At 41.1% G+C, this 48,570-nt stretch carries 46 protein-coding genes (1 of these 46 cut by a window edge); 30 read left to right on the top strand and 16 right to left on the bottom strand.

Features of this window, described 5'->3' with window-relative positions; all coding sequences use genetic code 11:
- The first annotated feature begins 552 nt into the window (after positions 1-552).
- Positions 553-2,460 carry a tetratricopeptide repeat protein gene (locus H6G05_RS11505; RefSeq protein ID WP_190578310.1) on the top strand — a complete coding sequence of 636 codons (1,908 nt, stop codon included), beginning with the start codon at positions 553-555 and terminating at the stop codon, positions 2,458-2,460.
- Positions 2,461-2,591: 131 nt separating this feature from the next.
- On the opposite strand, the gene H6G05_RS11500 is transcribed toward H6G05_RS11505, so the two are convergent.
- The 4 genes from H6G05_RS11500 to H6G05_RS11485 form a co-directional block, all read right to left on the bottom strand.
- Positions 2,592-3,569, bottom strand: coding sequence for a M48 family metallopeptidase (locus tag H6G05_RS11500; RefSeq protein WP_190578309.1), 978 nt, complete (start codon positions 3,567-3,569; stop codon positions 2,592-2,594).
- Positions 3,570-3,723: 154 nt separating this feature from the next.
- A complete protein-coding gene (locus H6G05_RS11495) occupies positions 3,724-4,626 on the bottom strand; it encodes an Rpn family recombination-promoting nuclease/putative transposase (RefSeq protein ID WP_190578308.1) in 903 nt (300 codons plus the stop codon).
- A 270-nt stretch (positions 4,627-4,896) separates the two neighbouring features.
- Positions 4,897-5,163: a hypothetical protein gene (locus H6G05_RS11490; RefSeq protein ID WP_190578307.1), complete on the bottom strand. Its 267-nt coding sequence runs from the start codon at positions 5,161-5,163 to the stop codon at positions 4,897-4,899.
- 761 nt (positions 5,164-5,924) lie between these two features.
- The gene (locus H6G05_RS11485; RefSeq protein WP_190578306.1) at positions 5,925-6,266 is read right to left on the bottom strand and encodes a DUF1648 domain-containing protein; all 342 of its coding nucleotides are present in this window, start codon (positions 6,264-6,266) and stop codon (positions 5,925-5,927) included.
- 155 nt (positions 6,267-6,421) lie between these two features.
- Between H6G05_RS11485 and H6G05_RS11480 the strand changes: the two genes are divergently transcribed.
- Positions 6,422-7,540, top strand: coding sequence for a 3-deoxy-7-phosphoheptulonate synthase (locus H6G05_RS11480; protein ID WP_322096353.1), 1,119 nt, complete (start codon positions 6,422-6,424; stop codon positions 7,538-7,540).
- Positions 7,541-7,842: 302 nt separating this feature from the next.
- Here H6G05_RS11480 and H6G05_RS11475 read toward each other — a convergent pair whose 3' ends face one another.
- Positions 7,843-9,498 carry an NB-ARC domain-containing protein gene (locus H6G05_RS11475; protein ID WP_190578304.1) on the bottom strand — a complete coding sequence of 552 codons (1,656 nt, stop codon included), beginning with the start codon at positions 9,496-9,498 and terminating at the stop codon, positions 7,843-7,845.
- A gap of 321 nt (positions 9,499-9,819) precedes the next feature.
- On the opposite strand from H6G05_RS11475, the gene H6G05_RS11470 reads away from it, so the two are divergent.
- Positions 9,820-10,302: a globin family protein gene (locus H6G05_RS11470; RefSeq protein WP_190578303.1), complete on the top strand. Its 483-nt coding sequence runs from the start codon at positions 9,820-9,822 to the stop codon at positions 10,300-10,302.
- Positions 10,303-10,428: 126 nt separating this feature from the next.
- Positions 10,429-11,706 carry a glycoside hydrolase family 10 protein gene (locus H6G05_RS11465; RefSeq protein ID WP_190578302.1) on the top strand — a complete coding sequence of 426 codons (1,278 nt, stop codon included), beginning with the start codon at positions 10,429-10,431 and terminating at the stop codon, positions 11,704-11,706.
- Positions 11,707-11,833: 127 nt separating this feature from the next.
- On the opposite strand, the gene menH is transcribed toward H6G05_RS11465, so the two are convergent.
- Positions 11,834-12,664, bottom strand: a complete 831-nt coding sequence (gene menH / locus H6G05_RS11460; RefSeq protein WP_190578301.1) for a 2-succinyl-6-hydroxy-2,4-cyclohexadiene-1-carboxylate synthase — start codon at positions 12,662-12,664, stop codon at positions 11,834-11,836.
- A 23-nt stretch (positions 12,665-12,687) separates the two neighbouring features.
- Here menH and H6G05_RS11455 point away from each other — a divergent pair, with 23 nt between their 5' ends.
- Positions 12,688-13,440, top strand: coding sequence for a leucine-rich repeat domain-containing protein (locus H6G05_RS11455; RefSeq protein WP_190578300.1), 753 nt, complete (start codon positions 12,688-12,690; stop codon positions 13,438-13,440).
- A 729-nt stretch (positions 13,441-14,169) separates the two neighbouring features.
- On the opposite strand, the gene H6G05_RS11450 is transcribed toward H6G05_RS11455, so the two are convergent.
- Positions 14,170-14,370: a hypothetical protein gene (locus H6G05_RS11450; RefSeq protein ID WP_094534956.1), complete on the bottom strand. Its 201-nt coding sequence runs from the start codon at positions 14,368-14,370 to the stop codon at positions 14,170-14,172.
- A gap of 208 nt (positions 14,371-14,578) precedes the next feature.
- Between H6G05_RS11450 and queA the strand changes: the two genes are divergently transcribed.
- Entirely contained in the window at positions 14,579-15,637 is a 1,059-nt protein-coding gene (queA, locus tag H6G05_RS11445) for a tRNA preQ1(34) S-adenosylmethionine ribosyltransferase-isomerase QueA (RefSeq protein ID WP_190578299.1), read from the top strand.
- An 87-nt stretch (positions 15,638-15,724) separates the two neighbouring features.
- On the opposite strand, the gene H6G05_RS11440 is transcribed toward queA, so the two are convergent.
- Both H6G05_RS11440 and H6G05_RS11435 read right to left on the bottom strand, forming a co-directional pair.
- Entirely contained in the window at positions 15,725-16,522 is a 798-nt protein-coding gene (locus H6G05_RS11440) for a DALR anticodon-binding domain-containing protein (RefSeq protein ID WP_190578298.1), read from the bottom strand.
- Between the two features lie 86 nt (positions 16,523-16,608).
- Positions 16,609-17,712, bottom strand: a complete 1,104-nt coding sequence (locus H6G05_RS11435) for a potassium channel family protein (RefSeq protein ID WP_190578297.1) — start codon at positions 17,710-17,712, stop codon at positions 16,609-16,611.
- A 307-nt stretch (positions 17,713-18,019) separates the two neighbouring features.
- Between H6G05_RS11435 and H6G05_RS11430 the strand changes: the two genes are divergently transcribed.
- Genes H6G05_RS11430 through H6G05_RS11420 form a run of 3 tightly spaced genes read left to right on the top strand, consistent with a single transcriptional unit; the run spans position 18,020 to position 20,132 of the window.
- Positions 18,020-18,562, top strand: a complete 543-nt coding sequence (locus H6G05_RS11430; protein ID WP_190578296.1) for a hypothetical protein — start codon at positions 18,020-18,022, stop codon at positions 18,560-18,562.
- A gap of 44 nt (positions 18,563-18,606) precedes the next feature.
- Positions 18,607-19,146, top strand: coding sequence for a 16S rRNA (guanine(966)-N(2))-methyltransferase RsmD (gene rsmD / locus H6G05_RS11425; protein ID WP_190578295.1), 540 nt, complete (start codon positions 18,607-18,609; stop codon positions 19,144-19,146).
- A 5-nt stretch (positions 19,147-19,151) separates the two neighbouring features.
- Positions 19,152-20,132: an alpha/beta fold hydrolase gene (locus H6G05_RS11420; RefSeq protein ID WP_190578294.1), complete on the top strand. Its 981-nt coding sequence runs from the start codon at positions 19,152-19,154 to the stop codon at positions 20,130-20,132.
- A 28-nt stretch (positions 20,133-20,160) separates the two neighbouring features.
- Here H6G05_RS11420 and H6G05_RS11415 read toward each other — a convergent pair whose 3' ends face one another.
- The gene (locus H6G05_RS11415) at positions 20,161-20,619 is read right to left on the bottom strand and encodes a DUF29 domain-containing protein (RefSeq protein WP_190578293.1); all 459 of its coding nucleotides are present in this window, start codon (positions 20,617-20,619) and stop codon (positions 20,161-20,163) included.
- A 339-nt stretch (positions 20,620-20,958) separates the two neighbouring features.
- Between H6G05_RS11415 and H6G05_RS11410 the strand changes: the two genes are divergently transcribed.
- Both H6G05_RS11410 and H6G05_RS11405 read left to right on the top strand, forming a co-directional pair.
- Entirely contained in the window at positions 20,959-21,618 is a 660-nt protein-coding gene (locus H6G05_RS11410; protein ID WP_190578292.1) for an SDR family oxidoreductase, read from the top strand.
- A 9-nt stretch (positions 21,619-21,627) separates the two neighbouring features.
- The gene (locus H6G05_RS11405) at positions 21,628-22,455 is read left to right on the top strand and encodes an SDR family oxidoreductase (RefSeq protein ID WP_190578291.1); all 828 of its coding nucleotides are present in this window, start codon (positions 21,628-21,630) and stop codon (positions 22,453-22,455) included.
- A gap of 189 nt (positions 22,456-22,644) precedes the next feature.
- On the opposite strand, the gene H6G05_RS11400 is transcribed toward H6G05_RS11405, so the two are convergent.
- Positions 22,645-24,081, bottom strand: coding sequence for an LCP family protein (locus H6G05_RS11400; RefSeq protein WP_322096352.1), 1,437 nt, complete (start codon positions 24,079-24,081; stop codon positions 22,645-22,647).
- A 395-nt stretch (positions 24,082-24,476) separates the two neighbouring features.
- Here H6G05_RS11400 and H6G05_RS25840 point away from each other — a divergent pair, with 395 nt between their 5' ends.
- The 6 genes from H6G05_RS25840 to petG all read left to right on the top strand — a co-directional run bounded on the left by H6G05_RS25840 (position 24,477) and on the right by petG (position 27,805).
- On the top strand, positions 24,477-24,779 hold the full coding sequence (locus tag H6G05_RS25840; protein ID WP_199310479.1) for a KGK domain-containing protein: 303 nt from the start codon (positions 24,477-24,479) through the stop codon (positions 24,777-24,779).
- A 15-nt stretch (positions 24,780-24,794) separates the two neighbouring features.
- Entirely contained in the window at positions 24,795-25,001 is a 207-nt protein-coding gene (locus tag H6G05_RS11390; RefSeq protein ID WP_190578289.1) for a hypothetical protein, read from the top strand.
- A 71-nt stretch (positions 25,002-25,072) separates the two neighbouring features.
- Positions 25,073-25,522, top strand: coding sequence for a DUF3531 family protein (locus H6G05_RS11385; protein WP_094534993.1), 450 nt, complete (start codon positions 25,073-25,075; stop codon positions 25,520-25,522).
- A 56-nt stretch (positions 25,523-25,578) separates the two neighbouring features.
- On the top strand, positions 25,579-25,962 hold the full coding sequence (gene gloA / locus H6G05_RS11380; RefSeq protein ID WP_190578288.1) for a lactoylglutathione lyase: 384 nt from the start codon (positions 25,579-25,581) through the stop codon (positions 25,960-25,962).
- Between the two features lie 90 nt (positions 25,963-26,052).
- Positions 26,053-27,498 carry a hypothetical protein gene (locus H6G05_RS11375; protein ID WP_190578287.1) on the top strand — a complete coding sequence of 482 codons (1,446 nt, stop codon included), beginning with the start codon at positions 26,053-26,055 and terminating at the stop codon, positions 27,496-27,498.
- A gap of 208 nt (positions 27,499-27,706) precedes the next feature.
- Positions 27,707-27,805, top strand: a complete 99-nt coding sequence (gene petG / locus H6G05_RS11370) for a cytochrome b6-f complex subunit V (protein ID WP_071590170.1) — start codon at positions 27,707-27,709, stop codon at positions 27,803-27,805.
- Positions 27,806-27,900: 95 nt separating this feature from the next.
- Here the strand turns inward: petG and H6G05_RS11365 are convergent, their stop codons facing one another.
- On the bottom strand, positions 27,901-28,233 hold the full coding sequence (locus tag H6G05_RS11365) for a hypothetical protein (protein WP_190578286.1): 333 nt from the start codon (positions 28,231-28,233) through the stop codon (positions 27,901-27,903).
- 234 nt (positions 28,234-28,467) lie between these two features.
- Here H6G05_RS11365 and psbO point away from each other — a divergent pair, with 234 nt between their 5' ends.
- From psbO to H6G05_RS11345, 4 genes are all read left to right on the top strand, one after another.
- A complete protein-coding gene (psbO, locus tag H6G05_RS11360) occupies positions 28,468-29,310 on the top strand; it encodes a photosystem II manganese-stabilizing polypeptide (protein WP_190578285.1) in 843 nt (280 codons plus the stop codon).
- Between the two features lie 122 nt (positions 29,311-29,432).
- Positions 29,433-30,827 carry an AAA family ATPase gene (locus tag H6G05_RS11355; RefSeq protein WP_190578284.1) on the top strand — a complete coding sequence of 465 codons (1,395 nt, stop codon included), beginning with the start codon at positions 29,433-29,435 and terminating at the stop codon, positions 30,825-30,827.
- Positions 30,824-31,108 (top strand): hypothetical protein, encoded by a 285-nt coding sequence (locus H6G05_RS11350; RefSeq protein WP_190578283.1) that lies wholly within the window; start codon positions 30,824-30,826, stop codon positions 31,106-31,108. Before H6G05_RS11355 ends, H6G05_RS11350 begins: the two co-directional genes overlap by 4 nt.
- 101 nt (positions 31,109-31,209) lie before the next feature.
- Positions 31,210-31,542, top strand: coding sequence for a hypothetical protein (locus H6G05_RS11345; protein ID WP_190578282.1), 333 nt, complete (start codon positions 31,210-31,212; stop codon positions 31,540-31,542).
- Between the two features lie 42 nt (positions 31,543-31,584).
- On the opposite strand, the gene H6G05_RS11340 is transcribed toward H6G05_RS11345, so the two are convergent.
- A complete protein-coding gene (locus H6G05_RS11340) occupies positions 31,585-33,564 on the bottom strand; it encodes a S9 family peptidase (protein ID WP_190578281.1) in 1,980 nt (659 codons plus the stop codon).
- Positions 33,565-33,688: 124 nt separating this feature from the next.
- Here H6G05_RS11340 and H6G05_RS11335 point away from each other — a divergent pair, with 124 nt between their 5' ends.
- Together H6G05_RS11335 and H6G05_RS11330 are read left to right on the top strand one after the other, a co-directional pair.
- Positions 33,689-34,129: a hypothetical protein gene (locus tag H6G05_RS11335; RefSeq protein ID WP_190578280.1), complete on the top strand. Its 441-nt coding sequence runs from the start codon at positions 33,689-33,691 to the stop codon at positions 34,127-34,129.
- Positions 34,122-34,484: a type II toxin-antitoxin system RelE/ParE family toxin gene (locus H6G05_RS11330; protein ID WP_190578279.1), complete on the top strand. Its 363-nt coding sequence runs from the start codon at positions 34,122-34,124 to the stop codon at positions 34,482-34,484. The genes H6G05_RS11335 and H6G05_RS11330 overlap by 8 nt, the downstream gene beginning before the upstream one ends.
- A gap of 36 nt (positions 34,485-34,520) precedes the next feature.
- Here H6G05_RS11330 and H6G05_RS11325 read toward each other — a convergent pair whose 3' ends face one another.
- Positions 34,521-36,866 carry a ComEC/Rec2 family competence protein gene (locus H6G05_RS11325; protein ID WP_190578278.1) on the bottom strand — a complete coding sequence of 782 codons (2,346 nt, stop codon included), beginning with the start codon at positions 36,864-36,866 and terminating at the stop codon, positions 34,521-34,523.
- 4 nt (positions 36,867-36,870) lie between these two features.
- Complete coding sequence (locus H6G05_RS11320) at positions 36,871-37,146, bottom strand: hypothetical protein (protein ID WP_190578277.1); 276 nt, start codon at positions 37,144-37,146, stop codon at positions 36,871-36,873.
- 538 nt (positions 37,147-37,684) lie between these two features.
- Here H6G05_RS11320 and H6G05_RS11315 point away from each other — a divergent pair.
- From H6G05_RS11315 to H6G05_RS11295, 5 genes are all read left to right on the top strand, one after another.
- Positions 37,685-39,292, top strand: coding sequence for an NF038122 family metalloprotease (locus H6G05_RS11315; RefSeq protein WP_190578276.1), 1,608 nt, complete (start codon positions 37,685-37,687; stop codon positions 39,290-39,292).
- A 536-nt stretch (positions 39,293-39,828) separates the two neighbouring features.
- Positions 39,829-41,457, top strand: a complete 1,629-nt coding sequence (locus H6G05_RS11310; protein WP_190578275.1) for an NF038122 family metalloprotease — start codon at positions 39,829-39,831, stop codon at positions 41,455-41,457.
- A gap of 122 nt (positions 41,458-41,579) precedes the next feature.
- Positions 41,580-41,852 carry a hypothetical protein gene (locus H6G05_RS11305; protein ID WP_190578274.1) on the top strand — a complete coding sequence of 91 codons (273 nt, stop codon included), beginning with the start codon at positions 41,580-41,582 and terminating at the stop codon, positions 41,850-41,852.
- A 470-nt stretch (positions 41,853-42,322) separates the two neighbouring features.
- On the top strand, positions 42,323-42,580 hold the full coding sequence (locus tag H6G05_RS11300) for a hypothetical protein (RefSeq protein WP_190578273.1): 258 nt from the start codon (positions 42,323-42,325) through the stop codon (positions 42,578-42,580).
- Between the two features lie 745 nt (positions 42,581-43,325).
- A complete protein-coding gene (locus tag H6G05_RS11295) occupies positions 43,326-43,502 on the top strand; it encodes a hypothetical protein (protein ID WP_190578272.1) in 177 nt (58 codons plus the stop codon).
- 186 nt (positions 43,503-43,688) lie between these two features.
- Here H6G05_RS11295 and H6G05_RS11290 read toward each other — a convergent pair whose 3' ends face one another.
- Entirely contained in the window at positions 43,689-45,389 is a 1,701-nt protein-coding gene (locus H6G05_RS11290; protein WP_190578271.1) for a ShlB/FhaC/HecB family hemolysin secretion/activation protein, read from the bottom strand.
- Positions 45,390-45,787: 398 nt separating this feature from the next.
- Between H6G05_RS11290 and H6G05_RS11285 the strand changes: the two genes are divergently transcribed.
- Complete coding sequence (locus H6G05_RS11285) at positions 45,788-48,322, top strand: two-partner secretion domain-containing protein (RefSeq protein ID WP_190578270.1); 2,535 nt, start codon at positions 45,788-45,790, stop codon at positions 48,320-48,322.
- A gap of 25 nt (positions 48,323-48,347) precedes the next feature.
- Positions 48,348-48,570, top strand: partial view of a two-partner secretion domain-containing protein gene (locus tag H6G05_RS11280; RefSeq protein WP_190578269.1) — the 5' end (the start) only. The gene runs 2,240 nt beyond the window's last position; only the first 223 of its 2,463 coding nucleotides appear in the window; its start codon is at positions 48,348-48,350; its stop codon lies off the right edge, out of view.

Genomic DNA, 48,570 nt, shown 5'->3' with positions numbered 1-48,570 from the left:
TTTTTCGTCGTGGTTTTGATTTCCTGCGTCACTTCATCTTTGACCTTCATCTCAATTCCGAGGCTTTCTTCAACTCCATTAAATTTTTGTCCTGTACTTAGGTCCTAAGCAAAACTTGCTTTGCTATAGAATTAGTTGTTAACTTTCCTATTTCTGGCAAAGAATTTTCAGGAAACTTGTTGGAGAAGCATCTACAAGCTTCCCATTTTCCTTGTACTGCAACAGATAACAAATTACAATATCCACCGTTTCTACCTGTTGCATCATAATTTTTACAAAATCGACAGTTCATAATAGTTCCATGCACCCAGATTACCACTATCTACTTTCTCTGTTATTGGGATATTCTCTTGTGATAAATCAAGGTGTTTATGGTGATTGTGATCACTAGACAGCATTTATATAGCTATAGCCACTTGTATCAGGACAAATCAAAACCCTAAAGAGTGATGGCGGCGCAAAGCGCCGCCATCACTCTTTAGGGTTTTGATTTTCTAAGCGAAACTTGTATTGCTATATTACTGATCAATACTAAATACTCGTAAAACGAATATGTCAGATTCTCCAAATAAACCACTCACAACTTTTGAACGTTATACGATTTTTGTCGATCGCATAATTATCAATATCGAAAATGGCAAGCTGCTATCAAAAGAACATGTCTATCGAATTCTTAGTGAGAGTTTAGAATCGGGAACAGGGGAAATATTTGAACGAGCTTTAGAAGAACAAGCTAATTTACTTCAAGCAAATTTTGCTGCTCAAACTGATGAAGTGAAACAGGCTAAAGCTAATCAGAAACTGCGAGCTATGAAGATTCTCAAGGATGCATGGGAACAGTGGCAACAAAATTATCAACTTCAGGATACCTGTGCTAGAGGTTTACAAACTATTCTCAATGCAGAACCCCAAGAGCGTCTGGCTACATTAATTCAAGTTCTTGACCCAAATCATACGCCTGTTTTTGAACGTCAACATATTCAGCTTCTTATCCAACTACTGCAAAAATCCGCCGACACTCTGCCCGATGATTCGGAAGCATTTACATTACGTCAGTTTGCGATCGGACTTACTCGTGGATTAGCAGATTTTGATTTATTGGAAGGTTCTCTAGTTAGTTGGCTATACGAACCACAAAGACAGGTGGGATTTGAACGCTCTAAGATCAGTGGACCTTGGCATAGTTGGGCGCAACAGATTACTAGTCCCTTACCCCGTGATCTGTTTACAGGTCAGGCAAGTAACCAATCGGCAGCAGCGATCGCCAAAGCACAACGCAGTATCGATATTAGTGCTTGGGTAGAACTAGCGATTCTATTAAGATATTTGCAAAATGGATTAGTGCGCTGGTTCGATCAGCAGCCCTACGATGCCAAAGCAGGGATGCATATGACTGGCGTTACCTTTATTGCTTTTGCGATGATTTGGGGTGAACTTAGTACAGGCTTCCAAAACTCACCACAACTATCAGCAAGTGTTCGCCAATCTTTATCGAAAATCTGCTTCCGCATCAGCTTACAGACTTTACGAACCTTTGCCCAGCGCGAAAACTTTCCGCTTTATGGTGGTGTCTTTGCCTCTTTTTCGGGTGAAAGTTTTCGCGAAACCATTAACTATCTCGATCAACCTCTCAAAGAAGCAGAGAATACACAGGAGAAGGCTCGAATTCTCACGATTTTGGGTTATTCAAAGGCATGGATGGGGCATCATAGAGATGCGATCTACCTCCACGCAGAAGCTGTAAAACTTGCCAATGAAGTTGGTGATTTACGATGCGAAATTGCCAATCTTAACCACATTAGTCGCATTCATATCATGCCCACAGATTTCAGTACGAGTGAATCTTATGCTCAGAGAGCATTGATTTTAGCGCGACAACATGGCGATCGCCAAGGAGAAGCTAATGCTCTGGCTAATTTGGGCTATAGCGAAGTGATGATTGCGCGACAACAGGAATCAATTACACCTGAAGAGTTGGAAACTGCGATCGCTCATTTAGAGCGCGGACAAAAACTATCAGAGAAGATGAATGATTTACAAAATCAAGCGCTTTGTTGGGTGGGATTGGGAACTGCATATATTGCGATCGAGCAGCCAAGCCAAGCACAGATTGCTTTAGAGAAAGGCTTAGCTCTAACCCAACAAATTGGCGATCGCGATTTACAAGCACTCAGTCATGCTTATCTTGGCGAAACGTTCTATCAACTTAATCAATTAGAATTGGCAATCTATCACGCTTGTTTGGGAATGTATCTACTAGAGCAACGCTTAGAGAAAGAGCATAGTAAACGATGGAAACAATCAGCGGCTTTAGTTGTAATTTTGCAAGGCAAGTTGGGAGCAGAGAGTTTCTCTAATTTATTACAACAGCAGCGATCGCATTTGATTGCTCTAATTGGGGTGGATGGATTTGACCATTTACCAAATTTGATTGATCGCTATCGTAAAGGAGATGTATAGACAAATAAGCCATGCACTCAAGTGCAGGGCTAAAAGCTCAAACCCGTTGAAACGGGTTAATTAGAATTACTCTTCAGTCTGCTTCAGCAGACTTGAGCTTTTAGCCTGCACTTGAGTGCATGGCTAATGGATTATGGGCGCTTAAGCCGATTAATTTCAGCTTGCAGATCGTCTATTTGACGCTTCAAACGTTCCGCCTCACTCTCAGATTTTTTCTCTTCCTTAGGAGATTGCGAAACATCCACCGCACCAGTTGTATCGCCGCGCTTATACTTTCCTGACTTGATATTGCGATACTCTTCTGACTCAGCCCATTCTCGGATATAGTGAACACGCTCCACAGGGAATGGATGACTAAGCATTGAGCCAGCCCCAAAGCCGTTGTAGAGCATGAATTTATAAATTTGATTGAGATTATCCTTATCGAGTTCTTGATAAGCATCTGATTGGCGAATAAACTCAGGCAAACTTAACTCATGGGCAAAAGCAGAACTTCCACCCGACAACTTCATCATTGTGGAAAGAACTGTATCAAGCTGATCAGTGACTAACAAAGCTGCGCGATCGCTTGATAGTTCAGCCTTACGTCGCCATTCAAAGAAGGCATAAATCAAGCCACTGCTGATAATTCCCCCCAAACCAAAAGTCATTTCGCTAATAGTCGAAACAACACTCATCACCCACATTGCCATTTGGATTAATGTAGTATGACCACATTTAATGTGACCAAGTTCATGGGCAAGTACAGAGCGTATTTCGTCTTCAGTCAGAAGATCTAATAATCCCGAATTAATCACAATGTAGGGATGATCTTTACCAAGAGCATAGCTGTTTGCTACAGGATTTTGCGAGACAAATAGGACAGGCTCAGGTTGGACATCAAGATCAGCGACACATTCTCGAAAGATGCGATGGATCGTTGCATACTGACGATGACTGACCTGAATGCTATTGCCGATATGATAAATCGTCTGCGGACGCTCATACATAAACTCAACAAATTTTCCCGCCACCAGATCGAAACCGGGGACACTACGGAGAGCTTGCTCGGCTTGGCGATCGAGAGGGTGGCGAAAGGCTTCGCTAGAAATTCCTGTATAACGTGGCATAGGTATTGATATCTAATGAGATACACATGATTTTCTCTATTTTATCGTAAAGTCACTGAACTTTGTTAATGGTATAGCCACAGCTAGCAAACCCCAGAATAGAATTGCGGCACTTTGCGCTGCAATTCTATTCTGGGGTTTAAGAACTTCTAAACTAAGGTTGTGGCGATTCTCCAAGTGGAGATGCGTTACGATGCTTTGTTTTAACAGACTTTGGCATTTTTGTTTTTTGTGCGGCAAGTTTTTGGAGTTTTTGCACTTGTTTTAAAGTTAGTCCTGTAAATTGTGAGACTAATTCTAAGGAAACGTTGGAACGCAACATATTTAGCGCAATCTGATTTTCTGTTTCAGTTTTACCTTTGACTTCACCCTTAACTATACCCATAGCCTCACCTTTGGCGATCCCTCTAGCCTCACCTTCGGCTATACCCTCAAGCAGAATTTCTTGATAAATAACTGATTCTTTCATGATTTCGCTCCTCAAAAGTCTTTGGATGATTTCTTTATTCAGGGCTATGCCTGATATTATAGCGGTCGATGCGGCGACGTTGCTTTGTACTTGTTTATCGCTAATTTGTTCGATTTGCTTGGCTACTTGTCTTAGGGTTTCTTCGGGGTTATCGGTTTGTGAGAGCGTGGCAAAGGGGAGTAGTCCTTGGTATTGCTGAAATATTTCTGTTGGTTGTTCCCAAAGTCTGATTACATTAAATTGATGGCTGAGTCCGCCAAGGTTAAATGTGGTTTGGTAAACAAGGCTTGATTCGCTGGGGGAGAGGTAAATCACAACTTGATAGATTTCCCTGTCTGGAAATTGTCGATGCAATCTCAATAGGTAATCGGTCATGCGGAAGGGGATGTTTTTGTTTGGATCGGTCTGAAACTCTATGTGGAGGATCATTCTTAATGATTTCAGGAATATAACTGAGTCAGCCCGAATTGGTTCGACGGAGAGTTCGGAAGGTTCGAGTTTGGTGAAGTTAATGGGTTCTCCTAACAGCCAACTGGCAAAGTCGGTGGGAAAGGTTTCTGCTAAGAATTTACAAACGTTGTCGATCATTACGGAATTTTATCATCCTCATAGGTATTTGAGAACGAAATAATCCATAGCTCAAAAGATCGCTTGCAAGCTTGAGAAAATCGCTTGCTTGTTTGGATGGAGATTTCTGGAATAATAGAATAGGAGCTAAATAGATTTATTTGGAGCGTTTTATTTCATGAACTTACCCTACGCTACTAATTTACAATCTTTTCTGATTGCTATTCTTCTAGTGAGGTCAGACAGCACAGATTTACAACTCCCTACATCGTTTAAGGACAAAAGAGGTTTTCATTCAGAGAAATTCCCAATATTTCTACCGCTCTCGGCTAACTCTTTTGCTATCTTCATAGAGGTAACTCCTAAATTGCTTACGCCCAACATCCCGACACGGAAAACATCAATCCGCTCGCCCGTGCGTGTAAGCAAATGAAATGAGGGATTTCGGTGATTCTCTTTTATCTTCCATCCTGCAATTTCTGAGATGGGTATCCACATTCGAGAATAACTATTAACGACGAGAATGCCATCTTTTGAAACGACAATGCGTCTACGCATGACACTCCACATAACGTTGAATGAAACTAAAATGGGAACAATCAGAAAAGCCCATCGTATAACATTTGAACTCGGTATAGATTTATAGATCGTGAAACCAAAAAAAATCCCGATGGCAGATACAAGTCCGAGTAGTACTATACGTTTATTATCTGCTTGAAGGACTAAGCTCATATTTTGGATTCTTCTGCCTAACTAGAAGTTCTATCACAGAAACAGCAACTGTGTTGATATGCTAAACTTAACGCCTAAGCATGTTTCTTGTCAACAGCAAGTAGGGTGCGTTAGCTTTAGCGTAACACGCCATTATTGAAGTAGTACAAGTGGAAAACTAATTAATAACTGATGTTACGTGGAAGGAATTCTTGCGATGGCGTAAGTCTAGGGCTGGCAGCAAGAGGTTCATTATCTGAGTTCCACGTAACATCAGTTATTAATAGATCGATAAAAATATTGATTGGGGAAAATTTACAGACAAAGGGTGTTTAAAGACTGACATTAGCCTTTACAGACATGACAGCCAACAAGCGATCACCTCAATTATCACCAAAAAACAATCGCTTATATTAATCTTGAGACTTAAGCGATCGCAAGACAAGTCTTGGTTAATTATGATGGCTTAGGAAAACGCCTTAATAGCACTACAGTCCCCCAGACAGTGAATAGAACAAAAGCTACTAACAAAGCCCAAGGTGCAGGAACGCTGAGTTTTTTAATCGGACTTAAATTTGCTAAAAATGTGAGATGGAAGATAATCACCATCAATAGCATCGTGGCAACCCCAAACCAAGAAAATGCACATTGAGAAACTTAAAAGACTCATCACGTCGTTCATCCGATAGCCAATATTCTCGATGGGGTAAATTAATCATCGAAGTTGGCACATACTTGAAAATTAGAGGCAGAATGACCTTAAAGGAACTAGTAACAGCAAGGGCAACGAAATAGGGTATAAAGTAGCCCATCTTAGAAGAATTTCCATTGACCTTGCCTGTCATATCAAAATGTGAACCAACAATATTGGGCAGTAATGGATAGAAGTAAATAGTTTGAGCGATCGCTAAACCAAACAAGAACAGAACTATATACAACGGTAATTTCATCGCTGTATGCTCCTTAAGAATATTCTGCAATTATCTGTGCAAATTAGGGCTAGAGATAGTTTTTTAGATTGTTGTAACAAAAGTCCATCCCTAGGATACTTTTGCCCCACTAGGAGGCTAAAGTATAAGTAGATATTTATGTGGAGTTCAATAGCGTGTCATCAACCGATAGCGCCCAGATTTCTGGGCAAGGAATATCAGTATTAGATGAAAATTTAGAGCAACTCAAGACCAGCGATCTGCATGTGGTCGAAACTTGCCCACTATTAGCACCCGTCGAGGTAAAAACAGAATTACCAATTACCCCCGCGATCGCCAAAGTCGTAGCAAGTGCTAGAGCCAGAATCAGAAATATTTTAAATGGCAGCGATCGCCGTTTATTAGTAGTCGTTGGTCCTTGCTCAATTCACGATGTCAAAGCAGCCCGTGAGTATGCTGAAAAGTTAGCCCAATTTCGTGATGGCGTAAGTGATGCCCTCGAAATTGTGATGCGTGTCTATTTCGAGAAACCTCGTACCACGGTTGGATGGAAAGGGCTGATTAATGATCCCCATCTCAACGGTACATTTGATATTAATTACGGTATCCGCATGGCGCGGGGACTATTGCTGGATGTGGCAAAATTGGGCTTGCCTAGTGCCACTGAACTGCTTGATCCGATCGTGCCACAGTATCTTGCTGACCTGATCTCTTGGACAGCGATCGGGGCGCGGACAACTGAGAGTCAAACTCATCGTGAAATGTCCTCTGGCTTATCGATGCCTGTAGGTTTCAAAAATGGCACTGATGGCAGCATTGACGTAGCGATTAATGCACTATTGTCAGCACGTCAACCCCACCGTTTTCTTGGTGTCAATAATGAAGGTATGGCAAGCATTGTCACCACAACAGGCAATCCTGATGGGCATATCGTTTTACGTGGCGGTAAGCAGGGACCAAATTACGACAAGGTACATGTAGAGGCGATCGCCAATCGTCTCAGCGATCGCAAACTATTGCCTTACATGATGGTTGATTGCAGTCATGACAATAGCGGACAAGATTACAATCTTCAGCCAACTGTACTGCAAGATATCGCTGAGCAGGTGCGTAATGGCTCAGAACATATTGTTGGCATCATGCTCGAAAGCCATCTCAATCGAGGCAAACAACCTCTGAAAGAATTGGCAAAATTAGAATATGGCAAGAGCATTACCGATGGCTGTATTAACTTTGAGACAACTGTTGATGTTTTAACAGATCTCGCTAATGCAGTGCGATCGGGACGATTTTAACTAATGGTGCTGGGCTTACAGCCCAGCACCATTAGTTTTGAAAAAAGCTCGAAATTTAATTTCAGCAGCAATCTCGTCTTGTTGTGCTTCTTCGAGAAAGTTATATATAGCGTTCAGTCTAAAGTACGGATTTGTTTACCCGCCGAAGGCGGGTAAACAAACCTTTGTACCTCGCTTGCTTGAAAAGCGCTATAAGTAGTAAAAACCAAGAATCGAGTGGCGGCGCTTCGCGCCATCACTCGATTCTTGGTTTTTATGTCCTAAGCAAAAGTTCTTTTGGTTGAAGTGTCAAGCGCTATAAACTACCACCATAAGCCAATTAGAGCGAGATTTACCTCTATGTAACTTGTAACTTCAGTTGATTGGACTTGGTGCTGACTGGCGAGACGTTCCCTTAGAGATTCCAATTCGATATTGTTTTGGGCGATCGCCTTCGTTAACTTATCCTTAATTGGCTTGAGAACTAGCCGAATCTGCATCGCTCGAATTGAGTCAGGAGCGTGATCTTCGACGAGGACATGACTTTGTAATAGATTAATTGATTTGAGATTTTGTTGGGTGGCGATCGCCGTAATTTCCTTACTCACTTCATCAACAAATTGACGATTCACATACTTCATTACAACAGGTTCCAAAAGGAACATGACTTCATCCTGTTCAGAGACTTTTTCGATCAGCGATCGCCACCGCAACGACTCTAGAGCATTGATTAATTCTGAGCCAGAGGTTTGCAAATTCATCTCTGATCGCAAGGTTGAAAGGGATGCAGGACGATGCTTAATTGCGAGCCAATACAGGACATCTTTTTCTAGTTTGGAGAGGCGTTCAAACTGTTGATAGAGAAGTGTGCGTAACACGTCACCTAGAGCAAGGGCTGTCTGTTTGAGAAATTCCGAAACATTGCCGTTAAATAATTCCTGAATTGTCCCTGCCACAATTCTCAAAGCTGAAGGATTACCCCGATATTGCTGCACTAGAGCTTCTAATCCATTCTCAGAACCTGTAAACCCTCTCGCTCTCAGTAATTCAAAGGCTCCTTGTCGTTGCAATCCATTTACTTTGTAATAGCGAATCGGTTGATCTTCCCCTTGATGCATGGAGATTTCTTTAGGTTGTTCGCGCCCAATCAGGATTAAAGAACTTTGGTGACGTTCCGAACCTACCCGCTGTAATAATTCTGCATGGGCCTCGCAACCTTGGCGATAGACTCCCACCAGTTCCCCATCTTGTAGCGTCGCTTCAAAGTCATCTAGCACAATCAAACAACGCTTTTGGCGCAAAACTTCCAATAAATCAGAAATACCACAACCCGTTTGCTGTGAACTATTGAGAAATTGCAACAGATCAGCGATTAATTGCGCGGTCGGCTGTGCGCCCCGCAGAGATCGCCAAATAAAGCAATCAAACTGCGATTGGATTTTTTCGACTAGTTTCACGGCAAGAGCCGTCTTGCCAATGCCACCCATCCCACAAATTGCCAAGAGATGACAGCGATCGCGCACGATCCATTGCTCTAGTTTTGCTAGTTCTTCTGTGCGTCCATAAAAAGTTTGAATATTCGGAGCCTCGCCCCAATCCGCTAAATTTGCCCCTAAATTAACTTGAGAAGCGGCGGCTGTATTATGCAGGCTTTGGCGTTGTGCCTTATAACCTTTAGCCTCTAACCATTCAGGTACTTTTTCCCACCGTAAAGTATTGATCGGCTGATCAGCGATCGCCTCAAGCGATCGATACAGCCCCTTATTTAACTCCACCCTTAAAGCCCCCGAAGTCCAAGCTAACTTAAAGGCAAGTTGCCCTGGGCGATAACGACATAGCAACCCCCGCAAACACGCCTTTTCAAATGGCTTAATTTCCTTGCCACTAGCAGTTTGTAAATCTGCATAAAGCCGATTTAAATCCCAATTTTGGGCAGCTTCGGTGAACAGCCCTTCAATGTGATCATGGTCAGATAACATGACAGAAGATGGCGGCGAACGATCGCATAGATTTGTGTCCTGAACATCGATAAATAAATGAATATATTTATCGATTTATCTGGATCGTAACAAAAAAAGGGCGATCGCTAGAGATAATGCTTAAAGTGGCTGATAGTTTCAGACTCAGACCCATATAAAATCATCTTATAGGGTCACCACGAAAAACGTGGCTAACCTATAAATAATTAAATAAAAAACCAGATTTTTGGTGGCGAGGTGTGGCCGCTCCATCAAAAATCGGTTCTTTATTTTCCGGCGAAGCCCCTAAATGATTAATACTAAACTGAGTGCCGTTTAACTATGTTAAGCAAGCTGCAACAACTAGGAACAAATGCAGATGGTCGCTATGCTAGCGATGAAGAACTGCAATTTATGGATACCTACATCTCCTCCTTTGACTCACGGGTTGAGGCTTATCGACGCATTAAAGCTATCGAGAAAGAAATTGTCGATACGGTTTTAGTCAAACTAAAAACGTCCTATCCCAACTTGCTTTTGCCAAAGGGAGAAGATATGCAAGGCAAGTGGAAACAAGACACCTTAAGGGTTTTACGACACTCTGCCATGACTGTTTTATTAGATGACCCAGAACTTTTACGGCAACAGTTTTTGTATTGGTTCCAGACGATCATGCAAGCCTTTGGCGCACAGGAAGCTTGTAACATCACTTATTTAGTAATGCAAGATGTAGTCAAAGATCTTCTGCCCAAAAATGTTGCCGATTTGTTATGCCCCATTCTAGAAATAAATCGTGATTTACTGGGATCTCAGCAAAAAAGCTGACAAAAAAGAGGGGGATAATAAGCATCTTCCCCCTTTTGTGGGTTTTTACATTGTTATACAATAAATTTACAAAAAATTTGCATCCTAAATGTGAGGAGTTAGAGCTTACCTAGCTCATTAGTGATTATGGGGAAAATTAATTCTGTATCTTGGCAAGCACGGCTTCGTTTCCTAGTTTTAACTTTCCTAGGGTTTGCGATCGCAATGATGATCAATTTTCCTTTTTGGGCGGTAGCTCAGACTCCTAACAGTAATGTAACTAATACTGCTAGCAACACAATTGATCAATCCCCCCCACCTATACAAACGCCGATCAGACCATCTAATGGCAATGAATTACGCGGTATTTGGCTAACTAACGTCGATAGTGAGGTTTTATTCTCAACCCAAAGTCTTGAAAGAGCGATTAAAAGATTAAAGCGTTTAAACTTTAATACCTTATATCCCACAGTTTGGAATCGTGGCTATACACTCTACCCTAGTCAAGTTGCTAAAGATAAATTTGGCGTAGATGTCTATCCCATATCAGGTTTGCAAGAGCGAGATATGCTTGCGGAAACGATCAAGTTTGGACATGAGCAGGATTTTGCGGTAATTCCTTGGTTTGAGTATGGCTTAATGACCGAGGAAGGCTCGGAGCTAATGCGCCAACATCCAGACTGGATTACCCAGCGCAGAGATGGCTCCCATCTTTTCTTGCATGGCGAAAAAGATCAACATCGTCTTGCTTGGCTTAACCCTGCACGTCCTGAGGTGCAGAAGTTTCTCACAGATTTAATTGTGGAAGTTGTCACCAAATATGATGTCGATGGCATTCAACTTGACGATCATTTTGGGATGCCCGTAGAACTTGGCTATGACGATTACACGATCGCTTTATATAAGAAAGATCACTTTGGGCGGCTGCCACCTGAAGATTTTAACGATCCTTCATGGATGAAATGGCGTGCTAAGTATGTCACAAATTTAATGGGGAAAATCTCTAGGGCTGTTAGAGCGATCAAACCCAATTGCCTAGTTTCTCTGTCTCCTAACCCAAAGGAATTTTCCTATAAAAAATTCTTGCAAGATTGGTATAGCTGGGTTTATCTCAATTACATTGATGAACTAATTGTGCAGGTATATCGAGATGACATTGACAACTTTACTAGTGAGTTGTCTCGTCCAGAGTTGCAAGAGATTCGCCAAAAAATCCCTGTAGCGGTGGGGATTTTGACAGGCTTAAGAGTCCAAAATGTCGACATGCGACAGATTAAAGGTCAAGTCAGAGTTGCGCGTGAGATGAATCTTGATGGTTTCTCATTTTTCTTTTATGAGACTTTGGGTAATCGAGATGCATCCTTTGAGACGCTTTTCTTTACACCTGCAATTCGTCCAGATTTAAGAAATATTGCTTCTAATTAAACAAAAAAGCGGCGCTTTGCGCCGCTTTTTTGTTTAATTAGCTTCCACCATTTGTAAAACCCAAGAAGCGAGTGGCGGCGCAAAGCGCCGCCACTCGCTTCTTGGGTTTGTATCCTAATAAGACTGGCTACAGCTTATAGCTACAAAATGCTTTGATCTTCTCAACAAATAGATCAGGATTCTCGAAGTGAATATTGTGACCACAACTAGAAATAATTTCTAGTTGTGAATACTTGCATAGCTGTTGCATTTGGCGATTTATTTGCACAAACTTGGGATCTAACTCTCCTGCAAGTAACAACAACGGAATCTGATTTTCTGGTAGTTTCTCCCATAAAGATGGTTGCATTCCTGTACTGAGATTTCGTAAAGACTTAGCTAGCAAAGTAGGCGAATTATTTAACCGTTGCTCTAGGATCTGGGCAAAATTTGGATGCGATCGCAAGGTGGCAAAAATAGGTTGTTGATACCAATTTTCGAGAAATAATCGAAAATCACCAGCTTCTAGCTTGGCGGCAAGTAATTGATCCTTAGCAAGGCGATCGCCTCTTTCTTGAGCTGTTTGTAAACCTGCGGACGCTGATTCGAGAATTGTCCTACAAAAATATTGCGGAAAGTGGATTGTTAAATATAAAGCTAACCTTCCACCCATTGAATATCCCACTAAAAAACAGCGATTCACACGAAGTAAATCCAAAAATTTGATGACAAAGTTGGCGATGGACTGTATTGTGTAGTAGTCATCTTGATCAATTCTTGAGTCTATGATCCTCGTCTGACCATGCCCTAGTAAATCGATCGCAACACAGTAAAATTGTTTAGACAAAATTGCAATCACCTGCTTAAACTCTGAGAGATCACCCATAAATCCATGCAAAAACAAAATTGTGGGATCGCTGGAATTTCCCTCTGAGAGGTAGCTCAAACAATAATTATCAATTTGCAACTTGAGTACCATAATCAAACAATGCAAGCGAGACTATGAACGAACAGGAAATTCTGAAAGAAATTGAGACAGCCAGAGCTTCAGAAGCGACATCTCTGTATCTAAGTGAACTACAAATGGAGGCAGTTCCTGAAGAACTTGGTAAATTACCACATTTAGTTTGGTTATATCTCAGTGAAAACAACTTGACTTCTCTACCTGAAGCGATCGCAAATTTACAAAAACTAACTTGGCTCCACCTAGAAGCCAATCAACTGCCCCACATTCCCGAAGCAGTGATGCAGTTAAAAAGTCTTACGGTTCTAAATTTAGCTGAAAATCAGATTACCACTTTGCCTTCAGATATTGGAAAGTTATCCAATCTAGCCAGATTGGATATTAATGCTAATTTTTTAACAAGTGTTCCCTCGGAAATTGGATTGCTGAAGTTTTTAACATGGCTTGATTTAAGCGAAAACAAACTCGAAAGATTACCTCTAGAAATCGGTCACCTCACTAATTTAACTGAGTTAGATTTGCGAAAAAATAATCTCACAACTGTGCCCGAAGAAATTGGTGAGCTTACAGGATTAACCGAGCTATATCTTGGCAATAATCAACTGAGTGATCTGCCACCTGAGATTGGTAATCTTATGGATATTACAGAACTAGATTTGTCTTACAACCAATTAACTAATCTTCCTGCAACTATCTCTAATCTCAAAAATCTTGTACGTTTAGATCTAAGAGGTAACCCCATCGAAGCATCTTCTTTAAATAATTTAAAACATGGCATGATTTTAATCTAAACATCAAAGATGAAAAGCAGCGCATTGTGCTGCTTATAGAGCTTTTCAAGCAAGCGAGGTACAAAGGTTTGTTTCCCCGCCTTCGGCGGGGAAACAAACCTTTACTTCAATAGACTGATATACGCTATATCATCTTTGATGTTTAGACGCGATGCAAAGCAACATTTTTAAAACCTTATACCAATTCACAAAAGTGTGACAACACTTTTGTGAATTAAAACCCAAACCCTTACAGGGTTTTAAAAACACAAAATAGCTACGCCATTTTTTAATTACAAAGCAAAACCCGTAAAGTTGCGCCTCTGCGGGGCGCAACTTTACGGGTTTTGCTAATTTAATTCACAAAACTGTGCCGACAACCCAAGAAGAGAATGGCAGCACGAAGCGCCACTATTCTCTTCTTGGGTGTCCTAACACAATCGACAGCAGTTATAAAACTATCACAAGAAAAAGCAGCACCAAGCGCTGCTTTTTCTTGTGTATTGATGATGGCGACATCTGGAGAGAACAAAGAAATACTCAGTTATATCAATGTATTGTCAATAGCTTCGATGATTCTCTCAGAGTTCTTTTGATAATTCCCTAGACTTATTTCTTACTTTCAATGTTTTGAAATAGTACTTTTAGCTAATACTTTTAGCTAGTGTGAGCAATGTAAATAGACTATCAATCGAAAAATTACCAGACAATAACCTAATAAGCCAATTAACTTGCTTATTAATTAGTAAGTTAATGAGCATTCACAGCTTCGCGAACAGGAATAACCGTCACGGACTTGACATCCTTACTCTTGTCACGAGTATCGTTAATACTAACAACGGTATAAGTCTTAGTATTATCAGCGCGAAATACATCACCTACCGAAAGGGGCTTGTTATAGTGCAATGCACCAATAAAGCGTTGGTGAAGATCGGTCATTAAGTACTGCATAAACTCCTCGTTCAATTTCTAAAGTCTAAAAATGAGATCGCCCCATATGCAATACATATGTTGCTTCTGCCATCTGTATACCACTGTTTCCGCGATTGGTATATAAAATTTCTTATATTTTTTTGTAACTTAGTCACTTTTTGGCAAACACTTACATAAGTACTGCAAATTGTTAGGTAGTACCAATGTCCAAAAATGTAACCTTTCTATGACTTCACAGCCTGCGCCTGAACTTGAGCCTGATTATGCGTTAAGCGCCTACGACTATGAATTGCCAAGCGATCGCATTGCTCAAGATCCAGTCACACCAAGGGATTCATCGAGGCTATTGGTGATTGACAGCGATCGCAATTTACTGCACCAGCACTTTTACGATTTGCCCAATTTTTTACGTGCAGGAGATTTGCTCGTTTTTAATAACACCAAAGTCATTCCTGCAAGAATGTATGGTCAGAAACTATCAGGGGTTCCTGTTGAGATTTTGTTAATGGAGCCGATTGGGCTTAATCGCTGGTTAGCTTTGGTTAAACCTGGTAAGCGCTTGCCCATTGGCAGCACAATCGTATTTGCGGAAAACGTAAAAGCGACGGTGGAGGGAATTGACACAACTACCAGAGCGCGAGAATTGCAGTTTCATATTCCTGCTGAGGCTGACCTTGACAAAATTATTGAAAAGTTAGGCAAGCTACCATTGCCACCCTATGTGACAGATTCTCACACTGATCCTGAACGTTATCAAACCATCTATGCAGAGATATCGGGGGCGATCGCTGCGCCAACGGCGGGTTTACATTTTACAGAACCACTATTTCAAACACTGGAGGATCAGGGCATTGATAAAGCCTTTGTGACCTTGCATGTGGGTATCGGCACATTTCGTCCTGTAGAGACCGAAGACATCACGCAGCATGTGATGCATAACGAGTGGTGTGAGGTGTCGGAGGAGACGGTTGCGAAAATTAAGGAAACCAAAGCGCGGGGCGGTCGGGTAATTGGTGTGGGTAGTACGGTGGCACGATCGCTAGAGAACTCAAATTTTCAAGCTTTTAAGGGCAAAACGAATTTGATGATTTATCCAGGCTATGAATGGAGGGTTTTAGATGGGATGGTTACTAATTTTCATTTGCCAAAGTCAACTTTGTTAATGATGATGTCATCGTTTTTGGGTGAGGGTGGACGAGAGTTTTTAATGTCAGTCTACCAAGAGGCGATCGCCAAAGAATATCGTTTTTATTCCTTTGGCGATGCTATGTTAATGCTGCGATAAACGCCGCAAAGCGTCGTTTACAGCCTGTTGATGCAAGAAATCTTTGTAAAAACTGCTTTGCAGTTTTTACAAAGATTTCTTGGGGTTTTATAGGTACATTGAATAATTAAGTTCGGGCGGCGCGATCGCTAGCAATAATTTTTGCGTAATTCTGATTAGTAATAACCTCCTCACAGCTATTGCTCGGTCTACACCAAAAATCCGACAGCAATCATAAAACTGTAAAAAAGATTCAGCTAGCGATCGCGATAATCTAGTTCTAGATTTATTACTACTTACAGAATTCTCACTCTCCAAATAAGCAGCGATCGCCAAATTTTGCATCAATAAACCAATTTCGGCAGGTTCTAAATGTAGAGACTGCGCCATAAAATCAGAACCCGATTTTTGATGGCGCGGCGAAGCCGCGCCATCAAAAAGTTTAGCCAATCTGATTAACGCACAACAACGAGCATAGGCATACTGCACAATTGGATCAAGCAACTTATTTGTAAAATCTATGGAAATATCACTCTTTTGCCAAAATCCTTCGTAATTAGTAATTCCCTTAATCTGCCATTGCTCTAAAGCTAATAAACTCTCAGCGATATATTGCTCACTCAAAATGATATTTAGCCAACCTTTACCTAGAGCTTGAATTTGCCATTGTGAAGTAATTTCTGGATTTTGCGAACAAGTCAGCGCGATCGCTTCGGCAATTTGGAAAGGACTGAGATTTAAGCGATTGGCGATCGCCAAAGCGATTGATGATGTGTAATGGGCTTCGTATTTGGGATAGCCCACCTCCAGCGAAATTTCCTTAGGAGTAAGCAAAGTTCCAAACACCAAATTAATCGCATCAGCGATCGTAATTTGAATAATTCGCGATGGAGAAATGAAATTCACACTGTTAGAGTTCCGCGATTTAATATTTTTTGTGCGGCAAAGCATCACCAAAAGCTTTAGCGGCAAGGCTTTGCCGCGCCACTAGATTACTTCATGCGTGGTAAGCGTAAAACATTTGGAGCTTTGGAAAGTGGACTGAGGATTTGGTTGAGCGCTCTCAATTGCTCAGGCGTTCCCATAGAAATCAGAACATCACCTTGTAAAATCTCAGTATTTCCATCGGGTCCCGCAATCACATGACCATCAGCGCGACGAATCGCTAGGACGAGAACACCAGTCTGCGATCGCAAACTTGCTTTTTTAAGAGAAACTCCCACATAACTGGAGTCATCAATGCGATATTCCTCAATGTAGAATGAGCGATTTTCTCCCGCAATAATCCCATCCACAAAATCCATCACCTGTGGACGTAAAGCTACTGCTGCCATCCTTTTCCCACCTGTAATGTAAGGCGAGATTACTTCATCGGCTCCACCTCGGCGTAACTTTTGCATCGCTTCTTCAGTACTTGCTCTAGCGATCGCCCTGATTGCAGGATTTAAGGTTTTTGCGGATAGCACTGTATAGAGATTCTCCGCATCTGAAGGTAAAGCCGCCACAATGCAAATTGCCCGTTCAATTCCCGCAAAAAACAATGTTTGATCGAGGGCTGCATCTCCTTGCACCGCCAAATAACCAGCCTGCTCAGCCTGTGCAATCATCACAGGATCACTATCAATTACTAAAAAGGAAATACTTCCCTCCGCCGCAAATTCAGCAGTAACTTGCCTCCCTGTTCGCCCATATCCGCACACTATGTAATGTTTATCTAATGCCTGCATGACTTTTCGGAGCCGCCTTGCCTGAAAAATATTGTAAATATGACCATTGGCGATCGCCGCCGTAAACTGAGTTGCAATGTAGCTAATGCTAGCAACTCCCAGAATAATTAACACAACCGTAAACACCCGCCCCTCAAAATGCAGGGGATTGGTTTCGCCATAACCAATCGTGGCAAGGGTAATGATTGTCATGTAGAGCGCATCAAACCAACTCCATCCTTCGAGGAGGCGATACCCCAATGTCCCAATCACCACCAATCCTATTAAGATCCCAATATTGGTGAGTAAAGTACGCTGATATTGCAACAATTCACGCTGCAAAAAATCTGGTTGCAACTGTTGGTAACTAAGCGAACTTTTGGGTAGCATACAAGTCTGTAGAGTTATGAAAGTGAAGTAAGGGCTGACACAACGCTTTGCGCTCAAACCCCAACCAAGACTTTTTGTGAGAGTGTTGTAGAGCAACACTCTCACAAAAAGTCTTGGTTCGTTTGATCGTTAATTGCTGTAAGGGTTCTTTATTAAATCGCAGCACCCTAATTTAACCAAGAACTTATTTAAAAGAATGTTAAGCTGCTAGTTAATATATTGCTTCAGCTTTTAGGCATTTTTAGTAAGATTGTTAATTGCATCGGTCTAGTTTTTGCAAATAAATGCTGTCACTCATGGGACAAGTATGACATCAGAGCCACCTTCCGAAAACACACAAATTAACCGTGCTGTAAGCTCTCCCTATCGTTCAGCCGTGGATATTAATGACGATAATTTGGAGAGATTTCACGCTTGGACTGGGTATAACACCCACACAGATATGAGTAGCAACACGAAATTCCAAATGCGTGACTTTCATATCGATCTAGGGATGGCTGTGATTGGTTTTGGTGTTTTGTGCGGATGGGAAGTGCGATCGCGCAAAATTGATTTCAAGGGCAAAACGCATATTATTTACGAACTCAGGGGTGATACCGATCCGCAAGTTGTGCCGATGTTACGCCAAAACTGTAGTGATGAAATGGCAACATTTTTACATAGTCGTTTAATTAGAACTTTAGATTTTTTACGTTCCTGCTCAAAATTTTCTGGTATCCCTCACGTTCACATCATCTCTATCCGCAATCACTATGTGATGAGTGCAGTATGGCGACCATATCAAAATAAAATTTGGATGGTTCCCATTGACCAAATTGAGGGTTTATCTTTTTCGAGTCATTTAATTTAAGTGAAGGTGTGGCTAAGCGCCGCCTTGACTGAGTGAATTTCATTATGTCTATTCGTATTAATGGCGATCGCCCGATCAAAACCCCAACAGGTTTATCTACCCGCCCCACTCCTAGTAAGGTCAGAGCCGCAGTTTTTAATATTTTGCAAAGTCGTATCAAAAATGCAAATTGGCTCGATATCTGTGCTGGATCAGGAGCGATGGGAGCAGAGGCGCTAGCGAGAGGTGCTAATCAGGTTGTCGGAATTGAGTTATCAGCGATCGCCTGTCGCATCGCCAGTGAAAATTGGCAGAAATTTGCTAAGCCCGAACAAAAATTTCAAGTCATTAAGGGTGATGCGATCAAGATTCTGCCCAAGTTAGCCACCAAATTTTTTGATTTAGTTTATTTCGATCCTCCTTACCAAAGCGATCTCTACGCCCCTGTCTTGAAAGCTCTACCACCCTTACTTGCAGATAATGCATTAGTAATAGCAGAATGCGATCGCCTGCGTCCTCTCCCTGACGTAATGGGCGAGCTAGTCTGTAGCGATCGCCGCCAATATGGACAAACTGCCCTCGTCTTTTATCAACTTCCACACTAAGCAAGATGACGATCGCAGGAAGACAGCCTAAAATCATAAATAGTCATCAAATTACTCAAAAGTCATCTATTTCTCCAAGAGTCACCGCAGTGCTAACTACAGAAAATACCGAAACTCGCGATCGCCTTTTATCTCCTTTGCAAACATGGACATGGCGTGGATATAAAATTCAATATTCTGTGACTGGTACAGGCACACCCCTAGTCTTAATTCATGGCTTCGGTGCATCGATTGGTCACTGGAAAAAGAATATTCCTGCTTTTGCCGAGGCTGGCTATCAAGTATTTGCGATCGACCTCTTAGGATTTGGGGGATCGGCAAAACCTGCTCTTGATTATTCACTAGAACTTTGGGAAGAACTGCTCAAGGATTTTCATCAAGAACTTGTGCAGCAACCAGCAATATTTATCGGTAATTCCATTGGTGCATTACTAGCCTTAATGCTCACAACTAATTATCCTGAACTTGCGATCGGTGCAGTCTTGCTCAATGCCGCTGGTGGATTAAATCATCGTCCTGAAGAGTTAAATTTACCCTTGCGCTTGGTGATGGGTGCTTTTGCGAAGTTAGTTAGCTCTGAAGTCACAGGCAAATTTGTGTTCAATCAAGTTCGCCAAAAGCGGAATATTCGCAACTCTCTGCGTCAGGTTTATCGCAATCATCAAGCGATCGATGATGAGTTAGTGGATATGCTCTATCAGCCATCCTGTGATGAAGGTGCACAGAAGGTTTTCTCCTCTATTTTAACGGCTCCTGCTGGTCCCCGCACTTCTGATTTATTGGCTAATGTAGAGAAGCCTCTACTAGTACTTTGGGGTGATGCTGATCCTTGGACTCCAATTAATGGAGCGAAGGTTTATGAAGAAGCAAGTAAGACTAAGGATATTCAAGTTATTCCCATTCCCAATACTGGACATTGCCCCCACGACGATCGCCCTGAAATCGTGAATGCTCTAGTAATTCACTGGTTACAGAAGTTAGCATAAATAGAGAGAGCGCTATGCGCTCTCTCTTTTATGCCCAGAAATCTAAATTGAGAAGGTCATCAAGCGATCGCGTAAATTCCCATGTGTCAGGAAACTTTGTACTTTTGTATTCGGGTCGTAGTTTTTTAAGACATTGTTGATAGACAGGATCGAGAATTTTTTGATAGTCATTCTGCAAGCTGGGAGAAGTTTCCATCAGGTCTTCAATTTCGGGGCGAATGTTGCGAATTGTCCTTTCCCATCCATGATATTCAATCGGTATGTTAACGTAGCATCGTTTCATAATATGTTCGATAAGCGCCCGAATTTGACCTTTAAATGCATTTTTCTGAGCTTTTCCCAATGAGTCGATCTCCTCAATTAAGTTGGCAATATCTAATTGCTTAAAGTCACCAGTTTGCAAATGTGCGATCGTTTCTTCTGTCCATAGCAAAAAGTCGCAATCATATAATGTTGGCAGTTTTGTTGGAATTAAAGATTGTGTCATTTGCTTGGTACTCCTAATTTACTTAAGCAATCACTTTTTTAAGCTTTTTGTCTCTGGGCTATTTGCATAAGCAGGCGAAGTGTTTCATTATGAGCAACTATCAGTAAACGATTAACACTGGATAATCCAATAATAACGTAACGCTCCTCACCGTGGGAGTGAAGTGACAATAATTGCGATCACGGACTGCATCCAAAGATAATCGCACTTTCAGTAGGCATCCCCATAAACCAAAAATAGTTGTTTTTACTGGTGAGTATTGTTGAGCGAACAGAGATCACCATTACAATGGAAAATGGGCTTGCCTATAGCTTAGTAAATTTTTTGAGAACATAATCTATGAAAGCATTTGTAGCAGGGACCACAGGGCAAACAGGACGGCATATTGTCACTGAATTAGTAAAGCGTAATATTCCTGTAAAAGCTTTAGTGCGTGACCTAGAAATCGCCAAAAAAATTCTTCCACCTGAAGTGGAATTAGTGAAAGGAAATGTACTTTTTGCTGACACCTTAGCAGAGGCGATCGCCGATTGTGATGTGCTGGTCTGTGCAACAGGCGCAAAACCAAGCCTCAATGCGTTAGAGCCATATTTAGTGGATTACATCGGTACAAAGAACTTGGTGAATGCAGCAAAGGAAAAAAATATCAAACATTTTGCGATCGTTTCTTCCCTTTGTGTATCGAAATTATTCCATCCCTTAAATCTATTCTGGCTAGTACTATTTTGGAAGAAGCAAGCAGAGAGATATTTGCAAGATAGCGGCGTGACCTACACCATCGTTCGTCCTGGAGGATTGCTCAATTATGAGAAGCAAGGTGGATTAATCATGACTGGTGCTGACACTCTGTTTGAAGGAAGTATTCCACGCACTAAAGTTGCTCAAGTGACCGTTGAAGCTTTATTTGAAGAGCCCGCAAAAAATAAACTGGTGGAGATTGTGATTAAAGCAGAAGAGAGCGATCGCCCGATCGCGGAATTATTTGCTAAGGTTGCATAATAAAAAATCATGACTAAAACCATATTCATCACTGGTGCTTCGTCGGGAATTGGCAGAGCTACGGCTTTGTATTTTCAGAAACAAGGTTGGAATGTGGTAGCCACAATGCGATCTCCTGACAAAGAGACAGACCGAGCCGATAGCTTGGCAAAACTTGATCGCCTAATCTGCCTGAAGTTAGATGTCACCGATCACCAAACGATTATTGATGCAGTTGCCGAAACGATCGCTAGATTTGGGGCGATCGATGTATTGGTGAATAACGCAGGCTATGGCATGTTGGGTGCATTTGAGACTTCCACTCCTACACAAATCCAACGTCAATTTGAGACCAATGTATTTGGACTAATGGAAACTACTCGCGCAGTACTACCGCATTTTCGCGATCGCAAACAAGGAGTAATTGTAAACGTTGCTTCCATTGGTGGGCGTGTCGCTTTCCCTTTGTATAGTCTTTATCACTCAACCAAATGGGCTGTGGAAGGATTTTCGGAATCTCTACAGCATGAGCTTCTTGCGTTTAATATTCGTGTCAAAATTATTGAGCCAGGTCCCATTAAAACGGACTTCTATGAGCGATCAGCAGAACGCACCAGCAATCCTGATTTCCCAGCATATGACAAATTTAGCGATCGCATATTAACGAAACTCAATCAAATTGGCACAACTGGAGCATTGCCTGAAGTTGTTGCCAAAACTATCTATAAAGCTAGTACTGATAACTCGTGGAAATTACGCTATCCCGCCGATCCAATTGCCAAGCAATTATTATTTATTCGCAAGCTTTTGCCTGACTTTCTTTTCACTAAAATTGTGCGTCACAGTACAAATGTCTAAAACCCAAAAGAGTAATAGCGGCGCGAAGCGCCGCCATTACTCTTTTGGGTAGCCCCTGTATCAGGAAAAATCAAAACCCAAATAGTGTGAGGCGGCGCTTCGCGCCGCCTCACACTATTTGGGTTTTATGTCCTAACAAGAATGGCGACAACGTTAAAAAAAGAGAGAAGGCAAAGCCTTCTCTCTTTTTTAACGTTGTTTAGTTTGTGTCGGTTTAACAGGCTTCAGAGGAATATTATTTGCTTCCAGCCAGTCTTTCCCTACCCGAACCGTAATATCTGACTCGATATCACCCGTTGATTCGATTAAGACTTCACCAATTCCTAAAGCGTCGCGTAGTTTTTCGGCACTTGCCTTATCTCCATTTTGAGCAATAATCTGGGTCTTCGCAAGCGGCTTAGACCAGCGATCGCTAGCCGCAAATACTTGAGCATAGCCAGACTTAGACAAAGTAGTGGTGGCTTTTTTGGAGCCTTCGGGCTGAGACATACTATCTTGGATTGCCACTCTCAGAGTTTGCGGTGTGCTGACCTCAAGACTTGTATCAGCTCTCTTCATCACCCCAAAGCTTTGGTTCATGATGGTGGCAAGCCGTCGATTATCTAAAATCCAGTAGCTCAGACTGTCAAATTCTCCAGGATTACTAAATCGTCCTGGAGCCATATGCATCTGGATACTTTTGCGATCAATCTTGGATGTATAGCCAGCGAGGGCAAGTACTTCTTCCACAGAGAGATTGGTATCGATATTTTCTTTAACAATGGTCAGGACTTCAGGTAGCTTAGCGATCGCTTCAGGCTTCAGTTTTTGATCAATGAAAGCACGGAAAAATGCTTGCTGACGTTGTACCCGACCAATATCTCCTAGATCATCATGACGATAGCGCATATATTGGATCGCCTTGCTACCGTTTAATTTTTGTTGTCCCGCATTAAGGTTGATATACAGATGCTGGCTATCATCTTGATATTTCATCTTTTTCGGTACATACATATCAACACCACCAAAGGCATCGATTAATTTACCAAAACCATTAACATTGAAACGGATATAACGATCAATCGGGATATCTCCTAACAACTGACTAACAGTCTGAGCTGACAGAGATGCTCCACCTGCATAGTTGGCAAAGTTGATTTTTGTCTTGCCTATACCTTGAATATCGACGCGACTATCACGAGGAATTGATAAAACCGCAACCTTTTGAGTGGCAGGATCAAAGCGGATTAGCAACATTGCGTCACTCATCCCGTTGAGATTATCTTCGACTTCTGCTAAATATCTGCCTCTAGGCTTAGATTGAGCGTCTGGCAAGTCAGATGTGAGAATGATCGTTCCAAGTACCAAAATATTGACTGGACGAGTCAGCGTCGGTACACCTGCGATCGCTGAAGTCATGCCATCGGCGTTACGGTTAAATACGGCTGCTTCATCAGCAGATAATTGCCGTTGCTGAAAAGGTCTACTACTTAATACGAAAGCTAATCCTGCACCTAGTCCCCCTGACAACAGCGCCACAAACAACACTATAAAAAGTGTCCATTTATGTTTGAATGAAGCCGTTTTGGGCTTAGACGACTTATTAGACAAACCAGACTTACCTAAATTGATGGGATTTGTTGCCACAGGTAGGGAATACTCCTCACGACTGAACGTTTGCTTCAGCGATCGCCCACCCATGAGCGAAGATGGGACTCAACACATTGCTTACAATTTACTCAAGAACTTCGCATAAGGTTCTTAAGTCTTTTAGACTAATTTGCTTTTAACTCTAGCATTGTATTGTAACTTATCGTTACAAACTGCTAAACATCCTACCCAGAGTAGTAGAAATCCTAGTTATGCAAATTGTTTGGATGGATGATACTACATATTTTGAAATTTGGAGAATCATCACAAGCGCAAGAATTTAAAATTGGTGATCGTCGTCCCTCAGAATAAGCCTCAAAGACTTACCCCTAGCGTGAAAGCAAGATAAAAAAATGATAAGCTAATGAAAATTGTGGAGGTACAAGATAACAGTGGCAATAGATGTTGAAAATTTCGATCAAGACAACGATGTTATTGAAATAACGCCTAATCGTGGAAGTACAGACTTCTTGGAAGGTAAATATATTTGCTTACCTAAAAATCTATTAGGCGTTGTCTATCAGTGTTTGAACAAAGGAGGAGTTGCCTCATTATCTACAGGGTTAGTTTGTCGCTTAATGAGAGTCGATCAGCCAAAATGGCAAAAAGGAAAATTAAAACTCACACTTGAGTTTATTCCAGATGAACCACCTCAAGACGAATTGAGTAGTATTAGAAGCCTAAATATTGACTAAATAACAAAACAGATCATGTCTCAAGAAGAATTTCAGAAACAAGTACTAGAATCACTTGCCGAGTTAAAAACTGATGTCGAGAGGCTAGACGCAAGCATTGAAAAGTCAGACGATAAATTTGATACCTACAGACAAGCCACACAATCACTAGTTAACTTGGCATTTGGACTAATTGCCAGTGCCGCAGTAATCACAGTGGTATCCGCAGTTTTCAAAAGATAGTTGAGACGCGATCGCCTAAACTAGTATCGACATGTTGTTATCGAGATTTTTGAAAGATCTACAAGTTGATTATGGAAGTTAGATTTCGAGAATGTGATTGGTTCGACTTATGGATCTGGATCAAGTTTAGTGAAATTCCATCTCAGCAAGAAAAACAACTATTAGACGAAGTATTTAACTCTTGGTTTTTGCTGGGTAAACTAGGCGGTTTCAATGCTTGTAATATGCAGGTGCTGGAATCTGGGGTGGATGTTAGCTATTTTGACTATGACAACCAAGCTGCCGACGACGAGATGATGTCAGTTATGCATAATATGACTGACCTAGAGTATGAAAACGAATGGGCGCGGTGTTGGGTTGATCTAGGCACAACTGATGCGATCGCGATCGATACTTTGGTAAACGCCCTGCGTCAGTTTGATAAAGAATATGTCGCGATCGAAGAAGTAATTATCGGCGGACAAAACTCTGACTGGTTAGTTGAGCCTAAGAGTCTAGATGATGAAGATTATGATCGTTAAAATATTAGAGATATGCCAAGCATATCTCTAACAAAAAACTTTAGAGGAAAACTAAAATGCGCGTTTTACACACAATGATTCGAGTTGGAGATCTAGAGCGATCGCTGGATTTTTATAGCAACGTCCTCGGCATGAAGATCTTGCGCCGCAAAGACTATCCTGATGGGCGCTTTACCCTCGCTTTCGTAGGTTATGGCGATGAATCAAGCAATGCTGTCATTGAGCTAACCCATAACTGGGATACCAACGCCTATGACATTGGTACTGGCTATGGGCATATTGCTTTGGGCATGGAAAACATTTATACCGCTTGTGAAGCCATTCGTGAAAAAGGCGGTAAAATCTCCCGTGAACCAGGACCCATGAAGCATGGCACAACGGAAATAGCCTTTGTCGAAGATCCCGACGGATACAAAATTGAATTAATTCAACTCAAATAAGTTCAATTGATGCTTTGCCCCAGATGAACTTATTTGAGATTAAGAGATAAATTGTTATAAGCTGTAAAGCTGCACACCAGTAGCCTAGTCATGCGTAGACCCCGATATACAACTTCTTGGCAATCCAAGCGCAAATCTTGGTTGCGAAATACCCTACTTCTGATCCTGATTGGTTTGCCACTGCTATTGATTTTGGCGGAACTAATTGCGCGAGGAGCAGTTTTAGCAACAGGTAGTACCAACCAACTCATTCCCAATAAAACTGTGGCGATCGCCCAGTCCTACGCCTTTAAGTTGCAGGACTCAAGTGGTAATAACTACCCTGGATTACCAGATGCAGGTCAGCTCCACGTAAAGCGCAGTCCGCTATTGGGTTATGAATTGCTGCCTAGTCAGAGTAGTGATTATTGGCAAATCAACGATCAGGGCTTCCGCCAAGATTCATCAGTACCTATTGACAAACCTGCTAACGAAATTCGCGTATTTTTAGTTGGCAGTTCCACCGCTTTTACCAACATGGCAGAGAAGAACCAAAAGGCTTTGGCTTTTAAAATCGAGAAATTGCTTAACGATCGCGTCCGCGCTCAAAATAGCAGCCCCGAAAAGTTTAAGCCCAAGGAAATTCCCTACTTTGCGGATCAAATTGAAGCAATGCGGACATTGCCACCGCGTATTCGTGATGGCAGCTATCGAGTGATCGCGGCGGCGGCTCCTGGCTATAGCTCTGGCAACGAATTAGCACTGCTATCCCATAAGGTGATGGCTTATAGTCCTAATGCTCTGTTGATCCTTGATGGCTACGAAGATTTGCGATCGCCTAGCAATCAGTCTGCGCGTGAAATCGGAAACGTTGAGCAAATGTTGCGCGATCCACTCGCTCAATATCGCCAACATCAAACCCAACAATTTAATAATTGGCTGAATTCACTATATCTAGTCAAAGCATGGCAAAAATGGGTGGTTCCCGCCGATATCACCACCTTTAGCTCTGAATATCAAGCTTTTAATGCTGAGCAGCTAAGCAAAGATCCTAAAGAAATTCAAAAAAGGGTCGAACGCTATCTTTACAATACTCAGCAAATGACGAGGCTAGCTAACAGTATTCCTGCTTTGATCATTCTTCAGCCAGAAATCACAGGCAAGCAAAAATCCTTAACTAAGGAAGAAGAAGGCATTTTGAAATCTCTAGGCAAAGAGTATAGCGATCGCATCACTAATGCTTACAAGCTTACTGAACAAGCTCTAAGCAATAGTCCTCTCAAGCCAAGATTTGTTAATTTTTATCAGCTATTTCAAGATACTAACCAACAAGCCTTCATCGATCCGATCCATCTCACTGAAGCTGCCAATGATTTGCTAGCACAGAAATTGTATGCCAGCACTGAGCAATTGTTCTTAGTGCAGCCTGCCCCAAATGCGCTGAATGGAGAAGTAGAGCCACAACCAGCGCCGCCTCAGCCTGTTGTGCCTCAGCCTGTTGTGCCTCAGCCTGTGCCTTCACCTAACCCAGCCGCGACTCCTACACCTACTAACTAACCTCAACTAAGTAATAAGGAGGCGCAAAGAGCCTCCTTATTACTCTTAAAGCAAAGAATCGAGTGGCGGCGCTTCGCGCCGCCACTCGATTCTTTGCTTTTGATTTGTTCTATTGCTAGTGACTACAGCTATAAAAAAATCAAAACTGATTTTCATAAAGAGAATTGCTAAAGTAAACTATATAAGTCAGTGAGTTTAATAAATATTTATGGTAGAACCAATTTTGTCAGGCATTTGCCTCGGTCTTATTTTCATTACCCTCGGCGGACTCTTCTTTGCTGCTTATCAGCAATATCGTCGCGTCTAGTCACAACATAAAAACCAAAAAGCAGAAGAGGCTGAAAACGCCTCTTCTGCTTTTTGGTACAAACTTCAAGATTAAACTTTGATAGAAATCTTGGTTTATTCTTCTAAATCCTCAGGCTGGGTTAAATAGCGGCAAATCTCATGGATTTTCATCCGATAAATATGCGGCCAGCCCCCATTTGTCTCAATATCACGCAAAAGATTAAATAGCTCATGGCGACTAGTTGGTAAGGCTGGCTGAAATAAATCGTCACGAATGCGCTTATGGATTGATTCTAAGACTCGCAATATTTGCAAAAGATTAGCTGGATCGCTTTGCTGATCCTGAGCAATTTGCCATAGGCGATCGCTGATCGTCTCCAGCTCAGATAAATCAGCAATTTGCCCCTGTTGTGATTGGTTCTGTGATTGGATTTCTGTTTGTGCCAAGCTAAGTACCCTCGTGCGCGATAATATGATGATTGGAATTTTACAAATTAAGTCTTTAGTTAGCTAACCTCTATGGCTAGTCTAAAGCACAGCCAACTCCTTAACGATCTCAATTTAAAATCCCAAACTAGATCGTATTTTTTTACAGAGTTATCATAGGCTGCGCTTTGCGTGATCTGTTCTAACTCTAAAATACTACCCGTTAAATCCCGTTAAATTAAGAAGAGGTTATTTATGAAATTTCGTAGTTTTACGAAAGCAATTTTTACATTGTGTATCAGTTTATGTATGTTAGTAGCGAGCGGCGTGTTTGCAAGTACTGCGATCGCTGGTGTTGAACCAGGCTTGACCTACGACCAAATTGTAAATACTGGCTTAGCTAATAAATGTTCTGACATTCTTGGTTCCTCCCGTGGTGGTCGTAACTTTATTCCTGTTGGTGCAGGTCAGTCTGTTGAAATTACAGAGCTTTGCTTAGAGCCAACCTCATTTTTTGTTAAGGAAGAATCTAGCAATAAGCGCAAAAAACCTGAGTTTGTAGCTAGCAAGTTGATGACTCGCTCCACCTCTAGTCTAGATTTTGTGAAGGCAACTGTAACTGGGAACAGTGATGGTAGCCTCAGCTTAGTTGAAACTGATGGTTTAGACTATCAACCCATCACTGTCAAAATGCCTGGTGGTGAGCTAGTAGCAATTTTGTTCACCATTAAAGGTTTCAATGCCAAAACTGCTCCTGGGGTAAATGGCATCACCACATCGGTTGATTTTGTTGGTTCTACTGATGTTCCTACCTATCGTGGCTCTGGCTTTATCGATCCTAAGGGTCGTGGTCTAGCGATCGGTTATGACTCTGCTGAAGCTTTACCTGCAAAGCGTAACTCTTTTGATAACAGAAGCGTCAAGGATGACTCCACCTCCAAAGGTACGATGTCCTTACAAATCGCTAAGTTGAATGCTGATACTGGCGAAATTGCTGGTACATTTGAGACTGAGCAAACCTCTGATAATGACCTTGGCGGTGTTGAACCTAAGGAAGTAATCATTCGTGGCGTATTCTACGGCAAAGTTAGCTCTTAATCTCTAAGCAAAGCTTTTAAAAAAGGAGTGTCTTATTAATTTAAGACCTCCTTTTTTGTTTCATAAAATATAGGCTATAACTAGTTTTAAGACTAAATCACCTAATCAAGTATCTAAACTATATGCAAAAAATTATTATCAAAAACTTTGGTGCGATCGCCTATGCCGAAATCGAAATAAAGAAAGTTTTAGTTTTAATAGGTGAACAAGCTAGCGGTAAAAGTACTATTGCCAAACTTATCTACTTTTTTAAATCACTAAGAGATGATGTGTTTAATCAGATTTATCAAGACAAGGAAAGAGATTACTTTGATGAGAACTTAGATGTCATTTCAGTACTGCAAGAAAAATTTTATAATTGGTTTGGATCAACCAAAAATTTCAATAATGATTTTGAAATAAAGTTTTATTATGAATTTGAAGATGAATTTGAACTAGATAAGTCATTAACTTTAACCCTCAATGAAGATAGAACAATACGGTGTAACTTTAGCCCAAACTTTTATGATTCTAGTTTTAAGAATTCTATAAATGCAATCAAAAAAATTCTACAGAAGCATCTAGATATAGGTAGTCCTGAGTGGCTTTCTCATGAGCAAACCAAACTTGATTATGCCAATATAATTGCAAATAAGTTAAATTATTTATTTAGTTGTTATCAATCTGATTCACTATATGTAATTGCTGGCAGAAGTGCTACAGTGAGTTATTCTGAGCTATTTGAGAAATATTTATTTGAAAATGTACAATATAGATTACATAAAAACAATGAACTTGATATTTATTCAAGATCTCAAGCAGTTGATGAGATTTTAATGTTGGAATTTATCAAAAGAATCGTAAACAATAAATCGTTTTTAACTAAATATGAAAGTATTGACAAAAAATCTACAAAGCCTCAAAACCTTGATTGTGTTAAAAAGAAGGTATTTGAGATCTTAAAAGGTGAATATATCAATGACAATGGTGAAGAAAAGATTATAATTGATGCTAATAAGTCTATAGATATTCGTAACGCTTCATCAGGACAGCAAGAAGCAATTAGAATTTTACAGGATATACTTGTTGTTACAATTTTAGGATTACCACTACTGCGAATAGTAGAAGAACCAGAAACTCATTTATTTCCTGTTGCTCAAAAGAGCTTGATTGAGTTGTTAGCCTTAGTGGTAAATCAAAATGATGATAATCAGTTAATTATTACTACTCATAGTCCCTATATACTGACAGTATTTAATAACTTATTGTTTTCTCAGCGAGTTGTAGATAAGAATCCATCGGCTGAGGCTGAAGTTGCTGAACTAATACCAAAAGAATTTTGGCTAAAAGCTAAAGATTTTTCTGCCTATTCGTTAGGTAATCATTTCATGGAAGAACAAGCTGATTATTGCGAATCTATTTTTGATCTTGACATGGGAACTATCGAACAAAATTATTTAGATGAAGTGTCTGAAATGCTAGGTGGAGATTTTAATGCTTTGTATAGTATTCATGTTAGAACTTTTAGAGGAAGATGAATAGATTTGAAAGGTTTAAAGAGCATTTGTTAAATAGTTTTGACAGATTAAATGAAATATTAGAAATAGAACTTCGTGATGAGTTTTCAATAATTGATATTGAAGATAAACGGTCTTTTATTGTAGTTGATCACAACCTTGACGATAATACTTTTATAATTTGCCACAATGGGGTAAACACTATCCAAACAAATTTTGATATTACAAAATTATTTAATATAAAAAATGCTCAAACTATCGGATTTATTCCAATTGATATAGCAATCCTAATTCATTTGTGAGAAATTTGAATTTCTGAAATCCTTTAGAATAAGTTGTTAGTTTAGATACCCTCTCACAACTCATTTAGGATTGCTATAGTGGTATTGAAGAGTTAGGATTAATGAAATTATTAAATATGGGTGAAAAGCGATGTGACTTTGTTTTTTTCGATGAATATAATTTTTGTTTTGTTGAACTTAAATTAAATGCTACTAGTGAAAAAAAAAGAAGGATTAGGATTATACGAATGGATGCTATTGAGCAACTAAAAAACACGATCGCCTTGTTTGACGACAAGTTGGAAGGAAATTATGAAGGGCTGCTTCCAGAAGCGTACGTTTGTACGCCGCAAACATATCCTAGAGAAAATGCTAGTTGGCAAAATTTAGCTGAAAGATTTTTGGAAGAAGTTCGTATTGAGATTTTTGAAAAAAACGAAAAAACTAGCCTCTAAGCATTAGAGATGAAACAAAGCTTCATCTCCAATGCTTAGAGGCTAGTTTTGTAGATGTTTTTTAAAGAAATCTAGGGTGTAGCCAATTTCTAGGACTTGGTTACTGCGCTTGCTGGAGCCGTGACCTTCATCGGGGAAGATGACCAGTTGCGAGGGGATTTTTTTCTGCTCTAGGATTTTTTGAATTTGGATGGCTTCACCAACAGGAACACGGGGATCGTTAGCACCTTGAATGATGAGCAATGGGGATTTGATGCGATCGCTATAGGTCACAGGTGATAACTCAATCAGAGCATCACGATCTTTGACAGGATCACCATATTCACTGATACGGAGAATACGTCGATAGGGAGCAGTATTATTTAAAAATGTGAGCAGATTGCTAATGCCAACACTCGATACACCTGCATCATAACTACCTGCAAACTTAGACATACCCATCATCGCCGCATAGCCCCCATAACTACCGCCAACGATGCCGATTTTTGGGGTAATCCCGTTAATTTGCCAATTTTTGCGAATGTAGATTGCTGCGTCTTCGATATCGGTGATGACTTTAAGGCGATCTCGTCCATTATCAGCATTCAGCCATGTCTTGCCATAGCCATCACTACCGCGCACATTTGGCTCCACAAATACAAATCCTGCATTCACAAATAACTGCGCGTACCGATTAAATCCAGCCGTACTCTGTCCTTCTGGCCCCCCATGAAAATGCACAATTATAGGGCAAGGCTTTTCGAGAGGCTTTTGGGCAGTATTTTCACATTGGGGTGAACTATAGATAAACATGGGAATTGATACGCCATCCCGCGTTGTGTAGTTTTCTAGCTTAGCCTTGGCAAATTTGCTGGTGTCAATTTCAGGCGTGCTAGGCAATACCCATTGAGTGAGTTTCTGCGTCTGCCAATCGTAAACATAGCTGAGGCGTGGCGCTTGGGCAGTTTCCACACCGATAGTTGTAAAGCGACCATTGCGAGTGGTGGAGCCTGTATAGATCTGAACAGCATTGGCAAATTCAGGTAACTTAATTTCCTCAAAAGTATTGGCTGCGATCGCTTTAAGGCGTGTGTAACCTCCATCATTAATTGAGTACAAAATGCGCTGACGCTGATCATCAATATCAAAGTTAGATATATCTGCTTTTAGGTCTGGTGTAATTGGTGTAAATTTTTTGTCTTTGTAACGATAAAGGCGACGAAATTCTCCAAATTTGGGAGTTAATACGAGATATTCATCTTTACTAACACCATAGGTAACTCCATACTCTTCCTGCTCATTTTGACCAAGCAGTGGTGTAGTTTGGCGAGTCTTGACATCATATTCGTAATATTCGCGGGATAGACTGCCCGTTGCTTTAGTAAAGAGAAACTTCTCGCGATCGCCTGTTTCTGGATTGACAAACACATCGGCAATCCACCAAATGCCATCGCCTCCAGAGATTTGAACCTTCTTCTTAGTTTGCAAATCGTAGCGATAGATTACAACTGAGTCGGGCTTAATATCATTGGCACTGAAGTATATTGTGCGCGAATCATTACCGATATATTGGAGTGAAGTCCTTACCCCTGCTAAATGTTGAATTTCCTCTAACTCACCCCCCTTAGTGGATTGCAAATATAATCCTGGATTTTCCTCGCCTTGGCGATCGCGTGACAGGATTAAATATTTTCCATCTGGAGTCATGCCTGAAATGGTGGTAGCATCCTGTCCTCCTGTCACCTGTACAGGAAATTTTTGCGCTCCATCTAGTCGCCATACCTGCACCGTGCCCGTAATTCCCCATGTAAAAAACATCTGCTTCCCGTCGGGTGTCACCATTCCTAACCCTGGCGATCGCACATCCAAGATCGACTCAATCGGTCGCGTCACTGTTGGCGGTAATGCAGGGGGAGCATAGCGCTTGAGAATTGCAGGATCAACACTATATTTACCTAATCCCGTATATTGAGCTGCCACAGGCAAAGTGGTAAGTGTAAGGCTAGCCAGAATAATCGGAAAAAGTAGCGATCGCTTATTCATATTGGGATTTAACGGTTTAAGTTTTTATATTAAGCTACATTAATTAAAATGCCATAAGCAATTCGCAATCAAGCCCATTAAGGCTCTTGTTATGATGAGTTAGGTATATCAAATAGGTAAAGTCATGCTAGATACAGAGACTTCTATTCAAATCAATGTTAGACAATCATTAATACAAGAAATTGAACAAACATCAGATTATCTTTTAAGTGAGGTTCTAGATTTTCTTTTGTTTGTCAAAGATAAACATTCACCATTAGAGATAAAAACAGATAACTTTGAATCGGTAAGAGTTTATGAGAGTAGTCAGCAAGCGCAAATTTTATTACGTCAAGCTCAAGAGCAACTGCAACTTTCGCAGTTAGTTATCCAAAGACAGGAAAACCTTGCTCAAACTCTTCAATCGCGCATTGACAAACTTGAGCGTGAATTGCAAGATGTGCATATTAATTACGATGATGCTCCGAAGGAAAAAATCTTAGAAGATCTACGCCAGTCTTTTCAAGATGTTCAGGCAGGTAGGGTTCACGATATTTCTCAACTTTGGGACGGAATCGATGTCTAACGATGAATCCTCAATCACAATCCAGTTCACAGATGTTTTTAAACGCCAAGTTCGTGACTTAGCAAAGCGTTATCGAAAAATTAAGTTAGACATTCAGCCAATTTTTGAAAAGCTTAAAAATGGGGAATTAATTGGAGAGCAAATTCAAAAAACTAGTTATACCGTATTTAAAGTTCGCGTTAAAAACAGTGATATTCAAAAAGGAAAAAGTGGTGGTTATAGGGTGATTTATTATGTCAAATCTTCCACGAATATTTTATGTATTTTGATTTACTCAAAGTCTAAAAAAGACAATGTAACTGCGACAGAAATCAAAAAAGTTATTCAAGAATTTTATGATGAGCAACTTCAATAAAAGAGAGAAACCTCGCACAGCGAGGTTTCTCTCTTTTTAGATTGGCGATCGCGTGTCCTGTTGATCGCGGAGGGTATGAAAGTCTTTATCAGGAGTCCACTGAATTGCGCCATCACGACCTGTCCAAAACACTCTAATTTTAGCTTCATAGAGTTGATTGACCATCGCTTCCACAACACTTGTTGCTGAAGCGATCGCAATTTTAGGATTGATCGCTTTTAAAATAGCTGGTTCTATTTGCCCACCTGTCCACCAGAGTATATTTGCCGATAGTTTAGGAAGTAGATCTTTTTTGGTAGCGATCGCCTGTTGAGATTTGGGATCTGCATTTGGTAGTAGTAACCAAGATAGCTCCCCCGTCTTGATTTTAAGCACATCAGGCGATTGGTTGAGTAGTTGAATTTCCACTTGATTGTTAATCGTCAGTGTTTCCCCAGCCTTAAGGGATGCTAGGGGAGTTTTTGCATTGGCAAGGGCTTGTTGAAGATTTTGATAGGGTTTTGGGGTAACACCGAGACTGATATCGCGAAACTGGGTGATCGCTAATGAATTAGATATCAAAGTATTCCAGCCGTCGCTGACATCGGGCTGCGTATCGGTGGATATCGCCCAATCAATGCGATTAACACCAAGCTTTTGCAAAAATGGTTGCAATGTAAAGCCAGCAAATTGTTGATCACCAGTGTTAATTAACACAGTTTGATTTTGATTTTTGATCAACATAATCGGCACATCATTAAATGCTGGTAATGTCACTTGAAATGCATTAGCCTGAGCGATCGCATTGGGAATAAATAGCACTACGCAAGCTAAAACAAAGGCGATCGTCCAACGCTGCATCTTGCCAAACCAAGGCACTACCCAAATCGCGATGAATAATGCATAGGCAATTAACATTTGCCAGAGTGCGATCGCCCCAACACTAGTAATCGCATTGGGTAAAGTATTTAGCCATTGAGCTAGATTAATCATCCAATGCAGTAATGGATAGAGTAACCAAGCGATCGCGGCTCCAATTGGCACAAAGATAATTCCTAAGACCCCGCTAATAAGCCCGCCATAGGTGGATATAGAAACTAATGGTGTCGTCAGGACATTGGCGAGCAAGCTGTAGGGAGAGAGTTTGCCAAATACTAATAGTTGTAAAGGTAATGTCCAGATATAGGCGGCGATCGGCACAGAAAGCAATTCAGCGATCGCGGGTGGTAGCCATTCTAAACGCTCAGAAATTGAACGTGAGGTAGTCAGCAGTCCGAATGTAGCGAGAAAACTAAACTGAAAACCTAAATCCCAAATCCAAAGCGGTTGATAAAGCAATAACAATACAGCCGTAAAAATTAGACCAATTACAGGGCGGCTACGGCGTTGCACCACCAGACCAATCAAACTGCCAAAGCCCATCACCACGGCTCGCAAAATCGACGGACTCGCACCAGTTAATAGTAAATATCCCCCTAAGCAGAGGCTCCCAATCACAAATTGGAATTTGAGTGATTTATTGCGCGTTAAGGCGATCGCAGCACCTAGTACCAATGTCACCTGAAATCCCGAAGCTGCTAATACAGCCGCTAAACCTGCTTGAATAAAAACATCCTTCAGATCACTCGGCAAATCCACGGCTCGGCTACCTAAGACTAATGAGCTAAGCAATGAACCCTCTGGCACACCAGCCCCCATCACATGGGCGCGGACAATCCGACTCACAAACCACCATTCGCCAAAGCTTGGAGCATCACCTTGCTCAACAAGCGATCGCCCACTCATTCCCGCAAATACACCCTGACGCGCTAGATAAGATTTGAAATCAAAGGCTCCAAAATTATCAGCTCTATTGGGCAAATACAATCTTCCTGAAAGCTCAACGGCTTGTCCTGAGCGTAAACCTGTCACCTCAATCAATGGCACTGTCACATATAATTTTCCAGAAGCCGCTACAAATTTATTAGCCTCATCGGGCTTAACTTTGGGACTATTGGGATTTGCCGCAGGATTTTGCGTAAGTTCTTTAACGTCGAGTTTCCCAGAGGTATTAATCTCCTTCACCTCTAACAGAAACTTTGCTCTCTCACTTCGAGTCAAACTGGGCGCTTCGATTACCTGTCCGCGCACGATCGCATTAGACAACGGCGCATATTTAGAAATATCGTCAGTTTGGGGTTGGGGAGTGCGAATTTTTATATAAAAACAAGCACAACAAGCTAACAAGGTGGCTAATAGATAGACCCAGCGCTTGGGTCCCAAACGCCACATGACAGGAACCACCAACGATAAGGCAAAACCAAGCCCAAAAACCGTATAAAAACCTGTCCAATCTGGTAAAAAGCTGGCATAGGCTCCCGCCACAAAAAACAAAGCTAACACTAGGACAACTTGAGATTTCATTGGCTCAGATTAAATCGTCGTCATAGGTGTTCCGAATAGCGCGATCGCTAAATTCTGACGGTGGGCGATCGTTGCTCCAAGCCCACCAAGCTGCTTGGCAATCACATTTATAAAACTCTTGCCATTTGCGTTGATGGTTTTCTGTATAAACAGGCGATCGGCGATTAATCCACACTGCTTCGGCTTTACTAGGGGGCTGTCCACATTTAGGACAGCAAAACCCAGTGGCATGTGTAGCCTTTTCGACCCATTCTGGGGGTATTGGATTAAAAGCATCCATAAAAATGATAGGTAACGCGACTTCGCGATCAATTTGCGATCAATATTTCTAGAGATTCTGCTGAACTTATATTGTTTTAAGTTAACGCAAGATTACCAATAAATGTCTTACTTTGCTATAGCTCCACAATTCTGGACTGGAGCAACATTTAAGTCTTGCTTGCTCAAAACATAAAAATGGTGGCGTTTTGCGCCACCATTTTTATGTTTTGAGTATATTGCTGTCGCCAAGTGTATGAGGACATAAAACCCAAGAAGAGAATGGCGGCGCTTCGCGCCGCCATTCTCTTCTTGGGCTTTGCTTTTGTCCTAACACAATCGACCGCAGCTATATTTTTGGGCTGTACGAATATCTTATAACTTTTTGATAACTTTTTGATAGTGACAAAATATTTATGTGTGCTTTATCTTAATAATATGAATTAGCTTATTTAGCATTTAGCTAAGTTAATTTATACAAGTTTTTGTATGTGTATTTTGTCTTTAAGAGATTGATGTTGGGGGGAAATCCAACTTAAAATTTTTGGGGCAAGAAAGTAATGCAATTCAATTTTAGTTACGCACAAGGCGTATCCCAGATTCAAATGGCTGCATTTGAGATGGCTGGCAAAATCTGGGCTTCATACTTAACTGACAACGTGACCATCAACATTGCAGTTGATGTCAAAAGAGACTTTTCTGGTAATACCATCGGCGGTGCGATCTCCCGTGTTAATGATTATTCATTCTCTGACTTTCGCAATGAACTCATCCAAGACATAACATCCAGCAATGATAGAACGGCTTTAGAGTCTAATGTCTTTAAAGATACAGATCAGTTTGAAGTAAGATTTGACAAAGGTAGTGACTTTGAAGATGAGAAAAAAGCATCCAAAGCAATACAGGTCAATAGTGCTAATGCCAAAGCTCTAAGACTAGATACAGTCTCAGCCAATGTCCTTGATGGTTATATCGTCATGCGTGACCTAACTGGGACAAATACTAGTTGGAATTATAACTTTACCCGTCAGAACACAACTCCTACAAATTCAGTTGATTTTATTAGTGTTGCCATTCATGAGATCGGGCATGTTTTAGGCTTTCAAAGCAGTGTGGATCGTCCATGGGTTAGCAGTGCTAACCTAAGCACTGACCAATACAGCCAAAGCTTAGATAATCGCGCTCATGCAGCTTCCCCTCTAGATCTGTTCCGTTATTCCGACAAAAGTCAGATTGGTAGTAACGACGAGAAGCTTAATGATTTGGCGATTGGAGGAAATTCTTACCTTTCACTTGGTGGCTCTTCTGTATTAGGCTCCTTTGAGAATGGTGTCAATGTGGAAATGGGTGGCAATGGCAAGCAGGCAAGTCATTGGAAGTCAGGTGGAGTTATGGATGCAGTAATCCAGCGTGGGGAGCTTCCAGTAATTACAAATTTAGATTTGATTGCTTTTGATGCGATCGGTTGGGACATTGCCACAGGTGGTATCAATAAAACTATTAATTATGCCCAGCTAGAAAGAGAAGCTAAGCAAGTTGCTAGTCAAAAGACAACGCAAAATATCAACAATGCCATGGCGTTGATGTTTGATAGCACTGATATTTATAAGCCTAAATCTGATACATCTCTTGAAGCTCGCACAGGTGGCTGGTGGCAAGAGTTTTATGCTCGAGGAGGTGGCTGGTGGCAAGCATACTTTGCCCGCACAGGTGGCTGGTGGCAAGGAATTAAGGCAGCTTTCGGAGAAGAGGCGATCTTTGACTCCGTTGAGGGTGGTGATATTGAGTTTTTGCAGCTTTTTGATGGCTATGCTACCGACTGGTCAAATAGCGATGATATCGATGCTCTAACGGGTAAAGTTGAAGGTGCGCTGTTAGTTGGAGAAGAATCTTCTTTGATTGATTTGGCTATATCTTCTGCTTCTCAGTTTATCGATTTGGGATTGACTCAGCCTCTTCTAAATTTCCAGAACACTGTACTCTCAATCTTGGATCAACAACAAATTAGTCAAGGGCTTGAGTTTGGTGCTGAGCTAACCAAGTCGAATGTTGTTCTTGGTAGCAATAAATCTCAAACATCTTCTATTTCTGATAGTTCTCAATTACTAGGGGACTCATTAACTCCTTGGTGGTTAGGGGATTCATCTTCTTTGTGGGCTGTTCGCTAGTTCTTCTTGTATTTTGCTTGGCTGGAGCGTTATAGCTGTCGCTAAATTTATGAGGACATAAAACCCAAGAAGAGAGTGGCGGCGCGAAGCGCCGCCATTCTCTTCTTGGGTTTTGCTTTTGTCCTAACACAATCGACGGTAGCTATATTAAGAAGCAATTTTACTGATAACCACTTATGTATAAATGTAATTTCAAAGCACAAAATGGCGTAGCCATTTTGTGCTTTGAAATTACAGGGTTTGGACTTTATAGCTATAGCCACTCTTGTCATCACACAAACCCCAAGATACAAATATCGGTGCTTCGCGCTGATATCTGTATCTTGGGGTTTGGTTTACCCTTCTTCGCAGAAGTATAACTTTCTGATAACTTTTTGGTAGTGACAACAGATATATGTCCGCGTTATCGTATTGATGAAATTAACTCAGTTATCTATTAGCTCAGTTAATTTACATAGTTTTATGTGTGTCTATTGTCTTTTAGAGATTGATGTTGGGGGGGAATCCAACTTACGAATTTTTGGGGCAGGCAGGTAATGCAATTTAATTTTAGTTACGCACAAGGCGTATCCCAGATTCAGATGGCTGCATTTGAGATGGCTGGCAAAATCTGGTCTTCATACTTAACTGACAATGTGACCATCAATATTGCTGTTGATGTCCAAAAAGACTTTGCTGGCAATACCATCGCTGGCGCTATTGCTCGAACTAACGATTACTCGTTTAGTACCTATGCTAATGCCCTTAAAAATGATGCCGATCCCACCAACACAGATCTACAAGTAGTTAGCTCACAGACTGTTAATGGCAGTTCATTTGAAGCAAGATATGACGCTATAGTCTCTAATCAACTTGTGAGTTCGCAACAGGTTGGCTCCAAACTAAGTATCAACAGTGCTAACGCCAAATCAGTGGGGTCAGTAGGAAGAGGAATAGATACTAAAGCCAGTAATGTCCTTGACGGCTACATTGTCATGCGTGACCTGACTGGGACGAATACGAGTTGGAGTTATAACTTCAGTCGTCAGAACATAGTTCCTACCACGTCAGTAGATTTTATTGGTGTAGCCGTTCATGAAATTGGTCATGTTTTAGGCTTTCAAAGCAGTATCGATCGTCCATGGGTTGGCGCTAGTAATTTAAGTAGCTCGGAATATCTAACAGCGCTCAAGGAGCGTGTTAACCAAGCCTCGACTCTAGACCTTTTCCGCTATTCCAATGAAAGTAGGGTTGGAAGCAAAACAAACATAGATTTAAGTGTTGGTGGCAATCAATACTTTGGAATTGGGACTAATGGTATGTCCTTTGTTGGTAGCTTTGATAGTGGCGTGGATACGACTAGGGGTGGCAATGGCTTTCAGGCAAGTCACTGGCAGTCTGGCGGGATCATGGATGCCGAAATTCAGCGTGGTCAGACCGCCAAAATTACAGGTTTAGATTTGATTGCTTTTGATGCGATCGGTTGGGACATTGCCATAGGTGGTATCAATAAGACCATTAATTTTGCTCAGTTAGAAATGGAAGCCAGGCAGATTGCTAGTCAAAAGACAACGCAAAATATCAATAGTGCGATGGCTGTGATGTTCGACAACTCTGACATCTACATGCCTAAAACGATCGCTAATCCATCTCTCGAAGCCCGTTCAGGAAGCTGGTGGCAAGAGCTTTATGCTCGAACAGGTGGCTGGTGGCAGGAGTTTTTTGCCCGCACAGGCGGCTGGTGGCAAGGCATTAAGGGCGCTTTTGGAGAAGAAGCGATTTTCGACTCCCTTGATGGTGATAGTATCGAGTTTTTGCAGCTTTTTGATGGCTATGCTACCGACTATGGCAATGATATCGACGCTCTAACTGGTAAAGCTGAAGGTGCGATGTTAGTCGGTGAAGAGTCTTCTGCTATTGATTTGGGTATATCTGCTGCTTCTCAGTTCGTGGATTTTGGATCTGCTCAGCCTCTTCTAAATTTCCAGAACACTGTATTCTCAATCTTGGATCAACAGCAAATCAGCCAAGGGCTTGAGTTTGGTGCTGAGCTAACCAAGTCGAATGTTGTTCTTGGCAGCAATAAATCTCAAACATCTTCTATTTCTGATAGTTCTCAATTACTAGGGGACTCATTAACTCCTTGGTGGTTAGGTGATTCATCTTCTTTATGGGCTGTGCGCTAGATTGTTCTTCTTGTATTTTCATTGGCTGAGACGTAACAGCGAAAAGCACTTACTTAAAGTACTTCTGGACGAATTAGAGCTTCAATAAACTGTAACACTACTTAAAAAATTAGATAAATAGTATGAATTACGACAAAGTAGAAGCTCTTTCAAACACAAATATTGATATTTCTAACCGTATGACGAACCACTCTATTAGCGAGGGATTTTCTCATTCACAGCATAAAAGTTGTCAGCCGACTATACACTCACCATCGCATCAAGCATTGATATATGAATCAAAGCACTTGATCGCTGAAGCTAAAAAACTAATGAGTAACCGCCAAGTCACATACTCTCCTCAGGGATTGATTGATGACTCGAAATGTTTGATTGCTCATGCTGAAAAAAACTAAATAATTGCGAAGCAATGCATAGATGAGAAGCTTTACTGCCAACAGAAAAAATCTTGTAATTTTCCAGTAAAAATCAATAATCTTCATTTTAAGTTATGCAAGATAAGAATTTTTTATAAACTGCTCTTGGCGACAAAAAGTAGATTTAGACAATTAAAATTAGTATAGCTCTAAGTATTCAGGAGCATTTTAGGCTAATTTATTTTAATATTCTGATTTGGCAATTGCTAATAACTTTCTTATAACTTTTTAGTATAGACATTAACTATTTGAACAGAATATAGTAATTTCATAGTCAAGTTCTAAAACAAGTTTCTCAGTTCTACTGTTCTCTATATCTATTAGAGAAATAAAGAATGAAACTAGTCTTTCTAGATATGTGTCGGGTCGGGGGGCGAATCAAAATAATTACTAAATTGATTCTAAATTATATTCCTTCCAATTAAATCGTAAAATCACTGGGGTTAATCATGAAAATATCTTCTCTACTATCAGCTTCTGCGATCGCAGCATCTACTTTAATCGCTTTCAGCACTGCTGCTTTAGCAATTTCTCAGCCTAAGAATATCACTACGAACATAGAATCACAGTCTATTCAAATCTCAGAGCATCCCCCACTGAAGATCGCTGACAAAGTTGAAAAAGGAGAGGAAGATGACGAAGAATCTGAGGAATACTCTGGCAGGGGATGTCCTGCTGGATTTGAATGGTTGTGTGGATGGTGGTAGATTGCTTCAAACTCATATTGATTTACAGATTTCATAACTCAAAACGAACTGCAAAAGTCTTTTTGAGCTATAAGCTCTGTAATCAAACATTCTGAATTGCAATTAACATAGTAAGGTAGGCATTGCCCACCTTGCTAATCCATATTTACAGCAAAAAAGAGTTAGCTAGCACAAACCAAAACCCAAGAATCGAGTAGCGGCGCGAAGCGCCGCTACTCGATTCTTGGGTTTTAAGTCCTAAGCAAAACTTTCTTTGCTATAGCAACGTAAAAGATAGCTAGGACAAATCAAAACCCAAAAGATGAGTGGCGGCGATTCGCGCCGCCACTCATCTTTTGGGTTTTATGTCCTAATCAAAACTTACATTGCTATATATACTAAAAATCCCTAGATATTTGCATGAAGATAGTAATATTCTAAATTCTATAAGGATAGAGGAAGTTTATTTTCTAGAATTTTTTGGAGGTAGCAATGCGGATTGTTAATGACATCTGCAATGAAGCATATGATAACTTTCCTATAACTTTTCAGGATAGACAATCACTCTTTAAATGGAATATATTAATTCTATAGTTAATTACTACAACAAGTTTCTCTAATCTACTGGCTTCTATATCTATCAGAAAATAGAGATTGAAATTGAGCTTTTATAGTTATGTGTTTGGGGTAGGGAATCAGAATAATTACTAAGCTGAATCTAAATTAGAATTCTTGAATTCAAATCGTAAAATCATTGGGGTTAATTATGAAAATATCTTCTCTACTATCAGCTTCTGCGATCGCGACATCTACTCTTCTCACTTTCAGCACTGCTGCTATAGCAATTTCTCAGCCTAAAAACACCACTACTAATTTGGAATTATCGGGGATACGGATGCTTGGTGGGTGTCCTCGTCATCTACCTAGTTGTGGATGGTGGTAAATTGCTTCAAACTAATATTACAAAAAATGTTTTGAGTTATAGCAATGAAAGTTTTGCTTAGAGCATAAAACCCAAATAAATGAAGGCGGCGCTTTGCGCCGCCTTCATTTATTTGGGTTTTGATTTGTCCTTGCTATCTCTTTCATTGTTATATAAGCGCTGTAATCAAACATTCTGAACTGAAAATTAAAATAGCCTATACGACAGTGAAAAATAGATGCTATTGTCTTGACGATTATTCCTTATGGAAATTAGGGGTAAACCGTAATCTAATTTAGCTGTAAGCCGATCGCCCATCTGCCAACGCAGCCCTAACCCTGTTCCTAATATCCAGTTATTGCCAGTAGAAGCAGAACCATCATTATTCCACACACTTCCTACATCAATAAAAGGGACAAGTTGCAACAGTCCTTGTAATTCTGGAACACGGGCAATCGGAAATCTTGCTTCTAAGGAAACATTCATTCCACTATCACCAACTAGAACATCTTGGCGATAACCTCGACCATTTTGAGAACCTCCTAGACTAAATTTTTCTGCGGCTGGCAAAGGGCGATCGGCAAACTGGAGTCCGCCACTCACGATCAGCAATGTGTCTGTGGCTAAAGCCCGAATGTATTGCAACTGCCCACGCCAAGCGACAAAACTGCTATCTGGTGATTTGAGATTAACCGTAGAATTGAGAAAACCACCTAGCCCTAGACTAATCTGCGATCGCAAGGCAATCACATCCTCGCTACTACGCTGTGTATAGTCTTGAAAAAAACGTAAAGCTGAGAGCTTAGTTTTACCGAAATCATCTGAACCTGCTGAAATAGGAATTGGTAACTTGAGCAAGGTTGTAAAGCTGTCGCTATGAGATGCGGTCAAACCGAGCGCAAATTCTTGGGCAGGAGTTTGGATGAGTGGTTGGCGAAAAGTTAATTCGTAATTTGTAGAGTTGGAATAAATATCCAGAATTTTGAATTCGGATTCGACCACATTGCTGTTGGTATTGCTAAAAATAAAACTCAAAGTCCCGTTATAGGCATTAACTGGCAATGTGTAGCCGAGATTATACTGATTTCGACCATCGGTATTACCATAGGTGGCGATAATGCGATCGCCTAGACCCAGTAAGTTGCGATCGCTTATTTCAACCTGACGCGATAACTGCCCAACACTAGGAGACGCATAATTATCAAGGCTTGCCCTGACATTAAAGGAATTTGCTTCTTCAACCTTAACCTCTAAGATGCTGGTTCCTAGTTGTGAGCCAGTTTTGAGTTCTGAAGAAACAAACGAGAATAAAGGATCTAGCTGCAATAATTGCAAAGCATTGAGCAAGCGATCGCGGTTTAAAGGAGCGCCCGTTGCTACTTCTAACCGCGAGCGAATATAGTTAGGGTTAACGCGATTTGTCCCTGAGATCTGAATTTCTTCGAGCTTACCTTCAACGACTTGAATTGTGATATTGCCATTATTCGTCTCTTGAGGAGGGATAAAAGCGCCTGATGTGATGTATCCGTTACGGATGTATAAATCTGCGATCGCTGCCCTTGCTTGCAATAATTCACTGAAACTGATGGGACGATTAGTAAAAGGTTTGACAGCCGCAGTTAACTCATCAGCCGAGAACACCGTACTACCAATAACTTGGAATTGCTGCACCACAAAAGTATTGTTTGCATCGGGTATTTCTAAGTTCGGTTGAATTTGGGGGCTATTTGGCTTTAGTAGTTGATCAATGGGAGGTAAAAACTGTGGTGGTACTTCTGGTCTGGTAGGACTAGGAGGAACTAAATCAGAGGGACTAATAGGTTGGGCAAGAATAGAATCTTTTTCTAAAAAACAACCAAATATGGCGATCACACTACAAAAGACAATAGGTTTCCAAAGTAACCGCATCTACGATATCTCTCCACACATACAAGTTTTGCCTGTATACACAAAACTAATTGCTCAACAATATAGTATAGAGATCACCACTTTAGTAAAGCCATAAAGCCAAGAAGAAAGTTAAGACATAAAGAGTAGCCTCCCTCTCTTTGTTTTTTGATTTTGTTGTACTTTATGGTGAGCCTTCTTTAAATAGCTAAACACAATTAGATGTAAAGCTCCAAAAATTTCTGCTACTTGTATAGTAAGCAATGTAGATTTTGACGCTATTTATCATTGAGTGCATATATTTATAACATTATCATCAAAAATCTATGAACTTAGTGAGGTAGAGTAAATTCACATCAGGTGATATTAGGTATCAAAAAAGTTGTTAGTTTATACTCCACAATTAAGGTTGAGATAACATGAAGATTTTGCGGCAGAATTGTCTTAGAAATGCGATCGCTACTTTTGTATTAGCGAATATTTCTGCATTATGTAATCCACACCATATATTTGCCCAAATTACTCCAGATGCCACATTACCAAATCCTTCGGTTGTTGGTGGGGGCCCTGTTTTCACAATCACAGGAGGGACAACAGCAAATACCAATTTATTTCATAGTTTTAGCCAGTTTTCCTTGATTAGTGGTGAGAGGGCAGATTTCGCTAATTCCCCCGCGATCCAAAACATTCTAGTGCGGGTAACTGGAGGTAATCTCTCTAGCATTGATGGAATAATTAGTGCCATTGGCAATGCTAACTTGTTTTTGATTAATCCTAATGGAATTGTTTTTGGGCAAAATGCGAGGTTGCAAATAGGAGGCTCATTTTTAGCGACTACAGCTAATAGCGTTAGGTTTCTAGATGGGAGTGAATTTAGAGCTAATGCAAGTACGCAAACGACATCACCTCTATTGTTAGTAAGTACTCCCGTTGGCTTGCAGTTTAACGGCACAACTAATGGCGCGATCGCAGCACAAGGACTCGGTGTTGGTTTGGTTTATAGCCCTCCTGATTTTCTACAGATCTTTCGACCTCCCAACCCACCTTTGGGTGTGCAGAGTGGGCGCACTCTGGCTTTTGTTGGTGGTGATATAAATCTTCAAGGCGCAAAATTGACCGCAGATAGCGGACGCATCGAACTGGGTAGCGTCGCTGGTAATGGGTTTGTGGCGATCGCGCAAACTGCTAATGGGTGGCGATTAAATTACGATAATGCTCCTAATCTTGGTAACATTCGACTAGAGCAATCCGCTTTAGTAGATGTAAGCGGGATCAACGGTGGAGGCAGCATTCAGGTGCAAGGCAGACAAGTAACCCTAAATGATGGTTCAGTTCTGCGATCTTCTTCTTTGGGAAATGGTAATGGAAGCGAGATATTTGTTCGTGCTACTGAACTTCTCTCAGCAAGGGGAGAATCTAACTTCCCTTTTGCTAGTGGCATATTTACAGACACTTCATCAGCTTCTACGGGAAATGGCAGCAATATTACGATCGCCACAAAAAAATTAGAAGTGATAGACGGAGCGCAGATTAGTGCGGGGGTGTTAGGTTCTGGGACTGCTGGCGAGATCAAAGTTAATGCTAGTGAAATAATTTTATCGGGAAGATCTGCTATTCTTCCAGATTTCTATCCAAGTGGAATATTTTCACAGGTTCTAAACACACCAGTGACAGGTAATAGCGGAAAAATAACTGTTACTACTGATAACCTGCAAATCTTGAATGGTGCGAGTCTCACAACTAGTACTTTTGGAAGGGGTAATGCAGGTAATCTAGAGGTTATCGCAAAAAACATCAGCCTATTCGGGACCAATGCTTTCCCGACAGGTATCTCATCCGCAGCAGAAGTAGGCTCAACAGGAAATGGAGGGATACTGACAATTACATCAGACAATCTATCTATTAACAACGGAGCGCAGATTTCTGTTGGGACTGCTAGTAGTGGCAACGCAGGGAACTTAGTGGTGAATGCGAAGTTAATCGATATCTCTGGACAGGTTGAGCGTGGACGTAGTGGTTTATTTGCCAATGCCATTTTTGGTACGGGAAATGGTGGCGATATTTTCGTTAACAGCAATCAATTGACTGTACGTGATGGTGGTCTTATCAGTGCAAGCAACTTTCGCAGTAACAGTACCACCTTCCCTGGAAGTGGTTCAGTGGGTAACATTACCATTACTTCGCCATCAATCTTGCTTAATAGGGGACGGATTAATATTGATTCGTTGAGTGGCTCTCGCGGCAACATTAACATAAACTCCACACTGACACTTTTGCGGAATGCTAGCAGCATCTCCACCAATGCCTTAGGTAATGCGACAGGTGGAAACATTCGGATTAACACCGACTTTTTGGTGGCAGTTCCCTTAGAAAATAGCGATATCACTGCTAACTCTTTGAATAGCTTCGGTGGACAAGTGATTATCACGGCTAAAGGCGTAATTGGTTTTCAATTGTTGAATCGCTTAACTCCATTCAGTGACATTACCGCAACCTCGGCTTTAGGCACACAATTTAATGGGCTGGTGGAAATTCGATCGCCTGACAACGATCTCAGCCGAGGTTTAGTCAAACTTCCTGATAACTTAACCGATACCAACAAACAAATTGTGGCGGCTTGCGATCGCTTTCGAGGCAATGAGCTAATCTCTACTGGACGCGGCGGCGCTCCAACTGATGCCACCCAATCAATCTCCAGTCAAGCGATTTGGCGAGATTTACGATTGTCCGAGATCCCCTCCGCGCTATCAAATTCCACGTCTCAAACCCCGTCCAATCAAGTTGCCACTCAGTCCAATCAACCAGTTGCCACGCAACCCATCCCCAAAATTGAAGCCCAAGGCTGGGAAAAAGATGCAAATGGAAACTTGAAACTATTAGCCTATGCGGACTCACCATCAGAGCCAGTGTGGCGATCCCCAGTCATTTGCCCAGTGAATAATGTAATAGATTAATTGGTTAGTTAGGGCTGAAGATAGCATGAAGATTTTACGGGAAAATAGTCTTAGAAATGCGATCGCAGCTTTTTTGTTTGCGAATATTTCCGCTGTATGTATTCCCCAGCATACATTTGCCCAAATCACCCCAGATGCCACATTGCCCAGCCCTTCAGTTGTTGTTGATACCAATCCATTGTTCACAATTACAGGAGGGACTACAGCAAACACCAACTTATTTCATAGCTTTAGTCAGTTCTCTTTGC

Origin of the sequence: Phormidium tenue FACHB-1050 (assembly GCF_014696925.1) — a bacterium.
GTDB lineage: Bacteria > Cyanobacteriota > Cyanobacteriia > Pseudanabaenales > Pseudanabaenaceae > Pseudanabaena.
This window is presented reverse-complemented; position numbering and strand designations above follow the sequence as displayed.

What these genes read in the sequence shown, in the direction of transcription:
- H6G05_RS11505 (WP_190578310.1), top strand. Translation starts at nt 553, where the DNA reads ATGTCAGATTCTCCAAATAAACCACTCACAACTTTTGAACGTTATACG.
- H6G05_RS11500 (WP_190578309.1), bottom strand. Translation starts at nt 3,569, where the DNA reads ATGCCACGTTATACAGGAATTTCTAGCGAAGCCTTTCGCCACCCTCTC.
- H6G05_RS11495 (WP_190578308.1), bottom strand. Translation starts at nt 4,626, where the DNA reads ATGATCGACAACGTTTGTAAATTCTTAGCAGAAACCTTTCCCACCGAC.
- H6G05_RS11490 (WP_190578307.1), bottom strand. Translation starts at nt 5,163, where the DNA reads ATGCGTAGACGCATTGTCGTTTCAAAAGATGGCATTCTCGTCGTTAAT.
- H6G05_RS11485 (WP_190578306.1), bottom strand. Translation starts at nt 6,266, where the DNA reads ATGAAATTACCGTTGTATATAGTTCTGTTCTTGTTTGGTTTAGCGATC.
- H6G05_RS11475 (WP_190578304.1), bottom strand. Translation starts at nt 9,498, where the DNA reads ATGTTATCTGACCATGATCACATTGAAGGGCTGTTCACCGAAGCTGCC.
- H6G05_RS11470 (WP_190578303.1), top strand. Translation starts at nt 9,820, where the DNA reads ATGTTAAGCAAGCTGCAACAACTAGGAACAAATGCAGATGGTCGCTAT.
- H6G05_RS11465 (WP_190578302.1), top strand. Translation starts at nt 10,429, where the DNA reads ATGGGGAAAATTAATTCTGTATCTTGGCAAGCACGGCTTCGTTTCCTA.
- menH (WP_190578301.1), bottom strand. Translation starts at nt 12,664, where the DNA reads ATGGTACTCAAGTTGCAAATTGATAATTATTGTTTGAGCTACCTCTCA.
- H6G05_RS11455 (WP_190578300.1), top strand. Translation starts at nt 12,688, where the DNA reads ATGAACGAACAGGAAATTCTGAAAGAAATTGAGACAGCCAGAGCTTCA.
- H6G05_RS11450 (WP_094534956.1), bottom strand. Translation starts at nt 14,370, where the DNA reads ATGCAGTACTTAATGACCGATCTTCACCAACGCTTTATTGGTGCATTG.
- queA (WP_190578299.1), top strand. Translation starts at nt 14,579, where the DNA reads ATGACTTCACAGCCTGCGCCTGAACTTGAGCCTGATTATGCGTTAAGC.
- H6G05_RS11435 (WP_190578297.1), bottom strand. Translation starts at nt 17,712, where the DNA reads ATGCTACCCAAAAGTTCGCTTAGTTACCAACAGTTGCAACCAGATTTT.
- H6G05_RS11430 (WP_190578296.1), top strand. Translation starts at nt 18,020, where the DNA reads ATGACATCAGAGCCACCTTCCGAAAACACACAAATTAACCGTGCTGTA.
- rsmD (WP_190578295.1), top strand. Translation starts at nt 18,607, where the DNA reads ATGTCTATTCGTATTAATGGCGATCGCCCGATCAAAACCCCAACAGGT.
- H6G05_RS11420 (WP_190578294.1), top strand. Translation starts at nt 19,152, where the DNA reads ATGACGATCGCAGGAAGACAGCCTAAAATCATAAATAGTCATCAAATT.
- H6G05_RS11415 (WP_190578293.1), bottom strand. Translation starts at nt 20,619, where the DNA reads ATGACACAATCTTTAATTCCAACAAAACTGCCAACATTATATGATTGC.
- H6G05_RS11410 (WP_190578292.1), top strand. Translation starts at nt 20,959, where the DNA reads ATGAAAGCATTTGTAGCAGGGACCACAGGGCAAACAGGACGGCATATT.
- H6G05_RS11405 (WP_190578291.1), top strand. Translation starts at nt 21,628, where the DNA reads ATGACTAAAACCATATTCATCACTGGTGCTTCGTCGGGAATTGGCAGA.
- H6G05_RS11390 (WP_190578289.1), top strand. Translation starts at nt 24,795, where the DNA reads ATGTCTCAAGAAGAATTTCAGAAACAAGTACTAGAATCACTTGCCGAG.
- H6G05_RS11385 (WP_094534993.1), top strand. Translation starts at nt 25,073, where the DNA reads ATGGAAGTTAGATTTCGAGAATGTGATTGGTTCGACTTATGGATCTGG.
- gloA (WP_190578288.1), top strand. Translation starts at nt 25,579, where the DNA reads ATGCGCGTTTTACACACAATGATTCGAGTTGGAGATCTAGAGCGATCG.
- H6G05_RS11375 (WP_190578287.1), top strand. Translation starts at nt 26,053, where the DNA reads ATGCGTAGACCCCGATATACAACTTCTTGGCAATCCAAGCGCAAATCT.
- petG (WP_071590170.1), top strand. Translation starts at nt 27,707, where the DNA reads ATGGTAGAACCAATTTTGTCAGGCATTTGCCTCGGTCTTATTTTCATT.
- psbO (WP_190578285.1), top strand. Translation starts at nt 28,468, where the DNA reads ATGAAATTTCGTAGTTTTACGAAAGCAATTTTTACATTGTGTATCAGT.
- H6G05_RS11355 (WP_190578284.1), top strand. Translation starts at nt 29,433, where the DNA reads ATGCAAAAAATTATTATCAAAAACTTTGGTGCGATCGCCTATGCCGAA.
- H6G05_RS11350 (WP_190578283.1), top strand. Translation starts at nt 30,824, where the DNA reads ATGAATAGATTTGAAAGGTTTAAAGAGCATTTGTTAAATAGTTTTGAC.
- H6G05_RS11345 (WP_190578282.1), top strand. Translation starts at nt 31,210, where the DNA reads ATGAAATTATTAAATATGGGTGAAAAGCGATGTGACTTTGTTTTTTTC.
- H6G05_RS11340 (WP_190578281.1), bottom strand. Translation starts at nt 33,564, where the DNA reads ATGAATAAGCGATCGCTACTTTTTCCGATTATTCTGGCTAGCCTTACA.
- H6G05_RS11335 (WP_190578280.1), top strand. Translation starts at nt 33,689, where the DNA reads ATGCTAGATACAGAGACTTCTATTCAAATCAATGTTAGACAATCATTA.
- H6G05_RS11330 (WP_190578279.1), top strand. Translation starts at nt 34,122, where the DNA reads ATGTCTAACGATGAATCCTCAATCACAATCCAGTTCACAGATGTTTTT.
- H6G05_RS11325 (WP_190578278.1), bottom strand. Translation starts at nt 36,866, where the DNA reads ATGAAATCTCAAGTTGTCCTAGTGTTAGCTTTGTTTTTTGTGGCGGGA.
- H6G05_RS11320 (WP_190578277.1), bottom strand. Translation starts at nt 37,146, where the DNA reads ATGGATGCTTTTAATCCAATACCCCCAGAATGGGTCGAAAAGGCTACA.
- H6G05_RS11315 (WP_190578276.1), top strand. Translation starts at nt 37,685, where the DNA reads ATGCAATTCAATTTTAGTTACGCACAAGGCGTATCCCAGATTCAAATG.
- H6G05_RS11310 (WP_190578275.1), top strand. Translation starts at nt 39,829, where the DNA reads ATGCAATTTAATTTTAGTTACGCACAAGGCGTATCCCAGATTCAGATG.
- H6G05_RS11305 (WP_190578274.1), top strand. Translation starts at nt 41,580, where the DNA reads ATGAATTACGACAAAGTAGAAGCTCTTTCAAACACAAATATTGATATT.
- H6G05_RS11300 (WP_190578273.1), top strand. Translation starts at nt 42,323, where the DNA reads ATGAAAATATCTTCTCTACTATCAGCTTCTGCGATCGCAGCATCTACT.
- H6G05_RS11295 (WP_190578272.1), top strand. Translation starts at nt 43,326, where the DNA reads ATGAAAATATCTTCTCTACTATCAGCTTCTGCGATCGCGACATCTACT.
- H6G05_RS11290 (WP_190578271.1), bottom strand. Translation starts at nt 45,389, where the DNA reads ATGCGGTTACTTTGGAAACCTATTGTCTTTTGTAGTGTGATCGCCATA.
- H6G05_RS11285 (WP_190578270.1), top strand. Translation starts at nt 45,788, where the DNA reads ATGAAGATTTTGCGGCAGAATTGTCTTAGAAATGCGATCGCTACTTTT.